The following is a 47,519-nucleotide window of genomic DNA, read 5'->3' as shown; positions in this document are numbered from 1 at the left end:
CGCACCGACCGAGCGCGGCCGGACGCGCAGAGTGCCGCCGATCAGCAGGGCGCGCCCGGCCCGGTGCCGCGCGGCGCCGTCCCCGGGACGTCGGTGGCGCCGTCGTCGGCCGCGCCGATCGGCGGGGCCGATCAGGCGCAGCCGGACGTGCCGGGTGCCGTCGATCAGGGGGGCCGACCCGGGCGGGGGCCTGCCGACGTCGGAGCGTCAGGTCCGCGGGAGGCCACACCCGATGGGGCCTCGCAAGCGTCGGAGCAGGCCGGACATGCGCCGTCCCCGGACGGTCCCGCTGGTGGCAGCGAGGCCTCGACCGAGGTATCCATCCAGCCGGAAGGTGCGTCACAGCAGAGCTGCGAGGCCGAATCCGAGCGGAATTCGTTCGGCGGCAGTGCTTCTCCGGCGAGCGGGGTCAGCCTGGTCGACGAGGCGTCGAGCAGCGCTCAGGACGACATCGGCGGAGCAGGAGCCGCGAACGGCGGCGGCGGATCGGGTGAGCTGTCGCAGCGCCGAGCCGCCGAGCCGAATGCGGAAGCAGCGCCGCACAATCCGGTGGGTGGGTCCCCGGCGGGCGGTGTGCCGAGTCACTTCGAACCGCATGGGGCGCCGCCGCCGGGCGGATTCGGTCTGTCGCCGACGCCGCAGGCGTATCCGCCGAACCCCGTTGAGCCGCCGCGGCGTTCGTTCGGCACGGCGCTCCTGGTCGCTCCGCTGATCCTCGGTGTGGTGGCCGTGCTGGCGCTGGCCGTCGGCGTGTTCGTGGTGGTGCAATTGCGTACGGACTCGACCGCTTCGCCCTCGCCCGACGCGGCCGCGGCGCCGACCACGACGCCGATCCGGACCGTCACCTCCGATCCGTTCGTGATGAGCCGCAAGGCCTTTCCGCGATTGCTGCCGCAGGGCAGCGACACCGAGGGGCCGGGGTACGGGGAGACGACCTGTTACGCGCATCGGCGCGAGGAGCCCTTGCGGATCGACGAGCCCACGCTCGGCACCGGGCCGTGGCTGATCGCGTGGGAATGCCTGGCGTCGGCGGGCAGCGAGCGGTCGATGGATTACGTGATCCTGCAATACGAGTCGCCCCGCATGGTGGCAGAGGTGGTCGAGGACCTGCCGCCCGCCATCGAGACCGTGGGCCGCAAGGACGGCGAGGCGGTCACCCAGCTGGTCTGGGTGCAGGCCGACTCCGGGCAGGCGCTGCGGCACACCGCCAATCTCGCGGTGGCCTTCCCCGCCGATTCCCCGCGCGGGTCCTACCTGCTCTATGCCAGTCACACCGGCGCGTCCCGGCACCCCTTGGCTCCGCTGCCCTCGGCCGACGAGCAACTCGTCGCCTGGTGGGCGGACGCCCCGGTCTGAGCGCGCCACGGCCACGCGTCATCGGCGAGTCGCACCCGATTCAGCCCGGCCCGGCATGCTCGAGCGGGGTGGCCGCAGACTCGTGGCCTATCGGGCTCGCGTGCCGCTGAACGGCCCGCAGCCTCCGCGGTACGGGCCGCCTTCCGCTCGCCGGTACAGCACTGGTCGTCCAGCCACTCGGCTTCGGGCCCGGGCGGTCGCGCGGCGCGGCACCGTAATGCCTATGTGGCGCCGCCGATCCCGGTGCAGCGGCGCGTCCCGGCGCGCGTGCTGTCGTCCCGGCGTGCCCGGAGGGGCCGGTCGCGGACCGAGCCCGGGCCGGGTCAGTCGACCGCCAATGCCTGCACGATCGGCATGCGCGCGGCACGGATCGCGGGCGGAATCGACCCGAGCAGTGCAAGCAGCAGGGCGGCGAGACCGTAGACCAGCAGGATCGGGCCGGGGGAGTAGGCGATGTCGATGGTGACGGCGTGCCCGAGCGCCACGTCGGACAGATACTGCACGCCCGCGCCGACGACCAGGCCGATGACCGCGCCGACGACTCCGATACCGGCTGCCTCGGCCAGCACCGAACGCAGCAGGAACCGGCGTCCGGTGCCGATCGCCCGGAGCACGCCGAGCTCGCGGCGGCGTTCGAGCACCGACAGCATCAGGGTGTTCAACAGCGCCACCGTGGCCACCAGCACCACGATCCACAAGATGGATCGGCTCATGGCCGACCCCTGGCGCAGGCTCGACGAGATGGCGGTGACCACCTCGTCTCCGGTGTCGACGTGATAGCCGGCGGGCACGACCGCGGCGATCGCCGCCCGTACGTCGGCGGGGTCGGCGCCGGGGGCGACGTCGATGGCGAGCAATGTCTCGCCCGGGCGTCCGTACCACTCGCGCATGTGGTCCAGATCCATCATGATCACGCCCGCGACCGCCGACATGTAGGGGATCACCTGCAGCACTTCGACTTCGCGCGGCCCGGACGGGGTGTCCAGGGTGAGCATCGAGCCGGTGTCCACGCCCTGCGCGCGGGCGACATCGCGAGAAACGACGACGCCCTCGCCGCTGTCCATGCGGGGCAGCACCGCGCGGTTTACCGAGCCGACCCGCACCTCGCCGCGCTCGGTGGGATAGCCCTGCAACATGACCCGGCCCGCGCCCACGGTCGCGAACGCCATCTGCGCCGGATCGGCGGACGCGACGCCCGGCAGAGCCGCGATCCTCGTCCGCAGGTCCGCCGCCATGAGCGGCCCGGTCGGGAATTGCTCCATCGATCCGGGACTGACGTAGAGATCGGTCTTCGCCAGCTGAGCGAAACTGCCGGTGGCCGAATCGACCATGTCCTGCGCCGCACCGCCGATCGCGACGGTCGCTGCGACGCCGATCATGACCGTCATGGCGGTCGCCCACACCCGGCGCGGGGCGCGTTCGAGGGTGGTCGCGCCCAATGTGCCCGGACCGCCGAAGATCCGGGCGATCGCGCCCGCCCCGCGCACGATCGGGCCGGTCGCGGCGAAACAGATCAGCAGGGACGCGAGGAAAGCCAGCGAGATGGCGGCCAGCGACAACCGCCCGAGATCGACGTAGGCGATCACGATCGCCGCGACGGCCAGCGCCGGGCCCGCCGTCGCCGCGAGCCATCGGACGAGCGGAGACGCCGTGTCGGAGCTGCCCGCGCCCACCGGCACCAGTGCCTCGACCGGAGCCACCTTGTACACCTGCCGCGCCGCGAGCGCCGCGGCACCCACACTGGCCAGCACACAGGCCGCCACCGCCAGCGGCAGCGCATAGCCGGGCACCATGTACTCGGTGCGCGCCTCCACCGACTGGACCATCGCGGCGGGCAACAGGTCGATGGTCAACCGGCCGGTGAAGATGCCGATCACCGCGCCGACCCCGCCGCCGAGCAGCCCGAGCAACGCGGCCTCCGCGAGCAGGTCGCGCACCATCGGCCCGCGCCTGGCACCGATCGCACGTACCAGTGACAGCGTCGGCCTGCGCTGGGCCACCGCCATGCTCATCGCGTTGTAGATGAGGAACGCCGAGACGATCAGCGCGGCCGCCGCCGACATCAGCGTCGAATAGCGCACGATCTGGATCGCGCCACCGGCCTGGGCCGTGCGCAGATCCGGATCGGCGACCACAGCCCGACCGGCCACGGCGGTGACCAGCGTGCCGCGCAGTGCCTCGATGTCGGCGCCGTCGGCGGCGACGATCTGCACCGAGTCGAGCTTGCCCGCGCGGTCGGTGAGGCGTTGCGCCAGCGGCAGGGGCGCGGCCACGACATGACCGCCGTTGAGCTTGCCGGAGGTCTCGGCATCGAGAACGCCGGCGACGGTGACGGTTTCGGCGCCGAGCGGGAAACGCTCGCCTTCCGCCCGGCCCATCGCGGCTCCCACCAGCACCCCGTTGGGGGTGCCGAGTAGTTTCGCCGCCTGCGCGCCCATCGGCCCGGCCAGTTCGCTGCCCAGCGCGGAGACCGAGGCGTCGGCGCCGAGCAGCAGTGCCCGGTCCTCGCCCGCGCCGATCTGGGCACGCAGCATCGGCACCGCGTGCTCCACGCCGGGGGTGGCGGCGATGGCGGGCAGCAGGCTCTGCTCGAACCCGGCGTCGGTGATCCCGGTGACTTCGAGCACGGCGTCGCCGCCGAGCGCGCGGGTGAGCCGTTCCACCGATCCGGTGACCGACCCGGAAATGCTCAGCACCGACACAAGCAGTCCGGCGGACACCCCCATCACGGCCAGCGACATGAGGGTACGGCCGGGGTGGGCGAGCAACTCGCGGAGGTTGAACAGACGAAACCTGTCCAGTTCGGCGCGGATCACGCGGACACCGTGCCCGCGTCGGTGACACTGTCCGCCCCGGCGACATCACCGGCGCGTTCGGTGCGCTCGATGGAGCCGATCCGTCCGTCGCGGAGGGTGACCACCCGGTCGCAGTAGCGCACCGCACCGAGATCATGGGTGACCATCACGATCGAATTGCCGTCGCGCGCCAGGTCCCCCAGCAGTTCCAGGATCGACGCGCCCGTCGCCGAATCCAGGTTCCCGGTCGGCTCGTCGGCCAGGATCAGCGGCGGATCCATGATCAGTGCTCGCGCCACCGCGACCCGCTGCATCTGTCCGCCGGACAGCTCGGCCGGCCGGTGCCGGGCGCGGTCGGCCAGGCCGACCCGCTCGAGCAGTTCCAGTGCGCGTGGCTCGGCCTTGCGTAATCCGGTGCCGTCCAGCAATTTCGGGATGGCGACGTTCTCCCACGCGGTGAGCGTCGGCAGCAGGTTGAAGAACTGGAACACGAAACCGACCTGGTGGCGGCGGAATTCGGCCTGCCGCTCCTCCGGCAGCGCGCCGATCTCCTCGCCTCGGAAGGTGATCGAGCCGGAATCGGGCTTGTCCAGCGCGCCGAGCAGATGCAGCAGTGTGCTCTTGCCGGAACCGGACGGACCGATGATCGAGGTGAACTCACCCGGTTCGATGCGCAGGTCGATACCGTCGAGCGCGCGCACGGTCTGCCCGCCGACGCGATACTCCTTGGTGATACCCGACAGCTCCAGCATGGCCGGTTCCGACATGGGATGAATCCCCCTCCGTTGGTAGGAATTAACGCGCCGGCGCCATCGCAGCGAGGTCGCGGCGAACATACTGCGCATCCAGCAGCGCCCGCAGTTCGGGTTGCTCGGCACACAGCTCCCGGTACATCTCCTCGGGCGTGCGGCCTTGCGCGGCGCCCAGTTCGATCTTGGCGTCCAGATGGTTGCGCCAGCGGTAGCCCAGGGTGAGCAGCAGGCCCTCCACCCCGCCGAAGAGCCGGTCCAGGTCGGCCAGTCCGGCGAAGACGGCACTGTCGTGCGGATCGACTGCGGCTCGGGCGAGAACGGTGCGCACGATATCGGTACGAGCGTGCTGATCGGTCCAGGTCATGTCGATCACCTCCGTGGATGTCCCCCGCGGTCCTGATGTCGTGGGGTCGACCAGGTCGACGCTACGGGCCCGGATCGTCTCGATCGTCGTGCCATGGCACCGAATCCGCGTCCTACCGTAGTAGGACGACCCGACCTCTCGCAGGACGATGTGGCGCGGTCCCGCCCGCGACTAACCTGAACCCATGGACGTGCCGCAGGCCACATCGGTGGAGAGCCGTCCGGCCGTGCCCTTCCGCAGCAGCGGCAGCGTCCGCGACCGTCTCGGGGCCTTCGTGCGGCACCCCGTCGCGGTGTGTCGCCGCAATCTCGAGGAACTGCCCTTCGACTATCCGCCCGCTGTGCTGCTGTGCGCGGACCTGGCGTTGCTGGTGGTCAGCGTCGTCGCCGTCGGGCAGCGTCTCGAGTACTTCCCGACGCTGCTGCCACTGCTGGCGCTGCTGGTGGTGCACCTGCCGGTGCCGCTGTTCTGCCTGCTCGGGATCACACCGAGACCGGCCGTGCTGGCAGGCGGCGCGATCGTCGCCACCGCGCTGCTCCTGATGCAACCGGTGCCCTCGGATTTCGCGCCGTTCGTGCTGGTGCTCGCGGTCGGCGAGGTCGCAGCGATCGCGCCGAAACGCTACAGCGCGCCCTTCGCGGTACTGGCGATCGCGGAACTGGCCGCGTTCGACCTGAGCGGGCGGCTGGCATGGAGCGGCAGCGGCGAACCGATGCAGGGACTGCTCATGTACGCCGCGGGGGTCGCGCTCGGCTGGATGGTCGGGGTGATGCTGCGCTATCAGCGGCACTTCCTCTACCAGGAGCGCGAAAGCCAGGCCATCCGTGCCGCGCAGGCCGCCGACGAGGAACGCCGTCGCATCGCCCGTGAGGTACACGATGTGATCGCGCATTCGCTCAGCGTCACGCTGCTGCACCTGACCGCCGCCAGGCGCTCGCTGCAGACCGACCGCGATGTCGACGAGGCGGTGGAGGCACTCGTCGACGCCGAGCGTCTCGGCAGACAGGCCATGGCCGACATTCGCCGTACCGTCGGGCTGCTCGGTGACCGGCGCACCAGCTACCGGCCCGAGCCAGGCGTCCGCGACCTGCCCGATCTCATCGCCGACTTCGCCAAGGCCGGGCTGTGCCTCGACCGCATCCGGCTCGACGAGCACCTGGACGCGGTCTCGGCGGCGGTCGGGCTGGCGATCTACCGGATCGGGCAGGAGTCGCTGGCCAATGTCGTCAAGCATGCCCCGGGCGCGGTCGTCGACGTCGAACTGCGGGTGCGCGCGGGGGCGGTGACGCTCCGCGTGGACAACACGCTGCCCGCGGGCCCGTCAGCGGATCGCGGCGAAGGAATGGGGTTGTCGGGGATGCGCCGGCGGGCCGATCTACTCGGCGGAGAACTGTTCGCCGGCCCGGCGGGCGAGGGCTGGTCGGTGCGGGCGGGGTTCCCGCTGAACACGGGCGTGCGGGCGCCGGCCGGCCGCAGCGCGCCGTTCGACGTCGGATTCGCGGCCGAGATCAGGGAGAACGGGTGACTTCTGCGGGGGTGAACGCATCGGGGACCTCGGTCAGGGTGCTCGTCGTCGACGATCAGGAGTTGGTACGCGGCGGGCTGCGGCGCATCCTGCGCAGGCGCGACGGCTTCGACGTGCACGAATGCGCCGACGGCGACGAAGTGCCCGCCGCCGTCGCCGCGAGCGCGCCCGATGTGGTGCTGATGGATCTGCGGATGAAACGGGTCGGTGGCATCGATGCCACCCGCAGGCTGCGCCTGGTGGCCGACGCGCCCCCGGTGCTGGTGCTCACCACCTTCGACGACGATCAGCTGTTGTCGGGTGCGCTGCGCGCCGGGGCGGCGGGCTTCCTGCTCAAGGACTCACCAGCCGAGGATCTGATCCGCGCGGTCCGCACGGTCGCCGGGGGCGGCGCCTGGCTCGATCCGGCGGTCACCGAGCGTGTGCTGACGGCTTACCGGACCGTGCGTCCTTCGCCTTCCCGGGCGAACGACCGGCTGGCCGAGCTCACGGCGCGGGAGTACGAGGTGCTCCAGCTGATCGGCCGGGGCCGGGTCAATGCGGAGATCGCCGGCGAGCTCGGCATCTCCGAGGTCACGGTGAAAAGCCATGTCGGCCATATCTTCGGCAAGCTCGACCTGCGCGACCGGGCCGCTGCCATTGTCTTCGCGTTTGACCACGGGGTGGTTTCACCAGGAGAATCCATGTCCTGAGGGGCGGCGCAAGCCCTTGCCGCGCCCGAGACTGGAGGTGCACGGGGTGGATGGATCTGGACGTCGGGTAGGCACTCGGTTCGGACCCTACGAGTTGCGTGCGCTGCTGGGCAAGGGCGGGATGGGCGAGGTCTACGAAGCCTTCGACACCGCCCGCCACCGGCTGGTCGCGGTGAAGTTGCTGTCGGAGGCGCTCGCCCAGGATCCGGCCTATCAGGAGCGCTTCCGTCGCGAATCGCAGGCCGCGGCCCGGCTGGCCGAACCGCACGTGATCCCCATCCACGACTGGGGCGACATCGACGGCGTGCTCTTCCTCGACATGCGCCTGGTCGCGGGATCGGACCTGCGCACCATCCTGCACCGCACCGGCCCGCTGGAGCCCGGTCGCGCGGTGCGCCTGATCGAACAGATCGCCGCCGCTCTGGACGCCGCACACGCCGAGGGCCTGGTACATCGCGACGTCAAACCGGCCAACGTTCTGGTCACCGACGCCGACTTCGCCTACCTGGCCGATTTCGGCATCGCGCACAGCGAAGGCGATTCGGCGATCACCCAGGTCGGCATGGCGGTGGGCTCCTATATCTACATGGCGCCGGAACGCTTCGACTCCGGCCCGGTCACCGGCCGCTCGGACATCTACTCGCTGGCCTGCGTCCTGTACGAATGCCTCACCGGCGGCGCGCCCTTCCCCGGCGCCAATATGACGGCTCTGGTCAAGGCGCACATGAGCGAGCCGCCGCCGCGCGCGAGCGAACGGCACCCCGGCGTACCGCCCGCCGTCGACGCGGTGATCGCCACCGCGATGGCCAAGAATCCCGCCGACCGTTACGCCACCGCGCTCGAGTTCACCCGGGCCGCCCGCGCGGCGCTCGGCATGCGTGACACCGGCCCGGCGCCGGTCGCCGTCCCGAAGTCCGTTCCGCAGTCGACCGGCCAGACCACCCGTGCGGTGTTCGGCAAGGGCGCGGCCGGTCCCGGAGTCTTCGGCGCCACCCCCGTGGCGCCGCCGCAGACCGGGGCGGTCCCGGCCGACACCGGCGCCGGACCGACCTTCGTGGTGCACGCCCCCGATCCGGCGCGCTTCGGCGCGAAATCCGAGCCGGGCGTCGCCTCGACGCTGCTGCCGCCCGAATCGACCGGTGAGGTCTCGGCGGTGATCCATCCGACCGGACCGACCGAGATCCGGGCCTCCGAGTTCGAGTTCAGCCCGTTGCCCACCCAGGAGCAGCAGGTGGTGCCCGCGGTCCCCGGTCCCGTCTCGGCCCCGGCCTCGGGCGCCATCCCGCAGGTGCGCCCCTTCCCGGACGCCCACCTCTACGACGAGGGACAACGCCTCGACCAGCAGCCGGTCAGCGCGCCGATCCCGGTGGCGCCGCCGACGATCTCCACGCCGCGGCCCGCGTCCGCCTTCGCCGAAGTCGCCGGTCGCGAGCAGGACGATCAGCCCTACTCCGACGAGCACCCCTCCGGTACCTACCGGGTGCCTGCCGGCTTCGCGAAGGGCGCGGCCGATCCGGCCCGGCAATACGACGCCCCCGAGTCCGGGCCGCAGGGGTATGTGGGCGCTCCGGCCTACAGCAGCGACGCCGACCACGACGAGCTGATCGCCCCCGCGACCACCCGCTATATCGCCCCGCCGGTGCGCGAGATCCCCCAGCCCGCGCCGGAGACCAGGCGCTATCCCGAGTCGGCCGAGTCGCCGACCGGCGACATGCCGGGGGGCCACCCCCGGGGATACCCGGTGCCCCCGCAGGGGCAGAGCGGCTACGGGGCCGACGGCTACGGCCGGGATCCGTACGCCGGCCAGGCCTATGGTCGCCAACCCGATCACTACGCGGACCAGCACGCGGGGCGACAGTCCGATCCTTACGGCGCGCCACAGGATTCGTACGGAGCGCAAGCAGATCCGTACGGGATGCAATCCGATCCCTATGCCGCACCGGCAGATCCGTATGACGGCCGGCCGGATCCCTATGCAGGTCAGGTCGATCCCTACGGGGGGCATGCGGATCCGTACGGGGCTCAGGCCGATCCGTACGGGGCTCAGGCCGATCCGTACGGGGCTGAGGCGGATCCCTATGCCCAGCAGCACGATCCCTACGCCCCGCAGCATGCGTACGCGCGGCAGGATGCGTACGGCTCACCCGGTTACGCCGGTTCCCAGGGCTACCAGGACCCGTACGGACAGCCCAAGCGATCGCTGCTCCTGCCGATCCTGGCCGCCTGCGCGGTCGTCGCGGTACTGGCCGTCGGCGGTCTCGTGGTGTGGCGGGTGCTCGGCGGCAACGGCGAGGACACCGCTGCCGGCGGCCCCGCGACGACCGCCACCACCGCGGCCCTCCCCGGTCCCGGTGCGGGCGCCGGCGCGGGCGCACCGACCACCTCGGCCGCACGCACCACCACGACCACCAGCACGCCGGTCCGGCTTCCGGCGGGCTCGACACCGTGCGGCTCGACCGCGAGCAGTGCCAACGGCAACGCCGCCGCGGGCAACGGCGTGACCAGCTGCCCGTTCGCCGAGGAGGTCCGCCGCGCCTACGCCGCGCAGGCCTCGCCGGGATCGAACGCGCCGCAGACGGTCACCGCTGTCAGCCCGGTCACCGGTCGCTCCTACACCATGACCTGCACCCCGTCGGGCGGTCTGGTCACCTGCACCGGCGGCGAGAACGCCATCGTCTACGTGTACTGAGCGGCTAGAGCGGCGCCCCGGGCGGGAAGGTGACCGGTACCGCGACCGGCGCCCGGTGCAATGCGCCCGGGCGGCGCCGGATCTCGGTGACCGGCGTCGCCCGTCGTATTTCCGGGAGCGCGTCGAGCAACAGCTCGATCGCCTCGTGCGCGATCATCGTCGCCACCGGCACAGCCGGGCACGCCCGAGGTCCGGCGCCCCACGCCAGATGCGAGCGGTTGCCGGTGCGATCGCCGGTGACGGCCGGATCGTTGTTGCACGCCGCCAGCCCGATCAGCACCGGCTGCTGCGCGGGCAGGAAGGTCTCGCCGAAGATCTGCGGCTGGCGCGGATAGCGCACGCAGTGGTTGGCCAGCGGAGGGTCGGTGAACAGCACCTCGTCGAGGGCGTCGCGCACAGTGAGGGCGCCGCCGAGCAATCCGCCGTGAAAGCCGTCGTCGGTGGTCATCGACAGCAGCGTGTTGGCGATCAGATTCCAGGTCGGTTCCGTGCCGGTGAGATAGAGCACGGTGATCCGGCGGATGAGTTCCGCGTCGTCGAGTTCGGGTGAGCTGTCGATCAGCCAGGAGACGAGATCTCCGCCTGGCTGTGTGCGCTTGGCGTTCAGTGTCTCGGCGAAGGTGGCGGCGAGGGCGTGTTCGGCGTGTTCGGCATCGGCGGCGTCCTGTGCGTCGCGCAACCGCGTCATCGCGGAGAAGGCGGCCTCGCTGTGGTCCGGGCCGAGCCCGAGCATGAGGTCGACGACTTCGACGGTGAGCGGGACGGCGTAGTCGCCGAGGAGTTCGGCCTCGCCGGTCTCGCAGAATCGGTTGATGAGCGCCACCGCGATCTGTTCGACGGCCCGGCGCAGTGCGAACAGGTCGACGCGGGCGAGGCAGCTCACGTAGGCGGCGTGCCGGTCCCCGCGCTCGGCCGGGTCGACGGGCTCGGCCGGGAACCTGGCCTCGTCGGTCAGGATCTGCAGCGCCTCGCGGTAGCCGACGACCAGGGTCGCGGGCGCCCCCTCGGAGATCTCGACGGGCACGAAGGAGCCGTACCTGTCGCGCAGTTGCCGGTAGGCGTGGTGCGGGTCGGCGGCGAACTCCGCGGTGTACAGCCGGAACGGTTCGTCGCCACGCTGCGGGCTGCCTGCGGTGCGCAGGGCCGGCGGCGTGAGCGGGCACTTGGCGATCAAACGCATACCCCCATGAACGACAGCGAGTGGACAACGAAAAATGCTGTACTGCACGGTCTTTCACGCACACGCTGCCGAGCCCGCACACCGGGCGGCTGATCGGAATCCTCGCCCGGACGTACTCGCGGGCAGAAAGGTTCGGCACACGTGGGTTTCGAGCAAGTGCGGGCGAGCATACCCCGCGACCACGGTGATTCCACCGATCGGCGTACGACGCGAGTGGTCGAACACCGTGCGGCCCAGTACGGTGTCACATCAGCCGACGCGGTCACCGGGGCCGGGTGGTGCTGGTTGCGAGGACGAGATGGCTGCTGATCGGTTCGGCCGCATGGTTGCGGCACTGGGCGGAAGCGTGCTGGTGTTGGCGCTGCTCACCGGGTGCACGATCGACCGGGGAAACGATGTGGACGCCGACGCCGCCGTACTGCCCGCCACTGCCACGACCACCACGACGGTCACCGGCGCGCCCATCGAGGTCACCGTCCCCGGCACGCTGGCCGCCGATTTCCAGCTCTGGAAGGCGGGTATCGAGGGTCGAGCGGGCATGGCGGTGATGCCGGTCGGCGGCACCCGTCCGGTGGTCTTCGGCGACTGGACCAGCGGCCCGGCCTGGTCGACGATGAAGGTGCCGCTGGTGATCGCGGCCGAGCGCGCCGACGCAGGCGTGTCGACCTATTCGATGAGCGCGGCCATCACCGCCTCCGACAACACCGCCGCCGACGCCCTCTGGCAGGGACTGGGCGGTGGCAAGCAGGCCGCGCAGGCGATCGAGGCGATCCTGCGCGAGGCGGGCGACACCACCACCGCGGTCCCCGCCACCAGGCCCAGAGCCGAGCATTCGGCGTTCGGCCAATCGGAGTGGTCGCTGGCCGAACAGATCCGCTTCACCGCCCAGCTGCCGTGCCTGCCCGGCTCCGAGACGGTGCTGGACCTGATGGGGCAGATCATCCCCGACCACCGGTGGGGCCTGGGCACGGTGACCGGCGCCGATTTCAAGGGCGGCTGGGGCCCCGACACCTCGGGCGACTACCTGGTCCGCCAGCTGGGCATCATCGACGGCCCCGGCGGCCGGATCGCGGTGGCGCTGGCCGCCGAACCGGAATCAGGCGCCTTCTCGGACGGGATGAACGCGCTGAACGCGATGGCCGGACTGGTCGCCCAGCACCTCGACGAGCTCGCGGGCGGCCGTTGCCCGGCGTGAGTTCGAGCACGTAACCCAGGCTTCACGGGGGCGCGGCTGCCGGATCCGTCCGAGCGGGGCAAGATAGCGGCCATGCGCATCGGAGTCTTGACCGGAGGCGGAGACTGTCCAGGGCTGAACGCGGTGATCCGCGCGATCGTTCGCACCGCGAACGGCCGCTACGGAGACGCGATCGTAGGATTCCAGGACGGATGGCGCGGCCTACTCGAAGACCGCAAGATCAACATCCTCAACGACGACCGCACCGACCGCCTGCTCAACAAGGGCGGCACCATGCTCGGCACCGCACGCACCAACCCGGACGTGCTACGGGAGGGACTCGGCCGGATCGAGCAGACCCTCGACGACAACGGCATCGACGCGCTCATCCCGATCGGCGGCGAAGGCACCCTCACCGCCGCCAGTTGGCTGTCCGACGAGGGGGTGCCGGTGGTCGGCGTCCCCAAGACCATCGACAACGACATCGACTGCACCGACGTCACTTTCGGGCACGACACCGCGCTGAGCATCGCCACCGAGGCCATCGACCGGCTGCACACCACCGCCGAATCCCACCAGCGCGTGATGCTGGTCGAGGTGATGGGCAGGCACGCGGGCTGGATCGCGGTGAACTCCGGCATGGCCGCGGGCGCGCACCTGACCCTGGTGCCCGAGGAACCCTTCGACGTGGACGAGGTCTGCAACCTGATCAAGCGTCGTTTCCAGCGTGGCGACAAGCATTTCATCTGCGTGGTCGCCGAAGGCTCGCATCCGGCGCCCGAATCGGGTTTCGCGTTGCGCGAGGGCGGCATCGACGAGTTCGGGCACGAGCGCTTCACCGGCGTCGCCCAGCAGTTGGGCGCGGAGATCGAACGCAGGCTCGGCAAGGAAGTCCGCACCACCGTCCTCGGCCACGTGCAGCGCGGCGGCAGCCCGACCCCCTACGACCGGGTGCTCGCCACCCGTTTCGGCCTGCACGCCGCCGAGGCCGTGCACGCCGGGCAATTCGGCAAGATGGTCGCATTGCACGGCACCGCAATCGAATTGGTGGCGCTGTCGGAGGCGACCAAGCAGCTCAAGCGGGTCCCGCCGGACCGATACCGGGAGGCCGCGGCGTTCTTCGGATGAGCGCGTGACGGCGCCGACCCGCACCCTGAGATCCGTCTCATCCCCGAGGCGGATCCCAGGGCGACCCGAGGGTGACTCGCGGGCGCCGGTCCGGCCGGTATGGTGCGGCCTATGCGTCCCGGTTACCTGATCGTCTCGTTGGTCACCGCCCTGTTCGCCGTCACGGCATGCTCGTCCGGATCGGACGACCCGGAACCGGTCGGCGGCGACTGGCACGGGACCATCGAGGTGCCGAACTCCCCGCTCGAGATCGGCGTGAGTTTCACCGGCCCGGATTCGGCCACCATCGACATCCCGCTGCAGGGGATCGAGGACGTCGAGCTGCGCGACGTGCGCACCGATCCGAGCGACGTCGGCTTCGTCATTCCCGATATCCCCGGCGACCCCACCTTCAAGGGATCGCTGGACCAGGCCACCGGCCGCATCGGCGGCGATTTCACGCAGCTGGGCCAGAGCTTCCCGCTGACCCTCGAACAGGGGCCGATCGCGCCGGTCGCGCGCCCGCAGGAGCCGCGGCCGCCGTTCCCGTATCGCTCCGAGGACGTCACCTTCGCCGGCGGCGACCTGGATGTGGCGGGCACGCTCACGCTGCCGGAGGGCGAAGGGCCGTTCCCCGCGGTCGTGCTGATCACCGGCAGCGGTGCCCAGAATCGCGACGAGGAGCTGTTCGGCCACAAGCCGTTCCTGCTGATCTCCGACACCCTCACCCGCGCCGGCTACGCGGTGTTGCGCACCGACGATCGCGGCGTCGGCGGCACCGGCGGGGATCTGAACAACTCCACCTACGACGATCTGGCCCGCGATGTCGAGTCCGGCATCGACTACCTGCGCGGCCGCGCCGACATCGACCCGGCACGCATCGGCCTGTTCGGTCACAGCGAGGGCGGTTACCTCGCCCCGCTGGTCGCCGCCCGGCCCGACAGCGGCGTCGCCTTCGCCGTGCTCATGGCCGGGCCCTCGGTGGACGGCGGCGCCGTGCTCATCGAGCAGAGCCGCGCCATCCTCGCCGCGAGCGGCACGCCCGCCGAGGAGATCGACAAGCAGGTCGCCCAGACCACCGAGATGGTTGACCGGCTGCGTGCGGGCGACCTGGACGGCGCCCGCGCGGTATACGACCGCACGCTCGCCGAGATGCCCGAACAAGCCCGCGAATCCGCCGCGCAGGCGGGCAGCCCGATCACCCCCTACTACGCCTCCTTCGTCGCCTACGATCCCGCGCCCGCTCTCTCGGCCCTGCGCATCCCGGTGCTCGCCTTCTACGGCGGCAAGGACCTGCAGGTGCTCGCCTCGCAGAACGAGCAGCCCGCCCGGGATCTGCTCGCGGCCAATCCCGATGCCACGGTGCACGTCTTCCCGGACGGCAATCACCTGATGCAGCCGGCGAACACGGGCAACCTCGACGAATACGCGAGTATCGAGACCACCATCGATCCCCGGGTGCTCGCTTTCGTCACCGACTGGCTGACCGGTCGCGTGCCGCCGAAGTGACCGAAGGAGGTCGTGACGATCGTGCGGGCGGGCTTACCTAGACTGTCCTGCATGAGCGCACCCACGGTCGAGCTGATGGATTACGCCGATGTCGTCGCCCGGTACGAGCCGGTGCTCGGCATGGAGGTCCACGTCGAACTCTCCACGGCGACCAAGATGTTCTGCGGCTGCCCGACCGAGTTCGGCGCCGAGCCGAACACCCAGGTGTGCCCGGTCTGCCTGGGCCTGCCCGGATCGCTGCCGGTGGTCAACGAGAAGGCCGTCGAGTCGGCCATCCGGATCGGCCTGGCGCTGAACTGTTCGATCACCCCGTGGGGCCGGTTCGCGCGCAAGAACTACTTCTACCCGGATCAGCCGAAGAACTACCAGATCAGCCAGTACGACGAGCCGATCGCCACCGACGGCTACCTCGACGTGGTGCTCGACGACGGCAGCGTGTTCCGCGTCGACATCGAGCGCGCCCACATGGAGGAGGACACCGGCAAGTCGGTGCACGTCGGCGGCGCCACCGGCCGCATCCACGGCGCCAGCCACTCCCTGCTCGACTACAACCGCGCGGGCGTGCCGCTGATCGAGATCGTCACCAAGCCGATCACCGGCGCGGGGGAGCGGGCGCCGGAGGTGGCGCGCGCCTATGTCACCGCACTGCGTGATCTGCTCAAGTCGCTCGGCGTCTCGGACGTGAAGATGGAACAGGGCTCGCTGCGCTGCGACGCCAATGTCTCGCTGATGCCGGTCGGGGCAAGCGAATTCGGCACCAGGACCGAGACCAAGAACGTCAACTCGCTGCGCAGCGTCGAGGTCGCGGTGCGCTACGAGATGCGCAGGCAGGCCGCCGTGCTCGCCGACGGCGGCAGCATCGTGCAGGAGACCAGGCACTTCCACGAAGCCGACGGTTCCACCTCGCCGGGCAGGCGCAAGGAGACCGCCGAGGACTACCGCTACTTCCCCGAGCCGGACCTCGAGCCCGTCGCGCCCGCCGCCGAGTGGATCGAGGAACTGCGCGCCACCATCCCGGAGTACCCGTGGCTGCGCCGGGCCCGGATCCAGGCCGACTGGGGCCTGTCCGACGAGGTCATGCGTGACGTGGTCAACGCGGGTGCGCTCGACCTCATCATCGCGACCGTCGACGCGGGCGCCCCGGCCAACGAAGCGCGCTCCTGGTGGGTGGCCTACCTCAGCGAGAAGGCCAAGGAACGCGGCGTCGCCCTCGACGAGCTGCCCATCACCCCGGCGCAGGTCGCCGAGGTCGTGAAACTGGTCGAGGCCAAGACCGTCAACAGCAAGGTCGCCAAGCAGGTCGTCGACTTCGTCCTCGACGGCGAGGGCGAACCCGCCGCGATCGTCGAGGCCAAGGGGCTCGGCATGGTCAGCGACGACAGCGCGCTGCAGACCGAGGTCGAGAAGGCGCTGGCCGCCAACCCCGACATCGCCGACAAGATCCGCTCCGGCAAGGTCCAGGCCGCGGGCAAGATCGTCGGCGACGTCATGAAGGCCACCCGTGGCCAGGCCGACGCCGCCCGGGTCCGCGAACTCGTCCTCGCCGCCTGCTCCTGACGTTCTTCGCCCACCGCCCGCGCTCCCCGGATCGCGGGCGGTGCTGCGTCGGCGGTCTGTTCTACCCGGCGCCCGGACGGCCCGTCCGCGGGAGGCGAACGAGCCGTGGTCGTGACCGGATCAGTCGGGTCCGCCCCCGCCGCCACCGGACGGCGGTGGGATGACCACGACGCGGTCGTCGTTGGGACCGGGCGTGCCGCCCTCGCTCTTGTTCACCGTGCCCACCCAGACATTGCCGTCCGGGCCGATGGTCGCGCCGCCGATCTGCCCGTACCGGTCCTGCACGAGCAGGGTCGGTGCGGTGGTCACCGCGCTGGTCGTCGGGTCGGTCGCGGCGATCGCCACGGCCTTGGCGGCGGTCAGCGCGACCGCCACGCCGTCGGCGACCACCGCGCAGCCGGCAACGCCGGGCCGGTCCGCCCAGGTCCATGCGACCGACAAGGTGCCGTCGGGGCCGAGGCGTTGCAGACGGTCCGCCACGGCGGTGCGGTCGGTGAACCACACGGCCTCGGTGCTGTCGCGGCACACGTCACCGGCGGTGCCGATGCCGGAGGCGACGATCCGCGGGGACGCCGCGCCGGGCGCGGGGGAGTCCAGGCTCAGCAGCTTGCCCGCCAGCGAGCCCGGCGATGCCGCCTGCCCCGGGTCGCCCGCGTCGCCGGTCAGCACCATCAGCCGGTCGGGCGTGGCCCATTCGATGGCGCCGCGATTTCCGGTGGCGCCCTTGGGGATTCCGGTCAGGATGTCCTTCGGCGCGCCGTTCTCGGCCAGCCGCACCACCCGGTTGTCGGAGCCGGTGGTGATGTAGGCGTAGATCAGGCCGTCCTCGCCGTAGGTGGGCGAGAGCACGATGTCGTTGAGCCCGCCGTCGCCGGATCCGTCCACCGGGATCGTGGCGATCTCCACCGGCGGGACGGTGGGATCGACGACCTTCAGGATGCGCCCGGTGCGCCGTTCGGCGACCAGCACGCCGTCCCCGATACCGACCAGGCCGCCGGTGGTGTCCAGGCAGGTCGCCATGACCGAGGGGTCCTGGTCGATGCACGGGCCGCTCGGCCTGGTGGTGGAGTTCGGCGGCTGATCCGGGGTCTCCGGGGCGGCCGGTGCGAATGTCGGCTCGGGCGTGAACGGGCTCGACGCCGAATCGTCGAACCTCGCGCACCCGGCCAGCAGAGTGGACCCGAGCGCCACACACATCGCGACGCGCGCCACGGCAACCGATCTCATGCCCCAGACGTTACGGAAACCCCGCCGTCCGCGCTGCCGCCGGGTGGGGTCGTACCGGAAGTTCCCGGACACGCCGTCGCCCGTACCGGCCGCACGCTCGGGTTTCGCGGCCTAAGGTGTACAGCCGTGAGCGACAAGCCGAAAGCGACGTCCGCAGGTTCGCCCGAGGGTGACCCGTCCGAGGTGGTCCCGGCAGGCAAGGTGGCCACGACCGGCCGCGGCGTGACCAGCCCGATGGACAACCCCACCGAGCAGTTCTCCGCCATGTCCGCACGGGACGTGCCGCGCACCGACGAGGAGCTAGGCCTGGACCCGGACGTGCCGGCGGTGAACGATCGCCCGGCCGCCGACGGACCGGCGAAACAGCCCCCCGCTCCCGCGTCGGAGAGCGCCCCCGAACCGGCCGAGCCCGCTCCCGGCGCCCCGCTCCTGCGGAAGCCGGAAGTCGAGGAGTCCGAGACCGAGACCATCGCGGAACCGGCCCCCGAGCCCCTCGACGGGCGGGGCGGCGAGACCGCCGCCTACGCCTACGCCAGCATCCCGCCCGCCGCGAACACTCCCGGCGAACGCAGCAAGGCCGCCCGTAGACGCCCGGCCGAGAACCGGCGCGGCACGCTGGATCTCGGCCTGCTGGTGCTGCGCCTGGTGGTCGGCGCGATCTTCCTCTATCACGGCCTGCAGAAGTCGACCGGCTGGTTCCACGGCTCCGGCCTGGACGGCACCCGCGACATGATGGCCGAAGGGGGCTGGGACCATGCGACTCTCTCGACGATCCTGCTCGTCGTCGGCGAGATCGGCGGCGGCGCGCTGCTCGTCCTCGGCCTGGCCACCCCGCTCGCCGCGGGCGCGTTGCTGGCCGTGATCCTCAACGCCTGGGCCTGGAAGCAGGGCATGCTGCCCGGCTTCCAGTTCAACGCCGCCGTTCCCACCGGCGTCGAACTCGACACCATTCTCGCCGGCACGGTCGTGGCGATCATCCTCACCGGCCCCGGCAGGCTCTCCCTCGACCGCAGCCGCGGCTGGGCCACCCGGCCGTTCGTCGGCTCGTTCGCCGCGTTGGTGCTCGCGATCGTGGCCGCCGCCCTCACCTTCTGGTACCTGCACGGCGGCAACCCGCTGATCGGCATCGGCCCCTTCGACTGATATCCGGACCGGTCGGATCGGGCACGATGCCGCGTCGGCATCCCCCGGTAGCCGTCAGTCCACGCGGAACTCGATGGTGCCCGGCTCCGGCAGATGCGCGGTGCCGACGGTCAGGGTGGCGGTGAACCTGCCGACGCCGCCCGGACGGAACATGGCCTCGCGGCCGATGCCCCAGGATCCGGGCCCGGCACCGCGACAGTGCGCGAACCGGTCTCGCCGGTGTCGAGGTTGCGCCAGTCGAGCGTGACCGGGACCGAGCAGGAGCCGACACCGTAGGTGTTCGACCGGACCAGGAAGCTTGCCAGGCCCTGGCTCTCCGGGCCGATGCTCGCTCGATCTGCGCGAGGCAGAGGCCGCCCTCGGCGAGGGCGTAGACGGTAGGGAAGTTGTGGAACGGCAGGTCGTTCGATCATAGGGCTGCCCATTCGGTGATCAAACGAAAAGGCAAGTGACCCAATAGAATTGGAGGCACGGGGAAGTGCGATGGCCCCGGCTCGTACGAGCCGGGGCCATCGCGGTCGGAGTGTGTGGCCGACAGACTCAGGGCACCTGGCGAACCGCGCCCTTGTCGGCGGAGGTCGCCAGCGCCGCGTACGCGCGCAGCGCGGTGGTCACCGGACGCTGCCGATCCACCGGCTGCCACGGCCGCTCCGAGGCGTCCATCTTGGCGCGCCGCTCGGCCAGCACCGCGTCGTCCACGAGCACCTCGAGCGTACGGGTGGCGACGTCGATGCGGATCTGGTCACCGTTGCAGACCAGGCCGATCACGCCGCCGCTGGCCGCCTCCGGCGAGATGTGGCCGATGGACAGACCGGAGGTTCCGCCGGAGAACCGGCCGTCGGTGATCAGGGCGCACTGCTTGCCCAGACCCGCGCCCTTCAGGAAGGCGGTGGGGTGCAGCATCTCCTGCATGCCGGGGCCGCCCGCCGGACCCTCGTAGCGGACCACGAGCACGTCGCCGGGCTGGATCTTCTTGCCGAGGATCACCGAAACGGCTTCCTCCTGGGACTCGACCACCACGGCCGGGCCCTGGAAGGAGAACAGGTCCTCATCGATGCCCGCGGTCTTGAGGATCGCGCCGTCGGGGGCGATGTTGCCGCGCAACACGACCAGCCCGCCCTCGACGGTGTAGGCGTGTTCCTTGTCGCGGATGCAGCCGCCCGCGGCATCGGTGTCCAGCGAGGACCAGCGGTTCTCGGTGGAGAACGGCTCGGTGGTGCGGACCCCGCCGGGCGCGGCGTGGAACAGTTCGATCGCTTCCTCGGAGGCCTTGCCGGAGCGGATGTCCCAGGTGTCGAGCCACTCGTCGAAGCTCGCGGTGTGCACGGTGGTCACGTCGGTCTCGAGCAGGCCGGCGCGGCGCAGTTCGCCCAGGATGGCGGGGATGCCGCCGGCCCGGTGCACGTCCTCCATGTGGTAGTCGGAGTTCGGCGAGACCTTCGACAGGCAGGGCACCCGGCGGCTGATCTCGTCGATCGTCTGCAGATCGAAGTCGATCTCGCCCTCCTGCGCGGCGGCGAGGGTGTGCAGCACGGTGTTGGTGGAACCACCCATCGCCACGTCCAGCGCCATCGCGTTGCGGAAGGCCTTGGCGTCGGCGACATTGCGCGGCAGCACCGAGGCGTCGTCGTCGCGATACCAGCGGTTGGCGATGTCGACGATCACCTTGCCCGCCTTCTCGAACAGCGCGCGGCGGGCGGCGTGGGTGGCCAGCGTGGAACCGTTGCCGGGCAGGGCGAGGCCGAGCGCCTCGGTGAGGCAGTTCATCGAGTTGGCGGTGAACATGCCCGAGCAGGAACCACAGGTCGGGCAGGCGCTGCGCTCGACTTCGCCGAGGCCGTCGTCGGTGACGGCGGCGTTGGCGCTGGCCGAGATGGCGGTGATCAGGTCGGTCGGGGCCTGCGCGACACCGCCGACGACCACGGCCTTACCGGCCTCCATCGGCCCGCCGGAGACGAACACGGCCGGGATGTTCAGGCGCATGGCGGCATTGAGCATGCCGGGGGTGATCTTGTCGCAGTTGGAGATACACACCAGCGCGTCGGCGGTGTGCGCGTTGGCCATGTATTCCACCGAGTCGGCGATGATCTCGCGCGAGGGCAGCGAGTACAGCATGCCGCCGTGGCCCATCGCGATGCCGTCGTCCACGGCGATGGTGTGGAATTCGCGCGGCACGCCGCCCGCGGCGCGGACCGCTTCGGCCACGATCTCGCCGACGTCCTTGAGATGCACATGGCCTGGCACGAACTGGGTGTAGGAGTTCGCGATCGCGACGATCGGCTTGCCGAAGTCGGAGTCGGTGAGGCCGGTGGCCCGCCACAGCGCGCGTGCGCCTGCGGCATTGCGTCCGGCGGTGGTGGTGCGTGAGCGAAGCGGTGGCATGTGTGATCGTCCTCGAAAGGTGCGGTGGGCTGAGTGTGCTGGGGGTGGGCAGGCGTGTCGCCGCGGACCTCGCGCCGACGAGAGAGGTGGTGTCGTCGGCGTGAGCGGGTCGATCGGGGGTCGCCGCACCGGGTGACCCGCCTGACGCACGGCCCCACGAGCTTACGCCCGGCCCTCGAGTGGGCCGGTGGGAGACGGGGAGATCAGTCCGTGTCCGAGCCGGTCTCGCCGGGACGAGCCTCGCCGGCTCCCGGCTGCTCGGCCTCCCCGGCCGTCTCGTTCTCGGCGATCCCGCCGGTCCCTGCCGTCGTATCGGTGTCGGCGGGCTGCTCGGCATCGGCGGCCCTCGGGGCGTCCGGAGCGCCCGCGGCGTCCTCGGACTGCGCGGCTTTCTCGGCCTCGAGCCTCTTGGCCTCCTGCCGCGCCTCCCATTCGGCCTGACGCTTGGCCTGCTCGGCGGCGAACACATCCGGCAGCCTGCCGTCGGAGGCGGTGATCAGCTTGCGCAGCTGGTCGTAGCCGACCGCGGGCAGCGACACCACCGACTCGTCGGCCAGATGCGCGCGTACATAACCGCGCTTGGGGATGCTCACCCCCTTGATCTGCTCCCAGTCCAGATGCCGGGACGAGAACACCCGCCGCAGATCGAGGCCGTCGTCGGAAACCACCGTCCGCGTCCGGGCGATCCAGACGATCACCGCGACCGGCAGCAGCATCAGCCACCAGAGCAGCTTCGGCCATCCGACGACGAAGAGGAACACGCCCAGAGCGAGCACCACCACGCCGAGGTAGGCGAGCTGGGTGACCCGAATGACCGTCCGCTTGCCGGCGGCAGCCGACGAGCTACCCGTCGACGATCCGGTCTCGGCGGTGTGGGACGATTTACCCGGTGGCACGGACTGATGCGGTGATGACACACCACCATCCTCGCATCCTGGTGATCGGACACAAGCAACCACTGCTGTCCCACATAATGGGACGCGCAGGTCATCTGTTTGACTGTTCGGTTCATGCGGCCTTAACGTCGTGCGTGTGAATCGAAACGAGTTGCTCGTAATCGGCCGGCGCGTCCAGCGTTGAGCCTGACTGCCTGAGTCGAATACGTCAGCTCGCGTTTGTGACGCGCCACCCTCGATCAGCCACGGCTGTCGAGGGCTTTTTTGTGTTCGGACATCGTCCGGCGCGCGGCGGGTCGCAGACGCCGGTCGTGCCAGGCACACAAGTGTTGTCCGGGGTCGGAACGACAGTAAGGAACGAAGACGGTGAGCGCACCAACCGCACGACCCGGGCCCTCGGCCCGCAGGTCAGCGCCCTCGGCGAACCAGCAGACCGGTAGCCAGGCGAATCAGCCCGGCACGGCCAACCGCCGCCAGGTCCCGCCCGAGCGGGTGACCGGCGCGCAGTCGGTCGTCCGTTCGCTCGAGGAGCTCGGCGTCGACACCGTCTTCGGCATTCCCGGCGGCGCCATCCTGCCCGTCTACGACCCGCTGTTCGACTCGACCAAGGTGCGCCACGTGCTGGTGCGCCACGAGCAGGGCGCGGGCCACGCCGCCACCGGTTACGCCCAGGCCACCGGCAAGGTCGGTGTGTGTATGGCCACATCCGGTCCCGGCGCGACCAACCTGGTGACCCCGATCGCCGACGCCCAGATGGACTCGGTCCCGATCGTGGCGATCACCGGCCAGGTCGGCCGCGGCCTGATCGGTACCGACGCCTTCCAGGAGGCCGACATCTCCGGCATCACCATGCCGGTCACCAAGCACAACTTCCTGATCACCGACGGCATCGACATTCCCCGGATGATCGCCGAGGCGTTCTACCTGGCCGCCTCCGGCCGCCCCGGCGCCGTCCTGGTCGACATCCCCAAGGACGTGCTGCAGGCGCAGACCACCTTCAGCTGGCCGCCGGAGATGCGGCTGCCCGGCTACCGTCCGGTCACCAAGCCGCACGGCAAGCAGGTCCGTGAAGCCGCCAGGATGATCCTCGACGCCAAGCGGCCCGTGCTCTACGTCGGCGGCGGCGTCATCAAGGCCGACGCCTCGGCCGAGTTGCTGGCCCTGGCCGAGCTGACCGGCATCCCGGTGGTCACCACCCTGATGGCGCGCGGCGCGTTCCCCGACAGCCATCACCTCAACATGGGCATGCCCGGCATGCACGGCACCGTCGGCGCTGTCGCCGCGCTGCAGAAGTCGGACCTGCTGATCACCCTCGGCGCTCGTTTCGACGACCGCGTCACCGGCCAGCTGGACTCCTTCGCGCCCGAGGCCAAGGTCATCCACGCCGACATCGACCCGGCCGAGATCGGCAAGAACCGCCACGCCGACGTCCCGATCGTCGGCGACTGCCGCGAGGTGATCGCCGAACTGGTCGAGACCCTGCAGGCCGACCCGGCCGTCGGCGGCAAGGACGCCCCGCTGCTCGACCTGGCCGAGTGGTGGAGCTACCTCGACGGCATCCGCAACCAGTACCCGCTGGGCTGGACCCCGCCGAGCGACGGCTCGCTGTCGCCGGAATACGTCATCGAGGCGCTGGGCCGCCTGGCCGGACCCGACGCCATCTACTGCGCGGGCGTCGGCCAGCACCAGATGTGGGCCGCCCAGTTCGTCAAGTACGAGAAGCCGCGCACCTGGCTCAATTCCGGCGGCCTCGGCACCATGGGCTACGCCGTGCCCGCCGCGCTGGGTGCCAAGATGGGCATGCCCGACCGCGAGGTCTGGGCGGTCGACGGCGACGGCTGCTTCCAGATGACCAATCAGGAACTGGCCACCTGCGCCGTGGAGGGCGTGCCGATCAAGGTCGCGCTCATCAACAACGGCAACCTCGGCATGGTCCGCCAGTGGCAGACCCTGTTCTACGAGCAGCGCTACTCCAACACCGACCTGGGCACCCACACCCTGCGCATCCCCGATTTCGTCAAGCTCGCCGAAGCCTTGGGCTGCCACGGCATCCGGGTGGAGAAGGAAGAGGAAGTCGAGGCCGCGATCCGCGAGGCGCAGTCGATCAACGACCGCCCCGTCGTGATCGACTTCATCGTCGGCAAGGACGCCCAGGTGTGGCCGATGGTCGCCGCGGGCACCAGCAACGACGAGATCATGGCCGCGCGCGGCATCCGCCCGCTGTTCGACGAGGACGAGCAGGCTTCCGAGCCCGCCGTCATCCACGAGGCGATGGCCCAGGGCCAGGCCGGCCAGCAGGCCGACGCAGAGAACGAGGGGACCGAAGCATGAGCAGCACCCACACCCTGAGCGTCCTGGTCGAGGACAAGCCGGGCGTGCTGGCGCGGGTGGCGAGCCTGTTCTCCCGCCGTGGGTTCAATATCGAGTCGCTGGCGGTCGGTGGCACCGAACTGCCCGACATCTCGCGGATGACCATCGTCGTCACCGTCGAGGATCTTCCGCTCGAGCAGGTCACCAAGCAGCTCAACAAGCTGGTCAACGTCATCAAGATCGTCGAGCAGGACGCCGACGCCTCGGTCGCCCGCGAGCTGATCCTGGTGAAGGTGCGCGCCGACGCCAGCGTGCGGACGCAGGTGATCGAGGCTGTCGGCCTGTTCCGCGCCAAGGTCATCGACGTCTCGCCGGACGCGCTCACCATCGAGGCGACCGGCACCCGCTCCAAGCTCGACGCGCTGCTGCGCATGCTCGAGCCGTTCGGCATCCGGGAGATCGTGCAGTCCGGTGTCGTCGCCGTCGGTCGTGGACCCAAGTCCATCACCGCGACCCGCTGAGTAGTCCAACAATTCCAAACCGTCACCGTCAGCACGGTGCTCCCCGCCGCCGGCGGGGATGAACCTCCAGAAGGGAAACCAACCACGTGGCAGTCGAGATGTTCTACGACGACGATGCCGACCTGTCGATCATCCAGGGCCGCAAGGTCGCGGTCATCGGCTACGGCAGCCAGGGCCACGCCCACTCGCTGAGCCTGCGTGACTCCGGCGTCGAGGTCCGCGTCGGTCTGGCGGAGGGCTCGAAGTCGCGTCCCAAGGCCGAAGAGGCCGGTCTGACCGTCGGCACCCCCGCCGAGGTCTCCGCGTGGGCCGACGTGATCATGGTGCTGGCCCCCGACACCGCGCAGGCGTCGATCTTCACCAACGACATCGAGCCCAACCTGAAGGACGGCGACGCGCTGTTCTTCGGCCATGGCCTCAACATCCACTTCGGCCTGATCAAGCCCCCGGCCGAGGTCACCATCGGCATGGTCGCCCCCAAGGGCCCCGGCCACCTGGTGCGCCGCCAGTTCGTCGACGGCAAGGGCGTGCCCGCCCTGATCGCCATCGACCAGGACCCGAAGGGCGAGGGCCAGGCGCTGGCCCTGTCCTACGCCAAGGCCATCGGCGGCACCCGCGCCGGCGTCATCAAGACCACCTTCAAGGAAGAGACCGAGACCGACCTCTTCGGTGAGCAGGCCGTGCTCTGCGGCGGCACCGAGGAACTGGTCAAGACCGGTTTCGAGGTCATGGTCGAGGCCGGCTACGCCCCCGAGATGGCCTACTTCGAGGTTCTGCACGAGCTCAAGCTGATCGTCGACCTCATGTACGAGGGCGGCATCGCCCGCATGAACTACTCGGTCTCCGACACCGCCGAGTTCGGCGGCTACCTGTCGGGCCCGCGCGTCATCGACGCCGGCACCAAGGAGCGCATGCAGGCCATCCTCAAGGACATCCAGGACGGCACCTTCGTCAAGCGCCTGGTCGCCAACGTCGAAGGCGGCAACAAGGAGCTCGAGGGCCTGCGCAAGCAGAACGCCGAGCACCCCATCGAGGTCACCGGCAAGAAGCTGCGCGACCTGATGAGCTGGGTCGATCGCCCGATCACCGAAACCGCCTGATCCAGGCTTTCGCCACGAAGGGCCGTCCGTCCACCGGGCGGCCCTTCGTGGTCTCCGCTTCCGGCTCGGTCGCCGCATTTCCGCCGTACCGCCACCTACCATGACGACATGCCCTGGCCGCACATCGAGAAGCCGGATCTCCCGGAGTTCATGACTTGGGAAGAGCTCGAGCAACTGCCCGAGGAAATCGCCGACCAGATCGAACTCTGGGACGGCCGGGTGGTGTGGGTGGGCCGTGGCCCGAGTGAGCACCAGCGGTTCACCGTTCGGATGCGCAACGCCATGGAACGATGTGCGCGAGCAAGCATGCGGCGACAGCCCGAGACCTGCTGGCAGGTGGATGTCGAGACCAACGTGTTCCTAGGCGTCACAGGCAAGTCCGACTTCCTGACGCCCGACTTCCTCGTATACCGCTGTCTCGATTCCCCATTTCAGGATGTTCGCGCCGCCGACACTCTCATCGTCGGGGAAGTGCTGTCACCGTCGAATACCCAGACCGATATGGAGGCGAAGAAGGGCCGCTACGCGAGCGCTGGGATTCCCTGGTACTGGGAGGTCACGATCGCGCGGACCGACAGCGCCATCGCCGTGGTCCGCGCCTACGCCCTCGAGACCGGGCACGGCCGTCTACCCGAGGGGGTGCGACCGCTGCGCCCGGCCAACTACCTCCTGGCAGGCGAGTGGACCCCGGACCACGAGGACGGCGTCCAGATCGGCTTCCCGTTTCCGATCGACATCGCCTGGCCCGAGCTGGCCTACTGACGGACTCGCGGCACGTGCGCCGATCTCCCGCACCACGGCATCCGCAGGATCGAGACTGGGACCATGACACCCCCGGCCACCACGACACCCGCGGATCCCGGCGCCCCGGCCGAATCACCGAAGGAGATCGGCCGCGCCGCCCGCCGCCGCATCGGTCGTTCCGAGCTGGGCGCATGGGAACCAGCCGCCGACCGCCGCGATCCGATCGCGATCCTCGAGCAGCAGGCCAGGACCCGCGTCCCGGATCTGGTGCCCATCCGCTACGCCAGGATGGCCGCAGGCATCTTCCCCTTCCTACGCGGCGCCCCCGCCGTCATGGCCGCCGATCTCGCCGCGACCCCGAACACCGGCCTCACCGTCCAGCTCTGCGGCGACGCCCATCCGTCGAACTTCGGCCTCTACGCCTCACCCGAGCGCGCCCTCGTCTTCGACCTCAACGATTTCGACGAAACCCTGCCCGGCCCCTTCGAGTGGGACGTGAAACGCCTGGTCGCGGGCTTGGCGGTAGCCGCGCGCGCCAACGGTTTCCGGGACGAACACGCTACGCGCGCCGCTGTCGCCGCGGCCGCCGCCTACCGCACCGCGATGCGCGACTACGCGACCACCGACGCGCTGAACATCTGGTACGAGCGCACCGACGTCGACGAAGCCGCCGCGCTGGTCCGCAAGCCCGAGACCCGCACCCGCCTCGAGCACACCCTCGCCGCCGCGCGCGGCCGCACCAGCCTGCAGGCCCTGCGCAAACTCACCGAGCCCGGCACGGACGGTGTCCCGCGCATCCGCGCCAACCCGCCGCTGGTCATCACCGCCGACGATCTCGATATCGACATGGTGAACGAGGTCTTTACCGCCTACCGCACCAGCCTGCCCGAGGAACGCCGCGTGCTGCTCGATCACTATCGCGTCATCGACGCCGCGGGAAAAGTCGTCGGCGTCGGCAGTGTGGGCACCCGCTGCTTCATCGTCCTGCTCGTCGAACGCGACACCGGCACACCGCTGTTCCTGCAGGTGAAGGAAGCCGAACAATCCGTCCTCGCGGCCCACCTCAAGCCGAGCCGCTACGCGCAGCAGGGCGCCCGGGTCGTCCACGGCCAGCGCCTCACCCAGGCCGCCGCCGACATCTTCCTCGGCTGGTGCACCGGCCCCGGCGGCCGCCACTTCTACTGGCGGCAACTGCGCGACATGAAGGGCTCCGCCGACCTCACGACCATGAACCCGTCGCTACTGCGCCGCTACGGCGAACTCTGCGGCGGCACCCTGGCCCGCGCCCACGCCCGCTCCGGAGATCGCGTCGCCATAGCCACCTACCTCGGCAAGAGCGATGTCTTCGACCGCGCGATGGGCGCCTTCGCCCTCGCCTATGCCGACCGGACGGCCGCCGACCACCAGCGCCTCATCGAGGCCGTCGACTGGGGTGAGGTGCGGGCGGCCGAGGCGCGCTGATCCGCGTCGGGAGGCGGCCCGGCCCGCAGCCGGGCCGCCTCACAGCCGACTAGCTGCTGCCGAAGAAGATTCCGGCGGGCAGGTGGTGGTGGAAGAACTCCAGATGCGGGTTGTCCCAGTTCTTGCAGTCGTCCCGATGGCTGGGGGAATGGGCCCAGTCGTCCCAGCGTCCCGGCGCGTCGCAGCCGAACCGGTCGTGGTCGTGCCGGTCGTGCTTGCCGTGCTTCACCTCGGTCACTCCGGGAACCTCCGGGTGCGCCGATGCGGGAACCGCCAATGCCGTCAACGGAATCGCGGCGAGCGCACCCGCCACGGCCACCCGAGCCAGTCGCCGTCGTGCCTGCTCGGAACGGGTCGTCGAATACACCTTCTCTGTCCTTTCGATCCTCGGCGGACCACACGTCCGCCTTCCCCGAAGGGGATTCGCCCACCGTGACCGGCGAGCGGGCCGCGCGCGCCCGCCACGGGCCGCGACCCCCGGCACCCCGCGTCGTGCACGCACCACCAACACTCTGGCGCATTCGGCCCGAAAGGTCACTGCCGACAGCGGAATTCGGTGAAAATATCAGCAGCCGGCAGGGGAGGTGCTCAGGGAAAACCCCGAGTCGTGGACGAAAGACGAATACAGTGACCAATTTTCACCGCGTGGTGCGGTCGCCGAAACTGAGACCATGGCAGTATGAACGATCCGAAAGCGCCCGTGCTCTACATCATCGTCACCGGTTCACCAGCGGCGCGCGATGTCGGACAGTTGGTGGAACTCGCCCAGGCCGACGGCTGGGAGGTCTGCGTCGTGTCGTCCCCGGACGGCATGAAGTTCATCGATGTGCAAGCGATCGAGTCGGCGACCGGCCACGTGGTGCGCAGCCGATACAAGAAACCCGGCACCCCCGACGTGCTCCCGCCCGCCGACGCGATGATCGCCGCCCCGATCACCTGCAATTCCCTCGCCAAGTGGGCTGCCGGAATCTCGGACACGCTTCCGCTCGGCCTGCTGGTGGAAGGTGTCGGCAAGGGCCTGCCGGTGGTCGCGGTGCCGTTCTCCAACCAGGCGCAGATGAGCTTCCCGGCCGTGCAGGAGGCCATCTTCAAGCTGTCGGACTGGGGAGTGAGCGTGCTCGTCGGCGACGAGTTCTACGAACAGCACGAGCCGGGCGCAGGGGAGCGCCGCCGCAGCCTCCTACCCTGGGACAGGGCGTGGCAAGCGCTGCTGGACCACCGGCTCCGATAGCGCGAACGATTTCAGGCGTATCCGTTTGCAGCCGAGGCCAGAACCTCGGAACCCGATCGCGCGAGCGCAATCCGGGTGCGCCTGTGGCTGTCCGGTCGTAGCCTCGAGATATGGGCGTGAACCTGGGGGATCGGCTGCGATCGGTTCGTAAGCGTCGTGGCCTGACACAGCGACAACTCGCGGATGCGGCGGGCGTCTCCGTCTCCCTGGTCCGAAAACTCGAACAGGGCGAGCGACCGACCGTGCGGCTGGAAACAATGCGCAAGTTCGCTATCGCTCTCGGTGTGCGGACATCAACCCTGCAGGCGGGCCACGTCGATGCCGAACACGCAGACCCGGAAACTTCCGATCTCTGGGGACCCGTGCGGCGGGCATTGGCTACACCTGCACGCCGAGACCCATCCGAGGAGCAATCGACGAACGAAGGCGTCGACGCCGCCTACCGTGCGCTGATGCCGATGGTCGACGCGCACCGCTATCACGACATCGCCTTGGTGCTGCCGGGTCTTCTCGAGGACGCGGAAGCACTCACCGACCACGACGGTCGTGCGATTCGGGCTCGGTTGCTGAGTCTCACCGGTTGGATGTTGGTGCAGAACAGACAGTTCGAGATCGCCGCAATGACCATCGACCAGGCCGTCGACGCAGCGCCGGAGCGGGGCATCGCGGTCGGCGCGATCAATGTCGGCGTTTGGTCCTATCTGCGGCAGGGCAATCTGGAGGCTGCCCGAGAACTAGCGGTGAAATGGGCAGATGACATCGAACCGCGCTTTTCCTCCGCAACACCCAGTCAGCTTGCTCTGTGGGGCCGGCTGTGGCTGTACGTGGCAAATATCGCGGTTCGCGACAACTCGCCCGGCGTTATCGATGACGCGCTCGCCCTGGCCCGCGCCGCCGCCGTGCGGATCGGCAGGGAAGTCCTGTACGACCCGAATCCGAACCGTCTCTTCGGCCCTGTCACGGTTGCCCAGATCACCGCCGAATGTGCCGTCATCGCCGAGCAGCCGTCCCGTGCGCTGGCCATCGCCGAGAATCTGCCTGCCGCTGTCCTGTCACCGAAGGCCGCAGGTCGGCTGCGCCACCGCTTGGACATCGCCAACGCACATACGCAACTACGCCAATACGGCGAGGCGATCGGCACGCTCCGTGAAGTGCATTCGGTCGCACCGGAATGGCTGGCCCAGCAGCGCTACGCTCGCGACATCCTCGGCCGGGTGGTCACCGAACGTCGCACACTCACCGACGACATGCGTGATCTAGCCGATTTCGTTCGGCTCGAATACTGATCGATCGCCCACTCACCTTGCGGTAGTGACACTTCCGAGTCACCCCGACCACTAGTGCCATAGCGCCTCACTGGTGCCGGTGTGAAGCTCGACCCAGCCCCGCCGCCGGGTCGACAACCACGCTCGACCCGTCCCCGGCGGCGGGAGCTTGCCAGCGCCAGGGGATGGAGGGGTATCAGAATGCTCGCGTTCGGGTGGATCGACCTGACTTCACCGACAGTCGAATGGGACTCGGCTCAGGTGCGCCGCTTGGCCAAGCGGCTGGGATACGAATTGTGTTGGCCCGACGCGTGCTCGGTACTCGGCTTGGTGGAGCAAGTCGAGTTATCCGGTGCAATGGTGGTGCTGCTCCCGTCGACAGGGCATGTGGACGCGGTGACCTTGGATCGGGTGTTGTGGGTGGCTGACGTGGAGTGCGCCGCACCGCGAGCGTCGTTCGGCCGGTGGGCAGCGTTCGGCGGGATGCAACAGTGATTCCCGCGGAGGTGGGGTTGATGTGCGCGATCTTTCTGCCACTGGCCGTAGTGATCGCGACGATCTTCTGGCCCTCGGACTACGACCGCTGAGCGGCGCTTGTGAAAGGTATTCGAGTCCGGTGGTTTCAGGCGAGGGACAGAAGCACCCGGTTACGTCGTGAGTCGGCTTGCTTGGAGAGCCGCAATCTCCGCTGAAGCAATCCGCGCGCTGCCTCACGGAGCGTCGCGTCAGCGGGGGCGATGTTGTGACGAGGACAACACGTGAGGCAAGGAACATTCTGTGGCACGGAGTGGGCGGGCCGCAGCGCCGATGGACTATCAGGAGGTAAGCGGTGGCTATTGCACGTGCCGAGGACGGCAAGTGGGCACGAGGGGCGGCGCCGGCTACGATCATGCGAATGCCTACCCAGATCGTCGCCGACGGCTTGTCTTATGACGCCGTTCCTCCAGAGCAGGTGCAGATGATCGACCTGTTCGCAGGCCCCGGCGGCCTGGATGTAGCGGCGCGGTGGTTGGGAATTACGTCGGTCGGAATCGAAGTGGACCAGGACGCCTGCCGAACGCGGGTAGCGGCGAAGATCGGGACGCGTCATGCGGACGTTCGCGACCTATCGTTGTTGCACGAGTTCCCCAATGCTCGCGTACTCACCGGCGGTCCCCCGTGTCAGACATATTCGGTTGCCGGGGCGGGATCGGGTCGCAAGGCGCTGGATCGCGTGCTCGGTTTCGTGAGCAGGATGGACGTAGAAGTCGATGTGCTCGACGAACTCGACAGCCTCGATGATCCGCGGACGGGGCTCGTTCTCCAGCCGTTGAGATGGGCACTCGAAGCTATACGTGCGGAACGCCCGTTTCGGACGATCTTGCTCGAGCAGGTCCCGACCGTCCGGCCGGTATGGGACGCTATGGCCGAGGCCCTGGAGAAGCGTGGCTATGCAGTCGATGTCGATGTGCTTCGAACCGAGGCGTTCGGAGTGCCGCAAACCCGGCGCCGAGCAATCCTGATCGCACGTCTCGACGGTGCGGCGATGTTCCCTTCTGAGACCCACCGTCCCTACAGCAAGCGAGTCCCTCGTGAGCAGGGCGATCCGAAACTGCTTCCGTGGGAGACGATGGGCGATGCACTGCCAGAGCGGGCCAGACCTTTCGTGGTGGTGTCGAACTACGGAACTGGCGGAAACCCTAGGCTTCGGGGCAGGCGGGAGTGGTGTGAACCCTCGTCGACCATCACGGGCAAGGTTCGGAGAAATCGTGTGGTTGCCGACGGTGTCGATCAAGAGCGCTTCACCCCTGCGGAGGCCGGTCGCCTTCAGACGTTCCCACTCGATTACCCGTGGAGCGGCCAGGATCAGTACCAGCAGATCGGCAATGCCATCCCACCCCGACTTGGTGCCTATATCCTCGCGGCCGCGGCCTTCGGCATGAAGCCCAGCCGTGTCGATGTGGACCGCGCGGTCGAGGGTAGCTGGCGCGATGCGGCCGAAGGGGAGCCGTTCGTCGGCCTGGATGAGTTGGATGGTCGTCGTGGCGAGTATGTCGGCAAGGTTGGAGCATTGGCATTGTGGGATGACGTCTTCGCCGAAAGTGCCGACGTGTCTGACAGGGCGCTGTTCGACGGGGCTGACTTGAAGCCACGCTCTATCGAAAGTGTGTTCGAGAACTCGAGTCGAACCAGTTGAATGTCGTACGTTCGAATTACATGCCGTCGTGCATGGGGGGTGATGTCGGGCTCGTCAGCTGATGATGCGGCAAACTGACGATGTGTGCCGTGGGTAGACCTGATACTCCATGGTGGGGCTGGTTCGAACTGTAGGAGTCTTGGGTGACTGATCTGGTCGACGTGGAGTATGACGTCTTCACGACGCTTCTCGATGTCCTATCTCCGGTCGAAGCGGCGAAGAAGCTCTCCAGGATGGTCGACGACGATCTGATGGCGGCGATCCTGGAGCGGTATGAGCGGGACATGGACCGCATTCGGGAAATGCGCGAGCCTCAGACAGTAGTCTTCGACAACTACGAAACCTGGTATGCGGGGCCGCGTCCGGATGACAAGTTGTGGCCTTCGCTTGTCAGGCGTTTGGAAAAGCAATGGGGTGAGGACAGTCCAGCCATCACCGCGGTCGACGATTCCTCGACGCGGATTGTCTCTTTGCTGCAGCATCCGAAGGAGAAGACGTTCTCCACCCGAGGTTTGGTGGTCGGCTACGTCCAATCCGGGAAGACGACAAACTTCACTGCAGTGATGGCCAAGGCGGCTGACCGCAAGTACAAACTCTTCGTTGTCCTGGCAGGAATCCACAACGGCCTTCGGCGGCAGACGCAGGCGCGGCTGATCCAGCAGTTAGTCGAGCCAAACCCCAGCCTCTGGTCGCAGATCACCGACTTGGATCAAGACTTTCGTCCGACCGCGAATCCGGCGAGCTTCTTCGGCAAAGCTAACAAAACTCACATCCTCTGTGTAGTCAAGAAGAACGCGCCGGTTCTGCGTAAGCTCGTCCGTTGGCTGGAGCAGGCAAATGGATATCTGGAGGACTGTCCCGCGCTGATCATCGATGACGAAGCAGATCAGGCATCGGTAGCGACTGCCTCGATCAATCCGCTGATCAGACAACTTCTGACGATACTGCCGAAATCGGCCTATGTTGGCTATACAGCGTCGCCTTTCGCGAATCTGTTGATCGACCCCTCAGCGGAGGACCTGTACCCGGAGCACTTCATCGTGAACTTGCCAAAGCCGGAGGGGCATTTCGGAACCGAGGTGCTTTTCGGTCGGTACGCACTCGATGGCGAGGACCCGAACGATGTAGACGATGGTTACGACATGATTCGTGAAGTGCCGGATGAGGATGTAGAGCTGGTTCGGCCGAAGAGCAAGCTGGACGCTGAAGGCTTCGTCCCGGCCATAACCGACACGTTGCGTCGAGCCGTCTACTACTTCTGGCTCACCACCGCGGCTCGTCGCGTCCGTGGCACCGGCAATCCGCACTCAACGATGTTGATTCACACCAGCGTGCGTACCTCTGTTCACAACAGTTTCCGCGATCCGTTATACAGTTTGCGAGCGCGCACATTGAACAACCTGGGTGACCCCTCGTTGCTGAGTGAACTGCGTGAGTTGTGGGAGGAAGAGACCGCGCGAGTGCCGGCGGCTGGGTTCGGCGAGACGAAGGTGGCTTTCGATCGCCTTGTTTCTGAACTTGCCGGAGTGCTTCGCGACTGCACGGTCGTCATGGATAACTCGCAAAGCGCTGACCGCCTCGACTACGAGAACGGACCGGTGGTGGCTATTGCGGTCGGCGGGAACACCCTGTCACGCGGCTTGACCTTAGAGGGGCTCTCGGTAAGCTACTTCGTGCGATCGGTGTCGACCTACGACACGTTGCTGCAGATGGGGCGATGGTTCGGCTATCGCAATGGCTACGCTGATCTGCCGCGTATTTGGATGACCGAGGAACTCGAGGAATGGTTCCGTCATCTCGCGACTGTCGAGACGGAGATGCGGAGAGACATCGACGTCTACATGAGCGAAGGCAAGACACCGATGAACTTCGCTGTTCGGCTACGTACACATCCGGCACTTCGCGTCACCGCGGCCGCGAAGATGAAGGACGCGGTGACAGCACACGCCTCCTACGGTGGTTTGCGCATCCAAACGCGTTATTTTCGGCGTGAGTCCGAGTGGCTTCTCCGCAATCAGGCGGCAGCGCGAGAACTTGTCGCGACAGCAGTCAGGCAGGGCAGAGTGGAATCGCGGCCCGAAGAAGGCAGGTACGTGATCCGTGACGTACCCAGTGCTGGTGTGCTCGACTTTCTGGAGAGCTACCAGTTCCACGAGAAGTCCCAAGAGTGCGATGCCGCACTTATGTATCGCTATATCGACAAGCGCATCCGCGATGCGGGCGCGTTGCGTCGCTGGAACGTAGCGATTGTCGGCAGGCCGACGGACAAGGAAGAATCCAAGTTCTACTTCGCCGAGAATGTCTCGGTCGGAAGAGTCGTCCGTTCTCGGCTACGGACACCGGGTGCAGATCATGCCGACATCAAGACGTTGATGAGCCGTAGGGACGCGGCAGTCGATCTCGCCGGTGACTTCTCCCAAGCCAGCGAGGACGACATCAAAGCTGCTCGTAGACAGCAGCTACCCGATGTGGGCCTACTGGTTCTCTATCCGATCGACAAAGTTTCCCGCCCGACGCCCGACAAGGACAAGCGCGACCCCTTGAATGCTCCCGAGCATGTCATCGGAGTCGGCCTGGTATTCCCGACGCCGCCGGATTCCGATAGCCAGGTCCGTTGGAAAGCGACGTATATCTCGGCGAATCTGTCCGGTGTCGAGATGGAGGAGGAGGACCTCAGCGCCATCGAAGCCGAGGAACCCTGATGGTATCGGCGCTGCGCGATGTCCTCGATGACCAATGGCAACGGCTGGAAAGCTCTGTGCCGCAGTCTTCATCGGTCTTGCGGGTGACCGAGTTGCCGGTATCGACACGGTACGGCTCGTTGATGGCGGCCACGGACGCCGATGGCTTCCGGCATCTTCTGATCGCTGTCGATCCGCATCAAGCGGTGCGAAAGTTCCCTGACGGTCCGGTCCTACGTCTGCGGAAGCGGACGCTCGAGGATGACGAGGCTCGTCGAACATACGCAGACCTCGTCTGTCTGCGCAAAGATCTCGACCATACGTTCACTACGCTTTGTGCAGATGTGCTACTCGCCACGGAAGCTTCCCCGACCAGCCCGATGAAGGCGCTGAACGCCGTACTAGCTCGTTGGAAGGCACTGATCCAGAATCCTGGCCCGCCGCTCGGACCGCAGCAGTTGGCTGGACTGTTCGGCGAATTGCTGATCTTGCGGCGGCTCTTGGAACGCGACAACGCAGCGCACCAACTATGGCGTGGTCCACAGGGATACAAACATGATTTCTCGGGTGATGCGACTGCGATCGAGGTGAAAACTTCTACCTCGCGGACAGGACGATATGTCCGTGTACACGGTCTGGATCAACTCGAGCCGCCGACGGGGGGCATGCTGGACGTGGTGTGGCTACGGCTGGGGACAGCCGTCGACCAGGGCATCGGCGTTGCCGACCTCGTGGAACATGTTCTTGAGCTCTGCGACGATGAATGCGCGCTGCTGGACTTGTTGGCGGCCGCGGGCCTTCATCTCGCGGACCTGGAACACTACCGACTCAAACGGTTCACCATCGACGAGGAACGCTGGTACCGAGTGGATGTCGGATTTCCTCGTTTGACAACAGTGGATCTCGCGGTCGCGTCGGTCTCGGCGAACGTGCGCGATGTGGACTACACGATCGACTTGTCAGGTGACTCGCCTCAGGCCATGGATGACGGCCTTGTCGAACGCCATCTCGAAGCGCTGCTGCAGGAGTTGGTATGAAATCGCACGGGTGGACATCCCAGCCGTTTCCCCCAGAGGGGGCAAGCGCCGCCGAGGGTATTCGAAATCAACTCGGTAAACCTGAGTTGGACCATCTCACGATTCTGGTGCGCGAATCAGCGCAGAACAGTTGGGATGCGCGGGCCGGCGACGAACCGGTGCAGTACCGGATCAATCTGACAACGGTCAGCGCTGCAGACGCGCCTGCCTGGCGTGATCACCTGTTGCGAAAGGCGCCCGCGAACAAGTTCCTTCCGCTGCGAGAGGCGCTCCAGCAGCCGACGATCCGCGTGATGTCCATCTCAGACCGAGGCACTCGTGGCCTGGGTGGCCCTACTCGCGCTGATCAAGTAACCGATCAGCCACGTGACTTCGTCGCCTTCCTACGCAATATCGGTGAGCCGAGGGACCGAACGCTTGGCGGCGGAACTTACGGCTTCGGCAAGGGGATCCTGTATCTCGTATCGCACTGCGGCACGATCCTCGTACACACGCGGTGCGAGTACGAGGGGCGCTATGAAACCAGATTGATGGGCGCCGCTCTCTGGAAGAGCTACGACGCTCATGACGCTACCGGAGAACGTCGCTACACAGGTCGGCACTGGTGGGGCGATACCTCGGGAGACGTGATCGAGCCTCTTGTCGGCCAAGAAGCCGACGCTATGGCGCGGCGGTTGGGCCTGCGCGAATTCGGCAATCACGAGACCGGTACGACCGTGATCATTCTGAACCCGAATCTCGAGGAGAGGGAACCCGCCGAGGCTGCGAGGTACCTTGCGGAAACTATTACCTGGCAGCTGTGGCCGAAGATGCTTCCGCACGCCGATGAGGCGGTGCCGATGCGGTTCTCAGTGACGTGTGACGGCATCGAGTACCCGGTGCCGGACCCATGGAGCGTTGTGCCGTTGCGCCCATTCGTCAGCGCGTACAAGAAGATGGTTGGAGACGACTGCCAAGAACTCCGCTATGGCCGAGCGAAGATGTTGCTCGGTCGATTGGGGCTGCACAGAACCGTCGCCAAGCGATTCGATGCGAGTCATGCTGCCGCTGTTGCCGGGTTCGAAGATGGGCTCGTCCATCATGTGTGCCTGATGAGGCAGGCCGAACTCGTGGTCAACTATTGGCGAGGACCGAAACCTGCGAGCGAGTTCGCCGCGTATGCCGGAGTCTTCCGGGCGGATGAGTCGATGGACGCGACGTACGCGGCAGCAGAACCGCCTACTCACGACAGCTGGAATCCTCAAACGCTGGATCATCCGGACAGCTCGTATGTGCGAACAACCTTTACGCGCTTGCGAGAAGCGATCGACGCGGTGATCGGGAACGGTGGTCGCGGGGAACTCGAAGTGGCACAGGTTTCACTGGGCGCAGCAAGCGATCGCCTGTCGCCATTGATCGGCGGTGCCTGGGGGGTCGGGTCGGCGACTTCCTATGCGCGGCCCGGTGATACTTCGCCCCCGGCAAGTCGAAGACGCAAGGCGAGACGTCCTGAACCGAAGCGCTCGATCGATGACGAGATCGAAGGCGATGAAGATAGGGCGAACGATTCGTCGCAAGGGAGATCTGATGGCCCGACGTCGGGATCATCGAGCCGACCGACCCCTAGCCGCAAGCCCAGGGTCGAATACGTGGGGGAGCCCGAACCGGAGGATCTGTGGGGCAACGCGGTGGTTGTCCAAAAGTTTCGGCTCCCGGTCGCTGTTCCTCAGCGTGTTCGGGCCGAGGTGGCAGTGGCCCTGGCAAGTGACGGTGGTATCGAAACCGACCCACCCGCGGGTGCGGAGAATCCGGGACTTGTTGGTTGGCAGGACCCTTGCGGTGAGCTTTACCAAACTCCCAGCTTCGTAATCGAAGGCGGGAACGGCCAGATCTGGAAAGCGGTCGTGAAGCCGGCACCCGACACCATGACAGACATCGTCTTGTTCACCGAGAGGGTCAGTTGATGGCCAGACGCGTACTTCCGTACAAGTCGCCCGTCGACGTAGTTCGGGCGGGAGAGTGGCAGCTCACCGTCGACGGCGAGGAGATGCCGTTGCCGGAGGCCTATCCGCACTGGGACTACCAGACAGATCTGCGACTGCGACGGACAGTCCAAGTCGATCTGGCCGGAGCGCTGAGCGGTGCTACTTTGGCTCCGGACACCGATCTGACGGTTGCTGCTATCTGGACCTCCAGCGGTTCGCGTCTTCGCGGAATCGTCAGCCGGGTGCTTGTGCCCGATTCAGGGGCCGTTGAATTGAAGGCGGATCTTGCGGGCTCGGAGTTGGGGGGCGTCGTGCTCCTCGACACTGCGTTGGTGTTGACCCGCCGACGATCCGGCGATGACAGGCCGATCGCGCCTCGACGGGCAGGTTCGGTTCTCTGGAGTGACCGCAGTCAGATCAGGTTGCAGGGCGATGCGCCACAGTTCCCGGTTGCTGTAGTCGATTTCGCTCGAACAGATCATCCGGAGGATGCCGCATGGTACCTAGAGATCGGATCGAACCTGAACGCCGCCACAATGGGGGCGCTGTTGCTCCTCGTCAATGAGAAGAAAACCGTTGTGGCTGAAGCCATGCAACGTGCGGCCAATCCACGGCGGGAAGACAGACTGATATTGGCGATGGTCTACGCCGATGTAGCACGTACGATGGTTGATCACGCCTTGCGGCTTCCCGATTTCTCCGAGGACACGACCTACATCGATGAAACGCTCGGCGCTACATTGCAGGAGTTGTTCGGGCGTCTGTTCCCCGACCGATCTGTTGTGGACATCAGGCTGACTGCTGAGCACTCACCAGGCCGCTTCGCTTCCGAACTTCAAGCTGCGGTGAAGATCTTCGAGGGGCTCTGATGACGACACTCCTTTACCCTCGCCTACTTCGTGGTAGATCGAAGCAACTGGCCGAGGAGTACACGGAACTCGGCCCCCTGGAACTTCAGGACCGTTGGGCCACAAGCGATGAGTCGGCAGTGTTCGTAGCGACCGGTGGCGCTCGTGTCACCATCGATAAACTGCAGAGTCTTCGGGATATAGTCATCGACCTCGCCAAGGATGCGGGTTTTCCACAGCCCCCGACCGGTGAGCAGAAGGCAGCCTTCGATCTACGTCTCGCGATCATGCTGCACAAGGAGATGCGAATCGCTCCGGCCGAAGCCGCAGCCGGTGATGTCTGGGCCTTTCTTGCACTCGTTGTCCTGCCTGATGTAGCGCACTGGCGGTACCCCAAGCCGCCCGGTGACCGCGTCCGAGGTTCGGATCTGACCCGCCATGTGTTCGGCAGGCTTTGGTGGCGTTCGCAATTGGTCTACTCGCCGATGGACGACGATCCTTACGCGGCACTCCATGTTCTAGGTGAAGCTGCGTTCGATCAGATCTACGCGCGTCGTGCACTGTTGGGCGGTAGCCCGCACCTCATCAAAGCGATTCTCCGGGTCTGGAATCATCTGGATTTCAAGGGGCTTCCTGAGCGATTGCTCCTGCGTGACTTCCTCAAGCGACTACTCCGGCTTGCACCGTTTGTCGTCTTCGAAGCACTCGAAGACGAGGCACTCGATGAGGAGTTGCGGATGGTGGCCCGTGAGGCAGTGATCGGCGTCCTTCAGTTCGATCGTGGAATGTCGCCGGCTGATGCGGCAGCGGCAGCGGATCGTGCGCTCTCCAGCGTTCCCGGAGTCGGCTAGCTTCGGTCGACTATTCGCAGGCGTATCGGATGTTTCTGAGGGCAGCTGCCTGCATTTGATTCATGGCGATCGGAGCGCAGTTCTGCCTGTGGCGAACAAACGTCAGCACAGCGTCGACATCGTGACAGTCGGGCCTACTTACGATTTGGAATAACGTTCTGGCCAGCCTCGATGTCGTTGTCAATGGGGGAAGAGTCGGCGATGACACCGGTCGGTACGTGGTCGTTTAGCTCACACTCACCCCCCACGTAGGTGGAGGAATCTGGTGACCCGTGGCACTCTGGATTAACGAGACCGGTGCACTGCAAGTTACCCGGCTCGTCTACAGGAAAGTATGAAATGGCTCAAGGCATTGTGAAGTGGTTCAACAGCGAGAAGGGCTTCGGCTTCATCGCTCAGGACGGCGGCGGTCCCGACGTCTTCGTGCACTACTCGGCGGTCAGCGGTTCCGGTTTCCGGTCGCTGGACGAGGGTCAGCGCGTGGAGTTCGAGATCGGCCAGGGGCAGAAGGGCCCGCAGGCCCAGGATGTCCGCGTCGTCGCCTGACACGTCGACTTCGCAGAGGCCCCGCACCACTCGGTGCGGGGCCTCTCGCGTTTCCGGGGGAGTGCGGTGAAGGGGTTGGTGCGGGCCGGAGTCCGCGGGGGAAAGCGGGCGAAGTAGCATGCGTCGTTTCCGCACGTTCGACAGAAGGTTCGAGACCTAGATGGTGCACGGCACTGTGTTGTGGTTCGACAGCGAGAAGGGCTTCGGCTTCATCGCCCAGGACGGGGGTGGCCCCGATGTGTTCGTGGACTACCTGGAACTCGCCGGGGTCGGCTTCCGATCGCTCGAAGAGGGGCAGCGCGTGACGTTCGATCTACGGCACAGCAAGTCCGGGCCCGAAGCGGTGGGTGTGCGGGTCACCGGCTGACCGCGACGGCTCGTTCGTGGAAGAAGGCTGCCGCCAGCTCGCGGGCGCGTCGCGGGTACTCGGACGGCGCCTCGGGCACGGAGGCCGCGGCGCGGTCGAATTCGGCCTCGACGAAGTCGGCGACGACCGAGGGAGCGGCGCCGGAACCCATTTCCCTGGTGCGGGACTTCAGCTCGATCAGCTCCTCCACCGCCGCTACGAAGTCCGGCGGCAGTGCGCACTCGGCGAGCAGCGCCGGCACGTGCATGGGGGCGACGGCGGCCGCGGGGTGCTCGTGCAGCCAGCGCAGCGTGAGGGCGGGGCGCAGGGCGTAGAAGATCTTTTTCAGTGAGCCGTGCTCTCCTCGGTGCTGCCACTGCTTGCTGCCCAGGTGTAGGTAGTGCCTGGCGATGCGGTCGCGGTCGGCCACCTGGTCGGCGAGCGCGAGCAGGTCGGCGCGGAACGTCGGGTCGCCGCGGTAGACGATCGGTGACCTCAGCCATTCGATGAGCACCGCGTTGCCGCGCACCAGCAGGCGCAACGCCTTGGCGAGGTCCCAGCCGTTGAGGTCCAGCAGGCCGGTCAGCGGTGTCTCGATGACGTCGCGGGACGGCCACGGCGACAGATAGGTGTCCAGGGACGACAGGTAGACGAAGCGGCAGTCGTAGTCGGAATCGGGGGAGGGGAAACCCCATGCCCGGCTGCCGCTTTCGATCGCGAGCAGGATCTCGGCGCGGTGGTCGCGTTCGAGGCGCGTCAGTTCGCCGTCGATGGTGGCGACGAGCTGTGGATCCATCGAATCGGGTACGGCGCGCAGAGACATGCCGGCGATCGTACGGGCGAACCTCCGGGCCCTTCCTCCCATTTTTCGATGACGACGCGGGCAACGCCGCGGGCGAGTGTCAGCGATGCGGCGGCTGTGTCGATGGGGTGTTCGGAGGATTCGCGGCGCTAGCTGAGGGCCTATCTCGGAACGATCTCGGGAGGTGGTGGGAGAATATCTGAACAAGTTTTCGCGGCATTGTTCGAATATTCGATCGCCGTAATCGTCAAGCCCCTGATGTCGAGGGCGATATGGCGCCCGAGCCGGATGCTCTCGGCGGTGCCGCGCAGGTCAGACGCGGTTTTCTGGTACCGCATGGAAGGATTGCGGTGTGTCGGAATTCACTCCGGGCGACGAATGGTAGCGTGAATCACAATTTTTATTATTTCCGTAACCGTATGTCCGGCGGTCCCGATGAGCCGTATGTCAGCCAGTTCGACTGGGTTTGTTTTCGACGAAAAGGAATTCGCATGATCCCCGTTATCATCGACACCGGTAGCGCCGCTCTGAACGGACTCTTCGACACCCTGGGCGCCGCGCTGCACGGTCTCGTGAACACCCTGTGGACGGGTTCGTTCGGCGCCTGATCGCGGAACCGCACGCGAACCTCGAGGCCCCGCACCGACTGGTGCGGGGCCTCGTCGCATTAGTTGCTGAATCGTAGCCGAAACCAGTTCTCAGCAGGCAGGAGCTTGTCCGGATCGTTGCTAGCCTCGGCGGTTGAAAGTTGACTCACCATCCACCGGCCCGGGGATCTCTCGGCCGAAGCGGCGAACCCCCGGGTGCAATCCGGTCTTACGACCGGTCCGAGGAAGAGGAGTTCTACATGGGTTCGGTCCTGATCGAAACCGGCAGTGCTGTTCTGGAAGGCGTGATCGACATCTTGGGCGTCGTTCTCCAGGGCCTGGGCGCGCTGCTCGGCTCCGCGGAGTGACGAGTTCGACACCGGAGTAGCGGGCCTCGCACCGGAATTCCCGGTGCGGGGCCCGTTACGCGTCCTGGTTTGCCCGATTCACCGCCGGGCCACGACCGGACTGACGGCACTTGCCCACCGGGTGGCGACATCGGCTCGGAACCTGCCCACTAAGCTGGGGTCCGGTAATCAGCCGCCCCCCTTCTTCAGGAGTAACCCACTGTGAGCCAAGCAGGCCGTCCTGTAGTTCTGATCGCCGACAAGCTCGCCCAGTCGACCGTCGACGCGCTCGGTGACGGTGTCGAGGTTCGCTGGGTCGACGGCCCCGACCGGCCGGCCCTGCTGGCCGCGGTCCCCGAAGCCGACGCGCTGCTCGTTCGCTCGGCCACCACCGTCGACGCCGAGGTGCTCGAGGCGGGCAAGAATCTGAAGATCGTCGCGCGTGCCGGCGTCGGCCTCGACAATGTCGACGTGCCCGCGGCCACCGAGCGCGGCGTGATGGTCGTGAACGCGCCGACCTCCAACATCCACACCGCCGCCGAGCACGCGGTCACCCTGATGCTGGCCGCGGCCCGGCAGATTCCCGCCGCCGACGCCACCCTGCGTGAGCGCACCTGGCAGCGCAGCAAGTTCAACGGCGTCGAGATCTTCGGCAAGACCGTCGGCGTCGTCGGCCTGGGCCGCATCGGCCAGTTGTTCGCCGCTCGCCTGGCCGCGTTCGAGACCAAGATCATCGCCTACGACCCCTACGTCTCCCCGGCCCGCGCCGCCCAGCTCGGCATCGAACTGGTGACGCTGGACGAGCTGCTCAGCCGCGCCGACCTGATCTCGGTGCACCTGCCGAAGACCCCGGAGACCAAGGGTCTGCTCAGCAAGGAGAAGCTGGCGCTCACCAAGAAGGGCGTCATCATCGTCAACGCCGCGCGCGGCGGACTGATCGACGAGCAGGCGCTGGCCGATGCGATCAACTCCGGTCACGTGCGCGCCGCCGGCCTCGACGTGTTCGAGACCGAGCCGTGCACCGACAGCCCGCTGTTCGGGCTGCCGCAGGTCGTGGTGACCCCGCACCTGGGCGCCTCCACCTCCGAGGCGCAGGACCGCGCGGGCACCGATGTCGCCAAGTCGGTGCTGCTGGCGCTGGCCGGTGAGTTCGTGCCCGGCGCGGTGAACGTCACCGGCGGCGCGGTCGGCGACGAGGTCGCCCCCTGGCTGGATATCGTCCGCAAGCAGGGCGTGCTGCTCGGCGCGCTGGCCGACGAGCTGCCGGTGAGTGTCGAGGTGCAGGTGCGCGGCGAGCTGGCCGCCTCCGATGTCGCGGTGCTGGAGCTCTCGGCGCTGCGCGGCATCTTCTCCGCCCACGTGGAGGACCAGGTCACCTTCGTCAACGCGCCCGCGCTGGCCAAGGAACGCGGCATCAGCGTCGAGGTCACCTCCGCCTCGGAGAGCCCGAACCACCGCAGCATGGTCGACCTGCGCGCGGTGTTCGGCGACGGCCGCACGCTCAACGTCGCGGGCTCGCTCACCGAGCCGCAGCTGGTCGAGAAGATCGTCAACATCAACGGCCGCAACTACGACATGCGCGCCGAGGGCCTGAACCTGGCCGTGCTGAACTACGAGGACCGTCCGGGCGCGCTCGGCAAGATCGGCACCAAGCTGGGCGAGGCCGACATCGACATCCAGGCCGCGCAGCTGGCCCAGGACGTCGACAAGGAAGGCGCGACCGTGATCCTTCGGGTCAACAAGCCCGTTCCGGCCGACGTGCAGGCCGCGATCGGCGAGGCCGTCGGCGCCGCCAAGGTCACCCTGGTCGACCTGGTCTGATCGAAAACCGTTCTGATCCATACACTGCCGTCACGCGCCGCCACCGCAACTCGGTGGCGGCGCGTGGGGCATGACGAGGAGTTGTCATGAAGCTTGCGGTCATCCCCGGTGACGGCATCGGTCCCGAGGTCATCGCCGAGGCGCTGAAGGTGCTCGACGTGGTCGTGCCCGGCGTCGAGAAGACCGAATACGACCTGGGCGCCAAGCGATACCACGCGACCGGCGAGATCCTGCCGGATTCGGTGCTGCCGGAACTGCGTCAGCACGACGCGATCCTGCTCGGCGCGATCGGCGATCCGTCGGTGCCCAGCGGCGTGCTCGAGCGCGGCCTGCTGCTGCGCACCCGGTTCGAGTTGGACCACCACGTGAATCTGCGTCCGTCGAAGCTGTTCCCCGGCGTCACCAGCCCGCTGGCGGGCACGCCCGATATCGACTTCGTCGTCGTGCGCGAGGGCACCGAGGGCCCCTACACCGGCACCGGCGGGGCGATCCGCGTGCGGACCCCGCACGAGGTGGCCACCGAGGTCAGCACCAACACCCGCTTCGGCATCGAGCGCGTCGTCCGCTACGCCTTCGCCACGGCGCAGGCTCGGCGCAAGCACCTGACCCTCGTGCACAAGACCAACGTGCTGGCCTTCGCCGGTTCGCTGTGGCAGCGCACCGTCGACGAGGTGGGCGCGGAGTTCCCCGAGGTCACCGTGGCCTACCAGCACATCGATGCCGCGACCATCTTCATGGTCACCGATCCGGGCCGCTTCGACGTGATCGTCACCGACAACCTGTTCGGCGACATCATCACCGACCTCGCCGCCGCGGTCAGCGGCGGCATCGGGCTGGCGGCCAGCGGCAATATCGACGCCTCCGGCACCAACCCGAGCATGTTCGAGCCGGTGCACGGGAGCGCGCCGGATATCGCCGGGCAGTCGAAGGCGGATCCGACCGCCGCGATCCTGTCGATCTCGTTGCTGCTGAACCACCTCGGCAAGAGCGAGGAGGCCGCGCGGATCGAGGCGGCCGTCGCCAAGGATCTGACCGCCCGCTCGGGTGCGTCCTCCACGGTGGAGGTCGGCGACCGGATCGCCGCTTCGGTCTGATCCGGCCGGATCGGACGCCTCGCGTCGGTGACGACACGCGGCATCGGCAATACCGGGCTCGCCTCCGCGCCGGGGGCGAGGACCAGCCGTCACACGGGCCTCACCTCCGCGCGGGGGTGAGGCCCGTGTTTTCCGAGTGTTCGAAAAGTGTGCGGCCGGGTATCCGGGTCGGACGAGATCGCCGATGGGTCGGCTTCGAGTCGGCGGGAGGTCGCGATGCACCAACCACGAGTGGCGCGCGGGACGGCGCGCGGACCGTATTCGATCGTCGATCTGCACGCACTGCCGGGTCGCGGTCGTGATTACGAACTCGAGGACGGCTGGCTGGTCGAGGTCGTCCGCGGGGCCAGGCACAACCATGTGGTGCGACGGATGGCGCAGTCACTGGACCGCGCGGCGGATCCCGGCTCGCACGTGTGTCTCGGCGGGGGATGGGAGGTCGGCACGACCAGCGGGGTGCGCAAGCCCGATATCGTCGTCGCCCCGCGCGAGGTGATCCGCAACGCGCTGGTGGCCGATCCGCCGCGGGTGCTGCCGGGCACGCAGATGCGGTTGGCGGTGGAGGTGATCGCGCCCGCCACCGCGAGTGAACGCACCGATCGGGTGCGCAAGGTGCGTGAGTACGCGGCCGTCGGCATCCCCGAATACTGGATCGTGGAGCATCATCCGCAGGCGCGCATCCATCGGCTGGTGCTCGACGGTGAGATGTACCACGAGCGCTCGGTCGTGGATTCCGGTTCGCTCCTGGTGGCGGATATCGGGCAGGGCAACGATTTTCGGGTCAGCGTGGATCCGGCCGAGCTGCTGGAGATCTGATCGGCTGCTTCGCGCCCGGGGCCGGATCCGTTGTGGGCGTCGGCTGCCCGGCGGGGTCGGACGGCACCAACGGGACCGCCAGCGCCGCCACAGCCGCCGCGCCGAGGAATGCGGCCGGGAACCCGCCCCAGGTGATCAGCGCGCCGAAAACCGGTGGGATGGCTGCCATGGCGAGATTCTGGCCGGTGTTCTGCATACCCAATCCGCGTCCGCTCCAGAACGGGCCGGCGATCTCGGCGACGGCGGTGAAGGCCAATCCGTTGTCCGACACCGTGATCACCGAGGCCACGAACAGCAGCGGGACCGCGATCCACCACCAGTGTGTCCAGGCGGCGACGCCGAGGGCAGCCGTGCACAACGCCGCGGCCACCGCGACCTTGTACAGCGGGCCCAGCCTGCTGGCGACGCGATCCGACCAGGCGCCCGCGCCGATCCGGCCCAGCGCGCCGAGGATCTGGGTGGCTGTCACCACCGCGCCCGCGACCGGCAACGACCAGCCGATGTCGCGGTGCAGCCACAGCAGGGCGAAGGTCCACAGCACGCCCTGCGGCACAGCCAGCAGCACCGAGGCGCCGTGGATGCGCCACAGCGTGGAGTCGCCGCGATAGGGGTTGTCCCGGTCG

General features: G+C 68.0%; 37 protein-coding genes and 1 pseudogene. 28 read left to right on the top strand and 10 right to left on the bottom strand.

Translation table 11 applies throughout. The features are described from left to right. A pseudogene (locus ON26_RS19085) lies at positions 1–1,356 on the top strand (hypothetical protein); the annotation flags it as partial. Positions 1,357–1,679: 323 nt separating this feature from the next. Here ON26_RS19085 and ON26_RS19080 read toward each other — a convergent pair. Genes ON26_RS19080 through ON26_RS19070 form a run of 3 tightly spaced genes read right to left on the bottom strand, consistent with a single transcriptional unit; the run spans position 1,680 to position 5,267 of the window. Next, a complete protein-coding gene (locus tag ON26_RS19080) occupies positions 1,680–4,172 on the bottom strand; it encodes an ABC transporter permease (protein ID WP_040797549.1) in 2,493 nt (830 codons plus the stop codon). After that, positions 4,169–4,918, bottom strand: coding sequence for an ABC transporter ATP-binding protein (locus tag ON26_RS19075; RefSeq protein WP_051027230.1), 750 nt, complete (start codon positions 4,916–4,918; stop codon positions 4,169–4,171). Before ON26_RS19075 ends, ON26_RS19080 begins: the two co-directional genes overlap by 4 nt. 28 nt (positions 4,919–4,946) lie before the next feature. Beyond that, positions 4,947–5,267, bottom strand: a complete 321-nt coding sequence (locus ON26_RS19070) for a hypothetical protein (protein WP_040797548.1) — start codon at positions 5,265–5,267, stop codon at positions 4,947–4,949. Positions 5,268–5,451: 184 nt separating this feature from the next. Here ON26_RS19070 and ON26_RS19065 point away from each other — a divergent pair, with 184 nt between their 5' ends. Genes ON26_RS19065 through ON26_RS34100 form a run of 3 tightly spaced genes read left to right on the top strand, consistent with a single transcriptional unit; the run spans position 5,452 to position 10,173 of the window. Further along, a complete protein-coding gene (locus tag ON26_RS19065; RefSeq protein WP_083884203.1) occupies positions 5,452–6,792 on the top strand; it encodes a sensor histidine kinase in 1,341 nt (446 codons plus the stop codon). 38 nt (positions 6,793–6,830) lie between these two features. Further along, entirely contained in the window at positions 6,831–7,484 is a 654-nt protein-coding gene (locus ON26_RS19060; RefSeq protein WP_040797547.1) for a response regulator, read from the top strand. Between the two features lie 46 nt (positions 7,485–7,530). Further along, on the top strand, positions 7,531–10,173 hold the full coding sequence (locus ON26_RS34100) for a serine/threonine-protein kinase (protein ID WP_245545908.1): 2,643 nt from the start codon (positions 7,531–7,533) through the stop codon (positions 10,171–10,173). Positions 10,174–10,177: 4 nt separating this feature from the next. Here the strand turns inward: ON26_RS34100 and ON26_RS19045 are convergent, their stop codons facing one another. Then, complete coding sequence (locus ON26_RS19045) at positions 10,178–11,353, bottom strand: cytochrome P450 family protein (RefSeq protein WP_040797546.1); 1,176 nt, start codon at positions 11,351–11,353, stop codon at positions 10,178–10,180. 298 nt (positions 11,354–11,651) lie between these two features. Here ON26_RS19045 and ON26_RS19040 point away from each other — a divergent pair, with 298 nt between their 5' ends. The 4 genes from ON26_RS19040 to gatB all read left to right on the top strand — a co-directional run bounded on the left by ON26_RS19040 (position 11,652) and on the right by gatB (position 16,700). Beyond that, on the top strand, positions 11,652–12,548 hold the full coding sequence (locus ON26_RS19040) for a serine hydrolase (RefSeq protein ID WP_040797545.1): 897 nt from the start codon (positions 11,652–11,654) through the stop codon (positions 12,546–12,548). A gap of 72 nt (positions 12,549–12,620) precedes the next feature. Next, entirely contained in the window at positions 12,621–13,655 is a 1,035-nt protein-coding gene (locus ON26_RS19035) for an ATP-dependent 6-phosphofructokinase (protein WP_040797544.1), read from the top strand. Positions 13,656–13,766: 111 nt separating this feature from the next. Then, complete coding sequence (locus ON26_RS19030; RefSeq protein ID WP_051027228.1) at positions 13,767–15,143, top strand: alpha/beta hydrolase family protein; 1,377 nt, start codon at positions 13,767–13,769, stop codon at positions 15,141–15,143. Positions 15,144–15,194: 51 nt separating this feature from the next. Then, on the top strand, positions 15,195–16,700 hold the full coding sequence (gene gatB / locus ON26_RS19025) for an Asp-tRNA(Asn)/Glu-tRNA(Gln) amidotransferase subunit GatB (protein WP_040797543.1): 1,506 nt from the start codon (positions 15,195–15,197) through the stop codon (positions 16,698–16,700). Positions 16,701–16,820: 120 nt separating this feature from the next. Here the strand turns inward: gatB and ON26_RS19020 are convergent, their stop codons facing one another. After that, a complete protein-coding gene (locus ON26_RS19020; protein ID WP_040797542.1) occupies positions 16,821–17,927 on the bottom strand; it encodes a PQQ-dependent sugar dehydrogenase in 1,107 nt (368 codons plus the stop codon). Between the two features lie 126 nt (positions 17,928–18,053). Between ON26_RS19020 and ON26_RS19015 the strand changes: the two genes are divergently transcribed. Continuing rightward, entirely contained in the window at positions 18,054–19,070 is a 1,017-nt protein-coding gene (locus tag ON26_RS19015; protein ID WP_051027227.1) for a DoxX family protein, read from the top strand. A 540-nt stretch (positions 19,071–19,610) separates the two neighbouring features. On the opposite strand, the gene ilvD is transcribed toward ON26_RS19015, so the two are convergent. Together ilvD and ON26_RS32400 are read right to left on the bottom strand one after the other, a co-directional pair. Then, positions 19,611–21,452 carry a dihydroxy-acid dehydratase gene (gene ilvD / locus ON26_RS19010; protein WP_040797541.1) on the bottom strand — a complete coding sequence of 614 codons (1,842 nt, stop codon included), beginning with the start codon at positions 21,450–21,452 and terminating at the stop codon, positions 19,611–19,613. 203 nt (positions 21,453–21,655) lie between these two features. Continuing rightward, positions 21,656–22,369: a PH domain-containing protein gene (locus tag ON26_RS32400; RefSeq protein ID WP_083884202.1), complete on the bottom strand. Its 714-nt coding sequence runs from the start codon at positions 22,367–22,369 to the stop codon at positions 21,656–21,658. Between the two features lie 345 nt (positions 22,370–22,714). Between ON26_RS32400 and ON26_RS19000 the strand changes: the two genes are divergently transcribed. From ON26_RS19000 to ON26_RS18980, 5 genes are all read left to right on the top strand, one after another. Further along, positions 22,715–24,679, top strand: coding sequence for an acetolactate synthase large subunit (locus tag ON26_RS19000; RefSeq protein ID WP_040797540.1), 1,965 nt, complete (start codon positions 22,715–22,717; stop codon positions 24,677–24,679). Continuing rightward, complete coding sequence (ilvN, locus tag ON26_RS18995; protein ID WP_040797539.1) at positions 24,676–25,179, top strand: acetolactate synthase small subunit; 504 nt, start codon at positions 24,676–24,678, stop codon at positions 25,177–25,179. The genes ON26_RS19000 and ilvN overlap by 4 nt, the downstream gene beginning before the upstream one ends. Positions 25,180–25,277: 98 nt before the next feature. Then, positions 25,278–26,279 (top strand): ketol-acid reductoisomerase, encoded by a 1,002-nt coding sequence (gene ilvC / locus ON26_RS18990; protein WP_174375416.1) that lies wholly within the window; start codon positions 25,278–25,280, stop codon positions 26,277–26,279. Positions 26,280–26,387: 108 nt separating this feature from the next. Next, positions 26,388–27,041, top strand: coding sequence for a Uma2 family endonuclease (locus ON26_RS18985; RefSeq protein ID WP_040797537.1), 654 nt, complete (start codon positions 26,388–26,390; stop codon positions 27,039–27,041). A gap of 63 nt (positions 27,042–27,104) precedes the next feature. After that, positions 27,105–28,484, top strand: a complete 1,380-nt coding sequence (locus tag ON26_RS18980; RefSeq protein ID WP_051027226.1) for a DUF2252 domain-containing protein — start codon at positions 27,105–27,107, stop codon at positions 28,482–28,484. Between the two features lie 49 nt (positions 28,485–28,533). Here ON26_RS18980 and ON26_RS18975 read toward each other — a convergent pair whose 3' ends face one another. Continuing rightward, the gene (locus ON26_RS18975; protein ID WP_040797536.1) at positions 28,534–28,851 is read right to left on the bottom strand and encodes a hypothetical protein; all 318 of its coding nucleotides are present in this window, start codon (positions 28,849–28,851) and stop codon (positions 28,534–28,536) included. Between the two features lie 312 nt (positions 28,852–29,163). Between ON26_RS18975 and ON26_RS18970 the strand changes: the two genes are divergently transcribed. The 11 genes from ON26_RS18970 (at position 29,164) to ON26_RS18920 (ending at position 41,450) form a co-directional block, all read left to right on the top strand. Beyond that, the gene (locus ON26_RS18970) at positions 29,164–29,715 is read left to right on the top strand and encodes a flavoprotein (RefSeq protein WP_040797535.1); all 552 of its coding nucleotides are present in this window, start codon (positions 29,164–29,166) and stop codon (positions 29,713–29,715) included. 110 nt (positions 29,716–29,825) lie between these two features. Next, positions 29,826–31,001 (top strand): helix-turn-helix domain-containing protein, encoded by a 1,176-nt coding sequence (locus ON26_RS18965; protein WP_040797534.1) that lies wholly within the window; start codon positions 29,826–29,828, stop codon positions 30,999–31,001. Between the two features lie 180 nt (positions 31,002–31,181). Continuing rightward, positions 31,182–31,475 (top strand): hypothetical protein, encoded by a 294-nt coding sequence (locus ON26_RS18960; RefSeq protein ID WP_040797533.1) that lies wholly within the window; start codon positions 31,182–31,184, stop codon positions 31,473–31,475. A 400-nt stretch (positions 31,476–31,875) separates the two neighbouring features. Beyond that, complete coding sequence (locus ON26_RS18955) at positions 31,876–33,156, top strand: DNA cytosine methyltransferase (RefSeq protein ID WP_083884201.1); 1,281 nt, start codon at positions 31,876–31,878, stop codon at positions 33,154–33,156. 143 nt (positions 33,157–33,299) lie between these two features. Further along, positions 33,300–35,858, top strand: a complete 2,559-nt coding sequence (locus ON26_RS18950; protein ID WP_040797532.1) for a Z1 domain-containing protein — start codon at positions 33,300–33,302, stop codon at positions 35,856–35,858. After that, complete coding sequence (locus ON26_RS18945; RefSeq protein WP_040797531.1) at positions 35,858–36,874, top strand: PD-(D/E)XK motif protein; 1,017 nt, start codon at positions 35,858–35,860, stop codon at positions 36,872–36,874. The genes ON26_RS18950 and ON26_RS18945 overlap by 1 nt, the downstream gene beginning before the upstream one ends. After that, positions 36,871–38,817 (top strand): hypothetical protein, encoded by a 1,947-nt coding sequence (locus tag ON26_RS33455; RefSeq protein ID WP_157171937.1) that lies wholly within the window; start codon positions 36,871–36,873, stop codon positions 38,815–38,817. The genes ON26_RS18945 and ON26_RS33455 overlap by 4 nt, the downstream gene beginning before the upstream one ends. Further along, complete coding sequence (locus ON26_RS34245) at positions 38,817–39,707, top strand: hypothetical protein (RefSeq protein WP_218000601.1); 891 nt, start codon at positions 38,817–38,819, stop codon at positions 39,705–39,707. The genes ON26_RS33455 and ON26_RS34245 overlap by 1 nt, the downstream gene beginning before the upstream one ends. Further along, a complete protein-coding gene (locus ON26_RS18930; protein ID WP_040797529.1) occupies positions 39,707–40,537 on the top strand; it encodes a DUF6339 family protein in 831 nt (276 codons plus the stop codon). Before ON26_RS34245 ends, ON26_RS18930 begins: the two co-directional genes overlap by 1 nt. Positions 40,538–40,876: 339 nt before the next feature. Next, positions 40,877–41,083, top strand: coding sequence for a cold-shock protein (locus ON26_RS18925; protein WP_011210759.1), 207 nt, complete (start codon positions 40,877–40,879; stop codon positions 41,081–41,083). A gap of 160 nt (positions 41,084–41,243) precedes the next feature. After that, positions 41,244–41,450: a cold-shock protein gene (locus ON26_RS18920; RefSeq protein WP_040797528.1), complete on the top strand. Its 207-nt coding sequence runs from the start codon at positions 41,244–41,246 to the stop codon at positions 41,448–41,450. Here ON26_RS18920 and ON26_RS18915 read toward each other — a convergent pair. Next, on the bottom strand, positions 41,440–42,252 hold the full coding sequence (locus ON26_RS18915) for a nucleotidyltransferase domain-containing protein (RefSeq protein WP_051027225.1): 813 nt from the start codon (positions 42,250–42,252) through the stop codon (positions 41,440–41,442). The two genes, ON26_RS18920 and ON26_RS18915, sit on opposite strands and share 11 nt — an antisense overlap. A gap of 1,135 nt (positions 42,253–43,387) precedes the next feature. Between ON26_RS18915 and serA the strand changes: the two genes are divergently transcribed. From serA to ON26_RS18900, 3 genes are all read left to right on the top strand, one after another. Continuing rightward, positions 43,388–44,986 carry a phosphoglycerate dehydrogenase gene (gene serA, locus ON26_RS18910; RefSeq protein ID WP_040797527.1) on the top strand — a complete coding sequence of 533 codons (1,599 nt, stop codon included), beginning with the start codon at positions 43,388–43,390 and terminating at the stop codon, positions 44,984–44,986. A gap of 86 nt (positions 44,987–45,072) precedes the next feature. Then, a complete protein-coding gene (locus ON26_RS18905) occupies positions 45,073–46,080 on the top strand; it encodes a 3-isopropylmalate dehydrogenase (RefSeq protein WP_040797526.1) in 1,008 nt (335 codons plus the stop codon). A 216-nt stretch (positions 46,081–46,296) separates the two neighbouring features. Continuing rightward, positions 46,297–46,896, top strand: a complete 600-nt coding sequence (locus tag ON26_RS18900) for a Uma2 family endonuclease (protein WP_083884200.1) — start codon at positions 46,297–46,299, stop codon at positions 46,894–46,896. On the opposite strand, the gene ON26_RS18895 is transcribed toward ON26_RS18900, so the two are convergent. After that, positions 46,862–47,519, bottom strand: a 658-nt coding sequence (locus ON26_RS18895) for an MFS transporter (RefSeq protein ID WP_157171936.1), incomplete at its 5' end; no start/stop codon positions are given. The two genes, ON26_RS18900 and ON26_RS18895, sit on opposite strands and share 35 nt — an antisense overlap.

The sequence above is a fragment of the Nocardia higoensis NBRC 100133 genome (genome assembly GCF_000308595.1).
Taxonomy (GTDB): Bacteria; Actinomycetota; Actinomycetes; order Mycobacteriales; family Mycobacteriaceae; genus Nocardia; species Nocardia higoensis.
The sequence above is the reverse complement of the archived record's forward strand: the minus strand, read 5'-3'. Positions and strand labels throughout refer to the sequence as shown.

Excerpts from the sequence above, each read along its gene's own strand:
- ON26_RS19075 (WP_051027230.1), bottom strand. The coding sequence starts at position 4,918 with ATGTCGGAACCGGCCATGCTGGAGCTGTCGGGTATCACCAAGGAGTAT.
- ON26_RS19070 (WP_040797548.1), bottom strand. The coding sequence starts at position 5,267 with ATGACCTGGACCGATCAGCACGCTCGTACCGATATCGTGCGCACCGTT.
- ON26_RS19065 (WP_083884203.1), top strand. The coding sequence starts at position 5,452 with ATGGACGTGCCGCAGGCCACATCGGTGGAGAGCCGTCCGGCCGTGCCC.
- ON26_RS19045 (WP_040797546.1), bottom strand. The coding sequence starts at position 11,353 with ATGCGTTTGATCGCCAAGTGCCCGCTCACGCCGCCGGCCCTGCGCACC.
- ON26_RS19040 (WP_040797545.1), top strand. The coding sequence starts at position 11,652 with ATGGCTGCTGATCGGTTCGGCCGCATGGTTGCGGCACTGGGCGGAAGC.
- ON26_RS19035 (WP_040797544.1), top strand. The coding sequence starts at position 12,621 with ATGCGCATCGGAGTCTTGACCGGAGGCGGAGACTGTCCAGGGCTGAAC.
- ON26_RS19030 (WP_051027228.1), top strand. The coding sequence starts at position 13,767 with ATGCGTCCCGGTTACCTGATCGTCTCGTTGGTCACCGCCCTGTTCGCC.
- gatB (WP_040797543.1), top strand. The coding sequence starts at position 15,195 with ATGAGCGCACCCACGGTCGAGCTGATGGATTACGCCGATGTCGTCGCC.
- ON26_RS19020 (WP_040797542.1), bottom strand. The coding sequence starts at position 17,927 with ATGAGATCGGTTGCCGTGGCGCGCGTCGCGATGTGTGTGGCGCTCGGG.
- ilvD (WP_040797541.1), bottom strand. The coding sequence starts at position 21,452 with ATGCCACCGCTTCGCTCACGCACCACCACCGCCGGACGCAATGCCGCA.
- ilvN (WP_040797539.1), top strand. The coding sequence starts at position 24,676 with ATGAGCAGCACCCACACCCTGAGCGTCCTGGTCGAGGACAAGCCGGGC.
- ilvC (WP_174375416.1), top strand. The coding sequence starts at position 25,278 with ATGTTCTACGACGACGATGCCGACCTGTCGATCATCCAGGGCCGCAAG.
- ON26_RS18985 (WP_040797537.1), top strand. The coding sequence starts at position 26,388 with ATGCCCTGGCCGCACATCGAGAAGCCGGATCTCCCGGAGTTCATGACT.
- ON26_RS18980 (WP_051027226.1), top strand. The coding sequence starts at position 27,105 with ATGACACCCCCGGCCACCACGACACCCGCGGATCCCGGCGCCCCGGCC.
- ON26_RS18970 (WP_040797535.1), top strand. The coding sequence starts at position 29,164 with ATGAACGATCCGAAAGCGCCCGTGCTCTACATCATCGTCACCGGTTCA.
- ON26_RS18965 (WP_040797534.1), top strand. The coding sequence starts at position 29,826 with ATGGGCGTGAACCTGGGGGATCGGCTGCGATCGGTTCGTAAGCGTCGT.
- ON26_RS18960 (WP_040797533.1), top strand. The coding sequence starts at position 31,182 with ATGCTCGCGTTCGGGTGGATCGACCTGACTTCACCGACAGTCGAATGG.
- ON26_RS18955 (WP_083884201.1), top strand. The coding sequence starts at position 31,876 with ATGCCTACCCAGATCGTCGCCGACGGCTTGTCTTATGACGCCGTTCCT.
- ON26_RS18945 (WP_040797531.1), top strand. The coding sequence starts at position 35,858 with ATGGTATCGGCGCTGCGCGATGTCCTCGATGACCAATGGCAACGGCTG.
- ON26_RS33455 (WP_157171937.1), top strand. The coding sequence starts at position 36,871 with ATGAAATCGCACGGGTGGACATCCCAGCCGTTTCCCCCAGAGGGGGCA.
- ON26_RS34245 (WP_218000601.1), top strand. The coding sequence starts at position 38,817 with ATGGCCAGACGCGTACTTCCGTACAAGTCGCCCGTCGACGTAGTTCGG.
- ON26_RS18930 (WP_040797529.1), top strand. The coding sequence starts at position 39,707 with ATGACGACACTCCTTTACCCTCGCCTACTTCGTGGTAGATCGAAGCAA.
- ON26_RS18925 (WP_011210759.1), top strand. The coding sequence starts at position 40,877 with ATGGCTCAAGGCATTGTGAAGTGGTTCAACAGCGAGAAGGGCTTCGGC.
- ON26_RS18920 (WP_040797528.1), top strand. The coding sequence starts at position 41,244 with ATGGTGCACGGCACTGTGTTGTGGTTCGACAGCGAGAAGGGCTTCGGC.
- ON26_RS18915 (WP_051027225.1), bottom strand. The coding sequence starts at position 42,252 with ATGTCTCTGCGCGCCGTACCCGATTCGATGGATCCACAGCTCGTCGCC.
- ON26_RS18905 (WP_040797526.1), top strand. The coding sequence starts at position 45,073 with ATGAAGCTTGCGGTCATCCCCGGTGACGGCATCGGTCCCGAGGTCATC.
- ON26_RS18900 (WP_083884200.1), top strand. The coding sequence starts at position 46,297 with ATGCACCAACCACGAGTGGCGCGCGGGACGGCGCGCGGACCGTATTCG.